Origin of the sequence: Yersinia bercovieri ATCC 43970 (assembly GCF_013282745.1) — a bacterium.
Lineage (GTDB): Bacteria > Pseudomonadota > Gammaproteobacteria > Enterobacterales > Enterobacteriaceae > Yersinia > Yersinia bercovieri.
In genome coordinates this window covers 4087731-4145401 of sequence record NZ_CP054044.1, presented here as the reverse complement: position 1 = coordinate 4145401, position 57671 = coordinate 4087731, and the positions used below count along the sequence as shown (strand labels likewise).

The following is a 57671-nucleotide window of genomic DNA, read 5'->3' as shown; positions in this document are numbered from 1 at the left end:
AATACATCACCGCCGGTACTATCAGTGCCTAATAAGTTGGTACGACTGGGTGGCGAAGGGAAGGGTACTTCCGTGGCAAAATTGATGGTGTTATTACTAAAACGAATAGGTGCCCAAATAGCCCAACCATTATTTTTAATTCGGTCAAGCACATAGGGGTCTTGGTAATCTGCGGCAGTGGTTAAAATTCCGCCAAAGGTGGATTCACTGTAGTTGACCATAAAGGGCAGGTAGATCTTGCCCTGATAGTTCACCAGCAGCGGCTTGTCATTGGCTATCAGCTCGGCAAATAAACTAATAATAAAGAGTGTCAGGAAGATCCACAGTGACCAGTAACCACGACGATTTTGGCGAAAGCGCGCCCAACGGGCCTGATTAATTGCACTTAATTTTATCATTAGTGGCGACCCTCAAAATCAATCCGTGGGTCAACCAGGGTATAGGTGATATCGCTAATGATATTTAGCAGTAAACCAATCAGAGTGAAAATATAAAGAGTGCCAAACATCACCGGATAATCCCGCTGTAGGGTCGCCTCATAGCCCAGCAGCCCTAGGCCATTCAGGGAAAACATCACTTCAATCAACAGTGAGCCGGTGAAAAACATGCTGATAAAGGTAGCCGGGAAACCGGCGATCACCAGCAACATGGCATTGCGGAACACATGGCGATACAGGATCTTCTCCTCCGGCAGCCCTTTGGCCCTGGCTGTCACCACATACTGCTTGCGGATCTCATCGAGGAAGGAGTTTTTAGTCAGCATCGTCAAGGTGGCGAAGCCGCCAATCACGGTTGCCAATACCGGCAAGGTGATATGCCATAAATAGTCGGTAATTTTGCCATACCACGGCAGTGTATCCCAGTTACTGGAGGTCAGCCCGCGTAATGGGAACAGATCGAAATAGCTACCGCCAGAGAACAGCACCACCAGTAAAATAGCGAATAAAAACGAAGGGATAGCGTAGCCGACAATAATTAAGGCGCTGCTCCAGTTATCAAAGGCGCTACCGTTGCGCACCGCTTTTCTAATCCCCAAGGGAATGGATACCAGATAGATAATCAGCGTGCTCCATAGCCCAAGTGAAATAGAAACCGGCAAACTATGCTTAATCAATGACATCACTGATTCGCCACGGAACAGGCTGTCGCCAAAATCAAAGCGCATGTAGCTCCACAGCATATCGAAATAGCGCTGGTGCAGCGGTTTATCAAAACCAAAGCGCTGCTTGATTTCAGCAATCACTTCCGGATCTAACCCGCGTGAGCCGCGATAGTTGCTGTCACCCACTTGTGCCGCATTTAGCCCGACCTTTGCGCCACCCAATCCACCATCACCGCCACCGGCGCTATAGCCGCTGTTGTGGCCCAGCTCAATATTGGCGATGGCCTGATCAACAGGCCCGCCGGGTGCAATCTGCACGATAAAAAAGTTGATAGTAATAATCGCCCACAAGGTGGGAATGATCAGCAATAGCCGCCGTAACAAGTATGCGCCCACAGCAGCCCCCTATTGGCGTTCTGTTGGCAGACGAGCTGCCTTGTTGACATCAAACCACCAGCTATCAAATCCTAGCGAATAGGTGGGGCGTTGTGCAGGCATTGAGAACTTATCCCAATAAGCAAAGCGGCTATGGTTGGAGTACCACATCGGGATCATCAACTGGTTCCAGATTAACACCCGGTCAAGGGCGCGACCCAGAGATAGCAAGGCTTCCGGTTGCTCCTGATGTTTGACTATCAATTCAATTAACTGATCAATAGCCGGATCTTTAATGCCAGAGGCGTTATAGGTGGAGTCGACATAAGCCGAGCTCCACAATATGCGCAGATTGGGGCTAGGGTAGGGCATCGCCCCGTAAACGGTGGGGATCATGTCGTAATCCCGGCTGCGCAGGCGGTTAACAAACTGAGAGCTGTCAACCTCGCGGACTGTCATGGTAATGCCCAAACGCAGCAAATTATGTTTGAACGGCTGAACATATTGGAAGTTGCTGCCACTGAGTAGCAGCAATTCAAACTCAAAAGGTTTGCCGGTTTTACTGTTGACCAACTGCTGATTTTTGACTTCCCAGCCCGCTTGGGCCAGTAACTCGCGCGCTTTTAACAGATTATCCCGTGCATCGCCGCTGCCATCGGTTTGCGGCGGCTGATAAATTTGGTTGAAGACTTCTGGCGGTATTTTGCCTTTGAGTGGGGCTAACCAAGCCAGCTCTGCGCTGTCCGGATAACCTGTTGCCGCATATTCGGTATTCTGGAAGAAGCTATTGGTGCGCTGATAGCTGTTGAAATAAAAAGCTTTATTCATCCAGTCAAAATCAAAAGCCAGTGTCAGCGCCTGGCGAACCCGTCGATCGCTAAAAATAGGGCGTTGGACATTAAATGCCAGCCAGCGGGTATTTTGTGCGGAGTTATCGACAATATCCTGCTTGATAATATAGTTTTTTGCAAAGTTGCCGCCCACATATTGGGTCGCCCAGCTTTTCGGTGAGCTCTCTTCGCGGAAATCAAAGGCGCCAGCTTTAAATGCCTCCAGCGCGACTTTGTCGTCTAAATAGTAGTCATAACGGATGGTGTCAAAATTATGCTGGCCACGATTGACCGGTAAGTTAGCGGCCCAGTAATTTCGCACCCGCTCATAGGTAATAAATTGCCCCATCTTATATTTGCCAATGCGGTAGGGGCCGCTGCTGACCGGCGGTTTACTCAGCGGGTCACTCAATTTATGCTCTTTCCAGAAGTGTTCGGGCATGACCGGCAAGCCAAACAGGCCCAGCATTTTATCTTTATTGGGCTCGGGGAATTCAAAACGCACGGTCAGGTTGGAAATGGCTTTGACCTGCACATCTTTATAGATGATGCGAAATTGCGGCACGCCTTCGGTCATGAATTTATTGAATGTAAATGCGACATCCTGCGCGGTAATCGGGGTGTCATCATGAAAACGAGCGCGGGGATTGATATCAACTTCAATCCAGTGGAAATCAGGGGCATAACGCGCTGACTCTGCAATTAGCGGATAATAGCTACCAATCTCATCGTCTGAGGTGCTAAATAGCGAATCATATAACCTCTCCGTCCGGATTGCCGCGTTGCCGCGTAAGGCATAGCGGTTGAAGTTATCAAAGGTGCCAATGGTGGCTAAGGTAATATTACCCCCCTTGGGGGCCGCCGGATTAACGTAATCGAAATGGCTAAAATCTGATGAATACTTAGGTTCGCCCAGTATGGCAAAAGAAGCACCCTCTTTAATAGTTTCAGCCTGTAGACCGAAACTCAGGGCAGAAAGCGCCAAGGCAGCAAATAGGCGTAACAACATATTAGTGGTGATCTCCTGCATTCCATTCAGATAGTAATAATCTTAAACGAAATTACCAGTTTGCAGGGGCGTAAAGCAAACATTAAGCCAATAATATCTAGCGGACTTTAAACTTCAGCAGTGTGGGCGATGCTCATTACGAGGCCCATGGATGGGTCTCGCCGCTGCCCGCAGCGTTCAAATCTGCTCCCGGCAGATTTGTCCCCCGAATCACTGACCTGGGTCAGCTTATCGGCGGCGACACAATGGGGGGCTGTCGCGCTTATAGCTTGTGGGCTAGTTTTTATTAGCCATTTTGCTTATGACAAAATGTAATTAAATCTTCAACAGACAATGGTTTGCTCAGTAAATAACCTTGTAGGTAGTTAACATTGTGCTGTACCAAATAGTGGAGTTGTTGTTCGGTCTCAACCCCCTCGGCGACGGTCTCAATATTCAGCTTCTTAGCTAACATTAATACTGCATCTAATACTGGTGCCGCCACAGTATTAACACAGATAGTGCTGACAAATCCGCGATCAATTTTAATATAATCTAAAGTAAAACGTTCTAAATAGATTAGCGCGCTATGGCCAGTGCCAAAGTCATCGACTGCAATTTGTACGCCCTGTGAATGCAGCCACGCAAATTGCTTAATGGCTAACTCCTCTTCAACCATGCCCCGCTCAGTTATCTCGAATACCGGCGCAAAGATATCGGTATTTAATTGCTGCAACAGGTGGGAGACATCTTTGCGGAACTGGTCATCCGCCAGATGGACTGGGGAAATATTAAAAGCAAGCTTAGTACCGGCCGGAATGTGGTCTGCCATTAACTCACAATCCCTGAGAATTAACTCAAATAAGTGCCGAGTCAGTGGTTGTATCAGATGCTGAGCTTCTGCATAGGGAATAAAGAGATCTGGTGAAATTCGCCCTTCAATAGGGTGCTGCCAGCGAATAAGTGCTTCCAGACCTGATATTGTGCGATCATGTGAACGAAATGCCGGCTGATACTCAACAAAGAATTCACCACGGCGGATACCACGCAAAATTTCAGCTTCAGCACTTTGGCTGGCAATTAAAATATAATAAGCCAAAATCCCGACCAGAGCGGCAAGTAACAGCCCGCCTAATAAGGTCATACGAATATCATCAGCAGTCAGGCTGGTATGGTAAATTAATATCTTAATCGGGTAACCGGGTAATTGCACCTCACGGGCGCTCCTGGCAGGTAACTGGCTGATGGGTATTACTTTAGAGTTAAAAGTGGTTACCGCTAATTCATCGATAATAATGGCTAACCCATTCACTTGATTATCTGAATAATTTAGCAACAAATAGGGATGTAGGGCTAATTCGAGCGTAGCCAATACGCCGGTATTACCGCGACCAGCTTCTCGCAACCAAACACCAATTGCGGGTTTGCTTGGCATCATGGGCGTGCCTTGCTGAATCTCAAAATCTATCGGCTGGGATAAATTAATTTTGGGATATAGCACAGTGGCCGGTACATGCATCGCACCGGTCGCTGAAGAGCAATAAGCAATATCGTCTTTCACCAATAAGAATGCTCTGACACCATTAGTAAATGCAGCACGATAGTGAAGAGCGGAACTGGCTTGCTCACAACTCTTCGTGCTCAGAGGTATAAGCTGAGACATGGTTGTTGTCAGTTCATTCAGGAACTGAGACGAGTAGGAGATAATGTGATCACTTTGTGTTGTTAATTTACGTTCGCTGCTGCGATAAAGTAATGACAGCGTAATAATGACAAAACAAATAAAGAAACAGAGGGCAAGAATGACACTTTTTTTTACAAGATGGCGTCTGGATAGAATATTGCGTGAGAAAGCACTGCTTGAACCCATGTGACGCCGCCCCTCAGCATGTTTGATAAAGTGGTATGAGTATAAATAAGTTAGTAACGTCGCGCTACCGGTTTGCCAATGAGCGTTATCGACATTAATTAGCTTATCAAATTGAATTTCAAGCTAATCCAATATAAAGAAAAGATGCCCATTAGATGCATCAAATAAGTGAAATGGACATTCATTGATATATTTCAGTAAAACAAATTTTCAGCTTATTAATGCAATTTACATATTCTTATAAAGGATAATCGTTGGTAGATATGCCTTTATGCCAGAAACGTCTTGGTTAAGAGATGCGCATTTTACACAGATAATTCTTGAATTTCGCTGTTTTCAATAAAAAAAGAGATTTCCTACAATCTGATCGGAAATAGGGTTAGAGGTGGGAATATTGAGTATCAGGCAATAAAAAACGCTGCCAGTGGCAGCGTTTTAGCATTTCGTTTGGTATCTCGGACAACAGGAATAAAAATGTGCTAGCTGCGCGAACCGCTACTTAGTACTCGGCGCCCATCGCGATAACGCTTATTCCAATAATCTTCATTTAGGCTCGATATTGTCACACCGACACTGGTCGATGCATGAACAAATTTATCGTTACCTAGATAGATACCTACATGGCGACCAGTCGATCCTGCACGAAACAGCACCAAATCACCGGGGCGCAATTTAGTCCGTTGGATTTTTTTACCGAGATCCTGCTGCTCAGAGGTTGAGCGCGGCAAATCCATACCAAATTGTTCACGGAAAGTGGTTTGTACAAATGCGGAACAATCAATCCCGCGTTTGGTGCTACCGCCTAAACGATAACGAACCCCTTTCCACCCTGCATACTGTTCTAAAATCTTCGACTTGACGTCAACGTTGCGCACCATTGCTTCGAATTCATCCTGAGAGGCTTGCAGTAAAAGCCCATCTTTGTCATTAACTGCACGCATCTCAGTTTGCGAATTATGTAAGTTCGAAGTCTGTGGTGAACTACACGCGGATAACATTACCGCTGCTGCAACCGCAGGAATTACCCGCAGAATATATCTCATAATAGGTTGAGACTTGACCATTGTTGTTGTTTTCCCTTGCTGTCCTTACGACGGATGTCGCTACCAAAATTGCCAAACGAATCGAGATTATTGGTTGTGGTCCGATGAGACAATCACTTAACCGAATAAATGTGCAGGAACGCACAATATTAATCAGGACAGCGGTGAAAATACGGATATCCGAGCACAAACGTTTTTGAGATTACCGTAATGATTAATAAAAGGCGAGAGCTTTTATAACCATTATTTTACTAAATGTTAATGTAACATAATGTAAGGTTTTATATTAAAGAGGAATAGCTGAATTTGTAACCATTTGGTGATAATAATCGAGTGGAAGCATTAATGAGGGGAGAGGCAAAAAATAGACTGTTTTGCCTCAATAAAGCGCAGGTGCGGGCTATCGAGTTGTTGCCCCAGGCAAGTGGCGGTTGATGGCATTAATTATCTTATCGCTTAATGGCGTCAGTAATATCCAACTTATACCAACCAGTACCACTGAGAGCGAGCCGACAGCAATATCAGTAAACCAATGTGCGCCAATCATCACTCGAGGCAGTGAGAAAATAACCACAATCAGTAAAGCAATGGCGAAGGCCCCGCGAGAAAAGTAGCGCAGCATAAAGCAGGCAAAAATCATCAACATCATGCCATGGTCGCCGGGGAAGCTGTCACTTGAGGCATCTTTGGTTGGGATACCCGTTAACTCGCTGACACGATTGATATTTTCAAAAAATAGTGTCGGGCTAGGATGCGAAACCGGTAGCAGATGACCTAATTGGTTAAGGACAACCGCGGTCAACAACATAACAACCCCCGTGACAATAAGACGGCGGCGGCCAGCAGGTGTCTCCTTCATATAGAAGTAAAGATAAAGCACCCCCATACACATCAGCGAAATAACATCGAAAGCGCGGTTATTGGTGATCGCGACCAAATGCAGGAATGAAGGGCTGGAGAGCAGGTGCTGGTTAAAATAGAAGAATATTGCTGAATCTATTTTAAACCAATAACCGTGGTTCACAGGGATATACCAGGATAAAAATAGAGCAATCCCGAGTAAGTTGAGTAGTAATATTGTCGGTAAATGACGACGGGTCATGCGGCGGCCTATAGATTGTCAATGTACGAATTGTGTAACTAATAAAAACGGGGCGCATTATACCCCGTTATCTAATCGAATATTCAGTAATTCATGCTGTAATTTGTTCCAATCTGCTTCTGTTGCGCTGATCAGTTCAATTCGGCTATCCAGCGGCGGTATTGGGCGGGTTTCTATTTGCAGGTCAGCACCTTGGCGATTAATCACCAATGTACCTTCGGCAATACGCATAACCCCTTTGACACGTTCTACCGGATTTAATCGCACCCACTCCAAAAGTGGAACCGTATCAAACAGAGTATCTGCATTAAATACCCAACCACAACTCAGATAACCTTGACCCTGATTGAGCGCCCGACGCCAAGGCTCACTCCCTTTTAAGCTCAAGGCGGCCAGCCCTTTTTGTCGCACTGTACTGTGATGATGCGCACCGTCGGGCAATTCATCACTATTACTGTGTGGTGTATCGAGCAGGGCAATATCAATTTTCCCCTGTTCAGCATAATAGAGTGGGCGTGCTAAGGGCTGTCGATCATGCCATTGCTGTAGTGCGGCATAATCTGCTGCGCTATAGGTATCTTGTTTGTTTGCCACGATAATATCTGCGGCGGTCAATTGGTCACGGAAATTCTCATTCTCCGTGTAACGAGACTCATTCAGTTGGCGGGCATCTAATAGGCAGAGAGTCGCACGCAGATCAATCCATGGCAGATAAGTATCTGAAGTTAATAATGATAATATCTGTTTGGGATGGCCCAATCCTGTAGGCTCAATTAATAATCGATCTGGTTTGGCCTGTTGCAGCAGCATATTCAAGCCCACTTGCATTGGTAATCCATTAACGCAACACATGCAGCCGCCCGGTATCTCTTTCAATACCGCTCCGCTGTCTGCGAGTAGCGCACCATCAATACCAATTTCACCAAATTCATTCACCAAAACCGCCCATTTTTCATCTTCTGGCTTCTGTGACAGCAAATGGCGAATTGTGGTGGTTTTGCCGCAGCCCAAAAAGCCAGTAATCAAGTTTGTTTTTGTCATATGGGGGCCTCTGATATTAAATTTTTTCTCAATAAGATATCAAGGTGAGGGTTGTTTTCAAGGTTCTGATGAGCAAAGGATATAACACCGAGTAAACTTATTATTAAACGAAAAAAGCGCAAATGGAGAATATTTCCTAGGAAAGGTAGGAGTCCCGCCTAATAGTTATACACCGATACGAAATATAATTCACTTCTTCGAGGTATTCTAGTGAGTTATAGGCCGAGTAGGGTAATAAATAATGCTCTATCATTTCCATTGCTTTGCTTGAAATCCTCTATCTTTAAAATGACAGATATGAGAGTCGAGGTGGTTATGAGAAATTGTCGGGTACTAATTATCTTAGCAATAGTGTTTTCATGGATAATCTCTTTTCCTGCAAGTAGTGCGCAATCTAACCTGTCTGTTTCAGGCACAATCACGTTTTACGGAGCCATTGTAGATAGCCCATGTAATACTGCAGTAGTGAATCAAACGATGACAACAAGCTGTTATCGTAATGGTGAAACAGTGACTCATCGACAAACTCTTTCAAGTAATATGCCTTTGATTTCTCAGTTGCCCGGTAATTTAGCCTCTTCTCGTATGGAATGGCTGAACCCGCAGCGTAGCTTGGGAATTATGACTGTCACTTACCTTTAATATTTCTGCTAATAATATTCCTAGTTGGATGAAAACACGGTTTATCACATCGATAAACCGTGATAAATCTCATGATGCTGTTTGGCCACATGGTATACTGATCACTATTCAGAGGCCCTTTGGTCAGGCCAATTTGGCATAGTTATGCTAACAGCGTGATGCAGGAAATAAGGTTATGCGGTTATATCAGGAAGTGGGCAGTCAGTTGCGAGCGGCGATTGTCAGCGGGAAATACCATTTGGGCGATCGTTTACCCCCAGAACGTGATATCGCTGAAAACTTTAGTGTTAGCCGCAGTGTGGTGCGTGAAGCGCTGATCATGCTGGAGCTGGAGAAGTTGGTCGAGGTGCGCAAAGGCTCCGGTGTTTACGTGGTTAATGTGCCTGATCTGCTAGCTGAAGGTGAGTCCGCTGTGTCAGCCGACAGTGGTTACGGCCCCTTTGAACTGCTGCAAGCCCGCCAATTGCTGGAAAGTGAAGTCGCCGCTTTTGCTGCCATGCAGGCCACCAAGGCCGATATCATCAAAATGCGTCAGGCCATCGAGCAGGAAAAAACGGCATTGGCGGCCGGAGCGGTGGATGAGAGCGCTGATGAGCTGTTTCATTGTCTGTTAGCGCAATCGACACAAAATAGCGTGCTCGCCAATATGGTGGCAGAGGCCTGGCAAGCGCGGAAAACCAGCGCGATGTGGCAGGGTGCTCACAGCCATACGCTTGATTTCAGCTATCGCTGGCAATGGCTGGAAGACCATCAGAAAATCCTGCAAGCGGTGTTGCGCCGTGACAGTAAAGCGGCTAAGCAAGCCATGTGGCAACATTTAGAAAATGTAAAACTGAAGTTGTTGGAGCTTTCAGATGCGGACCATCCGGACTTCGACGGCTATCTATTTGAGTCGACGCCGTATCAGCTTGAAGAGTGATCACGCCCTTCGCCTCTGAAGTCGCAGGGGGCGCTTGCTACTCCCTGCAACTCCCACCACTTTGGGCAGAATATGGGCCAAATACTGTTATTTGACCGTCAAATTAAGCCTGCTGTGCCAACCGTTTTACACTCTCTTTCGCGCCAAATTGTTGCAAGCTGAGATAAGCGTCCGTGACCGCCTGAACAAATTCTGGCTGCTGCGGCAAGAATTCACCAAACAGCGATTTCAGCGACAGTAAACTTTGTACGCGAGCAACCCCCTCTTCACTGGTGGCGACACACTTTTTAAAGCTGTCAGCCATAGGGTCACGGATATCAATCGCCTGGCCGCTATCATCCACGCCACTGACATAGCGCATCCAACCGGCAATACCCAACGCCAGACAACGATAGGTTCCGCCATGCTGTAAGTGCCAACGTACGGAGTCCAGCATCCGCTGTGGCAGCTTCTGGCTACCATCCATGGCAATCTGCCAGGTGCGGTGTTTTAGCGCCGGATTGCAGTAACGCTCGATCAATTGGTCTGCGTAGGCATTAAGGTCAACGCCAGTAACACGTAGGGTTGGCGCTTGTTCATCCATCATCAAGCGACGCGCGGTCAAACGATAGTTATCGTCCGCCATACAATCATTAATGTGCTGATAACCTGCCAGATAACCCAGATATGAGAGATATGAATGGCTGCCGTTCAGCATGCGCAGTTTCATCTCCTCAAATGGTAAAACATCATCGACCAGCTGTACGCCAGCCGCTTGCCAATCAGGACGGCCAGAGACAAATTTGTCCTCAACCACCCATTGAATGAACGGCTCACAGGCAATACCGCAGGGGTCAGCTACGCTCAATGTATCGGCGATTTCCTGCAATGTCTCAGCGGTAGCCGCAGGAACAATGCGGTCAACCATGGTATTAGGGAAGGTAACATTTTGGCTGATCCAACTGGCCAGTTCTGGGTCACGAGCTGTCGCCAGGCCTAGCACCGCATTTTTGACAACATGGCCGTTTTCCGGAATGTTATCGCAAGAGAGTACGGTAAATGGTGGCAGACCACGTAAGCGGCGCAGTCGTAGCGCCTCAACCAAGATACCCGGCGCAGAGGTCGGGGCATCAGGTATTGCCAGGTCTGCGCGGACAAACTCATTTTGCAGATCCAGTTGGCCAGTACCCGGTTCAATGCAGTAACCTTTTTCAGTGATGGTCAATGAAACGATAGCCACTTGTGGCTCGGCTAATTTTTCCAACACCTGAATAATGCCATCCAGTCGAGCATGCACCGACTCGCAGACGGAGCCGACAACAATGGCCTGATTCCCTTGCGCGCCTTTTTCCAGTACCGAGAAGAGGTGATCTTGTTGGCGTAAATTTTGAATCAGTACGTCGCCACCAAACAGGCTGACTTCACAAATGCCCCAGTCCCCCCCTTGCTGATTCAGTACCCGGTCAGTGAGAAGCGCCTGATGGGCACGATGAAATGCGCCAAAACCGATGTGAACAATACGGCTTTTCAGTGCCCTTCTATCATAAGTGGGCAGTTGTACGCTGGCGGGAAGTGTGCTGTTGGCAATGGTGTTCATACGTGGCTCCAAAATCATTCACCCCCGATCATCACCAAGGGCTGACATAAAAGGTGGCAAATAAAAAAGTTGTTAGACCAGTTTTAGTTGGCTGTTCGTAGGAAAAGAGCCACACCATACCGACCATTTTCTTTTGCTTGTTGCCATGAATATCGGCTTGCAGTGTAAAGCCATATGACAGAAAATAAAATTGGTAAGTCCAATATTGGTAATATTCGTGAGTTGGATCAACCAATGAGGTTTTGCTTTTTGACACTCGGCGGCTAAAGAGTAAGGATAAAGCTGAGTGATACCTATTGGAAATCGGTATAACAACATTTTTAGCACCTGAACAGTTTACGCATACGCAGAAGGTAAAAAATAAATGGAACAAACATGGCGTTGGTATGGCCCGAATGATCCGGTGTCGTTAGATGATATCCGTCAGGCTGGCGCAACCGGAGTAGTGACTGCACTGCATCATATTCCGAATGGCGAAGTCTGGCCGGTGAGTGAAATCAAACAACGCCAGGCTGAATTAGCGGCTAAAGGCTTGGTATGGTCGGTGGTAGAAAGTGTACCTATTCACGAAGAGATCAAAACGCACAGCGGTAACTATCAGCAACACATTGAAAATTATCAACAAACGCTGCGTAATCTTGCCGCCTGTGGTATTGATACCGTGTGCTACAACTTTATGCCAGTGCTGGACTGGACACGCACGGATCTGGAGTATCAATTACCAGATGGCTCCAAAGCATTGCGTTTTGATCAGATAGCTTTCGCCACCTTCGAACTGCATATTCTGAAACGCCCAGGTGCCGTCAATGACTACACGACAGAAGAGCAGGCGCAAGCGGCAGACTATTTCGATGCCATGTCTGAGGCGGATATCGCCAAACTGACCGGCAATATTATTGCCGGGCTGCCAGGGGCTGAAGAGGGTTATACGCTGGATCAATTCCGCGCGCGCCTGGCTGAGTATGATGGCATCGATAAAGCGCAACTGCGTGAAAACATGGCTTATTTCTTGCGTGCTATTATTCCGGTTGCGGAACAAGTTGGCTTGCGGATGGCAGTACATCCGGATGATCCACCGCGTCCAATTCTTGGCCTGCCGCGTATTGTTTCAACCATCGAAGATATGCAGTGGCTAAAAGAGACCGTCGATAGCATTCATAATGGTTTTACCATGTGCACCGGCTCTTATGGCGTGCGTGCTGATAATGATTTGGTGAAAATGATCGAAACCTTTGGCGATCGCATTCACTTTACCCATTTGCGTTCAACATGCCGCGAAGGGAATCCAAAAACTTTCCATGAAGGCGGCCATCTGCAAGGCGATGTTGACATGTACTCGGTGGTTAAAGCGATTTTAACTGAAGAGCAACGTCGTCAAGCTGCGGGAGATATGCGTCCGATCCCAATGCGACCAGATCATGGTCACCAGATGTTGGATGATTTACATAAGAAAACCAATCCAGGCTACTCGGCTATTGGCCGCTTAAAAGGGTTGGCTGAAGTGCGGGGCGTAGAGCTGGCGCTGAAAAGAGCCTTCTTCCCTGAGCTGAAGTAATATACCTGTCATCTTTCAAGTTGCAGGTGTGTTGGTTGCGCTCAACAACCCGAATCACTTACTGATGTAAGCTCGTCGGGATTATTTTGTTTACCACCTTCCTGCACCTTGAAATCTATAGGGTATGGATTGGGGATAAAACAGTTAAGGGCCGGTTTTCTGGCCCTTATATCCAGATAAGAGTATTAGTCTGCGCGCCCCATATAACGGCGCTCCGCAATATGAATGCGGATTTTCTCACCTGGGCTGATATATTCAGGCACCTGAATAGATAGGCCGGTGCTCATCACTGCCGGTTTGTTACGGGCACTGGCTGATGCGCCTTTGATACTCGGCGCGGTCTCAACAATTTCCATATCAACGGTTTGTGGCAACTCTAACGCCAGCAATTGGCCGTCCATGGTTAACACTTGCATACCCGGCATACCGCCTTCAGGAATAAACAGCAGCTCATCTTCGATCTGCTCTTTTTTGAAGTTGTATGGCGTGTAATCTTCATCATCCATAAAGACGTATTCGTCGCCATCGATGTAAGAGAAATTCACTGAGCGGCGGGTGAGAGTGATGGTATCGAGGATCTCATCACCCTTAAAACGCTCTTCAACTTTTAAACCGGTACGCACGTCAGAAAAACGCATTTTATACAGCGTACTTGCGCCGCGAGCGCTTGGGCTTTGCACATCAATATCTTTCACCAGCAGTAATTTGCCGTTGAGGTTGACTGCCATACCACGTTTGATTTCGTTAGCTCTTGCCATTTATTAACCGCCAATCAGGATTGAAGATAAGTTGCGACAAGTTACTCGTGCCGCGTGATTCAGGCAAGCTGCTAGCGCAAAAAAGAGTGATATTTTCACCACAAAATCGACCTTAAGCATACACCGGTAGCAGCCCCAATAATGCCGCAATATGCGCCACCGCATTAACCAAGCCAAACAGGATAATAAAGCCGATCATAAAGCGCCCACCCGGAGCACGATAAGTTGCTTGTGGAAAGCGTCGACGGCTGGCGCGCGCCATCAGTGCGGGTACGATAACCGCCCAAATGGTGGCGGCTAAACCGGCGAAGCCAATCGCATATAAGAAGCCATTAGGGAACAGCAGGGCACCGATGGTGGGGGGGACAAAAGTGACTAACGCTGATTTGGTGCGCCCATTACGATCATCAGAAAACTTAAAGAAATCAGCAATGTAATCGAACAAACCAAGAGATACCCCCAAGAATGAGCTAGCCAGTGCCATATAAGAGAAGGCGTTGAGTAACTGGCTGGTGAGCTGGCGGGTAGCAACCGCATCCATCTGTTTTAGCAAGCTGCCAATATTCCCGCCGTCGGCAATCACTTGTTTGAATGCATCCCGAGCGATATTGCCCTGAATGGCATACTGCCACAGCACATAAATCACCAACGCGATCAGTGTGCCGAACAACAGGCTCTGCACCACGGCTTTACTCTCTTTCTGGTAGTACTTCACCAGCCCCGGCACATTGCCGTGGTAGCCAAATGAGGTCAGTAAATAGGGCAGGGCCGCCAACGCATAGGGCAAATAACTGGCGCTACTGTCGGTTTGATTGAACAAAACCGCGCTTTCCACATGGCCAAACATATCACCGACTGACATAACAAAGGTGATAACCATGCCGCCGATTAATATCGTACTCAGACGATCCACGGCACGGGTGGATAGCCAAACAATAAATGCTACCAATATGGCAAAGATAAAGCCCGCGGTGGTCTGGCCAATTCCGGTCACATTTTGCAGGGTGTGGGAGATAATGGAACCACCGGCAGAGATATAGGCGTAGGTCAGAATGTAGAGCACAAAGGTGATCGACAGCCCATTGATTGAGCTCCAAACTTTACCCAGCAGATCTTGCACCATGGTGTGAAAACTGGCCCCGGTAGGGTAATTCAGGTTCGCTTCCAGAATCATCAGGCCGGAAATCAGCATACAGGCCCAAGTATAAATCAGCAGTATGACTGATCCGCTGAACCACACCCCCGCAGTCACGATTGGGATTGAGAACATACCCGCGCCCACGGCGGTTCCGGCGACAATCATCGCGCCGCCAAGGACGGAAGGTCGTGACAAAGGTTGGGATGATTCCATCGACATACAACTCCAAATTCTCTTCGTACTTGAAATTACAGGTGTGTTCGCTGCATTTACTGGCAGCCTACCTGCAACAGCAATTACGTTGGAAATAATAGCTAATAGGGTGAATAGTTCTTTTGTACTAGCTCAATGGTACAAGATGCACATGAAACTGTAAACAGCTGAATATTCTTGTGCTGATTAATTAGCCAGTGATTAGTTTGGTTCAAGGGGGGCGCTATCTCTATATCACACAGCCTGGGTTGAGTTGAATGATAAGCCCGTGAGAGTAAAGCGCGACAGAAAGGGATATTCGTGGGCTGGATCGGCTATTCAGCGGCTGTTTAAGAATAGTACTGGTAGTTCTGTGGGGCGATTGCTATTGTCCGCTCTTATTCCACCAGCCTACAGGAGCCTGCTGATGGAGTGTCGCTCAGATTGCGGTGCCTGCTGTATTGCTCCTTCTATTTCCAGCCCGATCCCCGGTATGCCACTCGGCAAACCCGCTAACACCCGTTGCCTGCATTTAGATGATCAGATGCGCTGTGGTATTTTTCACTCCCCAGCTCGCCCCGCGGTTTGTGCCAGCCTGCAAGCTCTGCGGGAGATGTGTTTTGACACCCGCGAACAGGCGCTGGTCTATTTGATTAAGCTAGAAGCCGATACTGCGCCTTAATGAATAGGAGGGCGATATCACTATTGCCCTCCTAAACGGCTGATAAAGCTGAACCAAGGGGAAACGTGCCGTTCGGGTCGTAAGCGGCGTAAGCCGCCGGAGTGCCCGTAGGTGCGGTCAACCCTTGGCTCACCTATCCTCTATGCCCCAATGGGCACACTATGAGCGGTATTTTTTAGTACCGGCCCGCTGTACTTCTCAATCTCAAGCTGCGCCATCTGCCCACAGTTACCCTGCGCCAGACTGGAAGAGCCGATATCGAAAGTCAGACAGTTGATATTGCCATTTTTACAGATGGAACCCGGCACTGACGGCTCGGCGGGGTCAAACCATGCACCTTCACTGATCCGTACCACGCCTGGCCGCACATCCTCTGATACCACTGCACCCACCAATATCTGCCCGCGATCATTAAACGCCCGCACCAAATCACCATTCACAATCTGGCGTGCGCTGGCATCTTGCGGGCTGATCAGTATCGCCTCCCGATCGGCAACCGCATATTTTTCACGTAGCGGCGTGTTATCTAACTGCGAATGCAGCCGGTTAATCGGATGTGCGGTATTCAGTGACAGCGGATATTTCTTCGCCTCTACGCCGCGATACCACTCGTGTGGTGGCATCCAGGTCGGAATTCCCTGACAATCGGCATAATCCATTTTGGCGATGGTATCGGAGTAGATCTCAATCTTGCCGGACGGCGTGCCGAGCGGATTGAGCAACGGATTTTCACGATAGTCAGCGAACCGGACCCACTGCTTATTCGCCTCGGGGATCGGGAAGCGAATATAGTTGTTTGACTCCCAGAACATATCAAACGGCGGCAGCGCCACCCGCGCAGTACGGGCCTGAGATTTCATATCGTCATACATCGATTTCAACCACTGGGTTTCATCTTTGCCCTCGGTAAAGGCATCAATCACCCCCAAACGGGTCGCCATTGCGGCGAAGATATCAAAATCGCTGCGGGACTCATGTTGTGGCGGCACACACTGGTGCATCGGGAAGACATAAAGCTGCGAATAGTCGCCGCCCATCTCCAGATCGTTACGTTCATAACTGGTGGTGGCGGGCAGCACAATATCCGCGTGCTTCGCGGTGGCGGTCCAGTAGGGTTCGTTCACCACGATGGTTTCTGGGTGCTGCCAGGCTTTCACCAGATTATTGGTGTCCTGATGCTGATGGAAGGTGTTACCACCCGCCACATAGACCATTTTGACATCCGGATAGGTCACTTTAGTGCCATTGAAATCAATGGTTTTCCCCGGATTAGCCAAACATTCGGCAATGCGTGCCACCGGGATCGGCGCCGGTGAATTCTTCGGCGCGTTACCGGCAGAGATCCCCGGCAAGATGCCGCCTTTCGCGGTCGGGCTACCGCCGGAGGAGTAGTGATAGCTGAAACCAAAACCACCGCCCGGCAGGCCAATTTGGCCGAGCATTGCCGCGACTGTCACCAGCAGCCAGTGCTGCTGTTCACCATGGTGCTGGCGCTGAATCCCCCAGCCGCCCATGATCATGGTGCGCTGTTTCGCCATATCTCGCGCCAGTTGGCGCAGTACATCGGCATCCACGCCACTGATATCTGCTGCCCACTCTGCTGTCTTCGGCTGGCCGTCAGCTTCCCCCAACAGATAGGTCTGGAATTTGTCAAAACCGATAGTATAGGTTTTGATAAAGTCGGGATTATGCAACTTCTCAGTCAATAAGGTGTGGGCAATGCCAATCAGCATGGCGCTGTCGGTATAAGGGCGCGGGGCGATCCATTGTGCATTGGTAAATTTGGCGCTGTCATTATGCACCGGGTCAATACTGATGACTTTGATGCCTTTTTTCTTCAGCGCCTCAAAACCGGTTTGGCCCACATGGTCGGGGATATTCCAGCTATTTTTCAAGGTGATCATCGGGTTACAGCCCCACAGGATCACCAGTTCGCTGTTATCAACCACATTCGGCCAGGCGGTTTGCTGCTCGTAAACCTCCATCGACCCCATCACGTGGGTCATAATCACCTGTGCAGCCCCGGTGGAGTAGTCGCCGGCATAGCCGAGGAAGCCGCCACTGAGATTCATTAGCCGCTGTAGCAGGGTGCGACTGTTGTGCAGCATACCGACACTTTTCCAGCCATAAGAACCGGCGTACAGCGCCTGCGGACCGTGATCTTTCTGCACACGTACAATCTCATTGCACACCAATTCGGTAGCTTTATCCCAACTAACCCGCACCCACTCATCACGGCCACGCAGCTCGGTATGGCTGCCGGGGCCGCCCTCCAACCAGCTTTTTCGCACCATCGGATATTTTATGCGGTTATCGGCATGTACCTGATACGGGGCCATGGTGATCAACTCATTCGGCCAAGGGTCATCTTTGACTGGCTGAACAGCGACCATGCGGCCATTCTCGACGATGGCTTCAAATGCGCCCCAATGCGCGCCAGTCAGAATCCCTTTTTGCGCCTGACGCAGCGCCAGAAACTGAGGTAAAGCTTGACTGATGGCTTGTGCTAATGCGGATTTAGGCCACAGGCCGCCAACCAGTGGTAAAACTGCCAAGGCACTGCTGCCCAGTAAGAAGCGACGGCGGCTCATTTGTAAAGGTTGTATTTGGTATTTAGTCATTTTCGCCTCTTATTTACAGCTTGGCCGGCATATCACTGCCATGTTTTTGTACGTACTGGGTCATCACGCGCAGCTGTTCCTGCGTCAGGGAGGTGCGTGGTGCCATGCCTTTGATTACCCCAATCCATTGGTTCGCGTTGAAGCGATCCAGCGCCGTCAAGCCGTGGCAGCCGGTGCAGTTGGCTGACATCATATCGGCGGCATAGCGCCATATTTTCTGTTGATCATCAACCAGTTGCTTCTTCGGTAACCACACCTGAAGCGCGACCTGATGCCACACCAGTTGGGTTTCCGGGTCTGTCTGGGTGCTAAGGGTTTTCAGTGCTTTTTGCGCGTCGTCACCCAGTAAAACACTCAGGATGCGCTTGCCCTGGGCGGCATAGAATACCTCTGCTACGCCATCTTGCTGCCAGCCTTTAACATCCACCAACACCTGATCACCTTGCTGTTTCAGCACTTCAACTTGGGTCGATGGCATCAGATTACCGGCGTTATGGCTATCACTGGCGTTCATAAAGAACGGCTCAGTAGCGATGGTATAGAGCGTGGTGGCACTGGCGGGAGTTTGCGCGGCGGCGGTTGCCAGTTCAGCAGCACCCGCTTGGGTTACTTCACTCATATCCGGCAGGATGTGGGCGACACCTTTATGGCAGTCGATGCAGGTTTCACCTTTTTTAATCGCCACAGGATGCTGAATGCGCGCTTCAGCACTTTGCCCAGTGATATCCATGGCATCAAAACTGTGGCATGAGCGGCAGGTGGCGGAATCACTCTCTTTCAGCGTCTTCCAGACCGATTGGGCCATGGCAAGTTTATGAGCTTCATATTTCTCTGGTGTATCAATAGTGCCAGCCATTTCACCGTAGATATCTTTCACCGCGCGGATTTTGGTCCATAAATAGTCCAGTGGCTCATGGGGTACATGACAGTCAGCACATTCAGCACGGATGCCTTTGGTATTTTGAAAGTGGACACTTCCCTGATATTCAGCCAAGGGCTGTTGCATGGTGTGGCAGGAGACGCAGAACGCGGTGTCGCTGGTTTTATGGAGGACAGTAGCAGTACCTGCCAATAACGCCGCACCTATAATGATGCCGATCAGCAGTATCCATAACCATCCCCACCGGCGTCGTTTCACGAAGCCAGTCTGTTTTTTGCTCATAATTGCACCCACTGTAAATTATCTAATAATTATTGGTGAAACAGACGGATCAAATGCACTAATAGCTAAGATGCCAGATAATCTGCCAATAAAAACTTATCCAATAGCGATAAATCTATCCCATAATATAAGTAGGTCTATTGTAGGGCGATTTTCTACTGATGGCTAACCCGAATGGGGTATTTAGCAATATTAGTTCAGATTTGCTGAGTATAAATGCGAGGAATGAACGAATTTTTGCGACGCAGGGCAAATAACCAGCTGAAATTGCTGGTTATATGGTGGCTTATATAGCGCTATTTTTTAGTCGTAAGTGCGGTAAAACTGCTGATTGAGCCATAAATCGATGGCGTGGCGGCTGGCTTCAAAATGCGGTTCAGGTAACTCCCGTGGATTACACCATAGCCATTGCTGACACTTATCCGGCTCTTTCAGCTCTGGCTGTCCACCGGGATGCTGCGCCAGTAAGCAGACCGAAACGGTATGTTTGCCCTCATCGCGCCAGGTGGCAATGTTATTGCACAGCGCGATAACATGCAGATTATTGATATTTAAGCCGGTTTCTTCGAAAATCTCGCGTGTCGCCGCCTGCTCAAATGACTCCCCAGCCTCCATATGACCACCGGGAATTGACCAGTAAGGGGCATGCTGACCGCAACGCTTACCCAACAGTACATCACCTTGTTGATTGACGATAATCACGCCAACACCGACCACAACAGACATCGTATTCACTCCCTATAAATGTGTATCAGCAACCATCAGCTAGTTTGGCCATTTCGCTACTGACATAAACCTGTTCATAGCAAAAATGTGCGGGATGTCAAAAATCCATCAAGAATTAGAGCAGAAAACTTGCATATATTCTTAGCTGGAAACACACTCCTTGAAACGTTTCAGCGTTATCTCGTCACCAGATGATAAAGGGTAACGCTCCTGTTTCTCATTAAAGCTGAAACGATTCAACTTCAGCAGGAGAGGAGATATATGTTCCAATTATCGACGAAAGATATCCATCTGGCTGCACAAGCAGACAGTAAAAACGACGCTATCACTCAGGTGGCCGCGGCACTGACTCAAGCGGGTTGCGTGGCTGCCGCTTATGTTGATGGCATGTTGGCCCGCGAGCAGCAAACATCCACCTATCTGGGTAATGGTATCGCCATTCCACATGGTACCACTGATACCCGCGACTTAGTGCTGAACACCGGCGTACAGGTGTTCCAATTCCCGCAGGGCATCGCGTGGGGCGACGATCAAACCGCCTATATCGTGATTGGCATTGCGGCCCGTTCTGATGAGCATTTGGCCTTATTGCGCCAGTTAACCCACGTATTAAGTGATGATGCGGTGGCGGAGCAACTGGCCACCACTACCTCGGCTGAAGAGTTACGCAGTTTGCTGATGGGAGAGAAAAAAGCGGCTGAATTCCATTTCGACACCTCACTGATAGCCCTTGATGTGGCGGCGGATAACCTGATCACGCTGCAAGCGCTGAATGCCGGTCGTTTACAGCAAATCGGCGCAGTCGATGCCCGTTTTGTGAGTGATGTGATTACCCGTGCGCCACTGAATTTGGGGCAGGGTATCTGGTTGAGTGACAGCACCGAAGGCAATTTGGTCAGTGCTGCCACGGTAAGCCGCCCGGCGACTGCTTTCGAGCATCATGGCGAAAAAGTGGCTCTGCTGCTGACACTCTCGGTAGCTGATGATCAACCGCTGTCGGTGCTGAACTATCTCAGCGACCTGCTACTGGCGAAAAAAGCTGACCTGTTGCTGAACGCCGATGCCGCCGCGCTGCTGGCACTGCTGACCCGCGAGTATGTTGAGCAAAGCGAAGTCTTAAGCGCTGAATTTGTTATCCGTAACGAACACGGGTTACATGCGCGACCAGGGACGATTTTAGTCAATACAATCAAACAGTTTACCAGTGAAATCACCGTGACCAACTTGGACGGCACCGGTAAACCCGCTAATGGACGTAGTCTGATGAAAGTAGTGGCTTTAGGGGTTAAAAAAGGCAATCGCCTGCGCTTTACCGCCAGCGGTGAAGATGCACAGGCAGCACTGGATGCCATTGGTGAAGCTATCGCCGCCGGTTTGGGCGAGGGGGCAGCATGAGCAGAAGAGTCGCCACCATCACACTGAATCCGGCTTACGATCTGGTGGGTTTTTGCCCTGAAATCGAACGTGGTGAAGTCAATCTGGTGAAAACCGCCGGTCTACATGCCGCAGGTAAAGGGATCAATGTTGCCAAGGTGCTGAAAGACTTGGGAATTGATGTCACCGTCGGCGGCTTCTTGGGTAAAGATAACCAAGATGGCTTCCAGCTGTTATTCAGCGAACTGGGTATCGCCAACCGTTTTCAGGTGGTGCCAGGCCGTACCCGCATTAACGTCAAACTGACGGAAAAAGATGGCGAAGTGACCGACTTTAACTTCTCCGGTTTTGAAGTGACCAAACCGGATTGGGATCGCTTCGTCAACGACTCATTGAGCTGGTTGGGGCAGTTCGACATGGTCGCGGTCAGCGGCAGTCTGCCCGCTGGCGTCAATCCAGATGACTTCACTGACTGGATGAAACGCCTGCGCTCCCAGTGCCCATGCATCATCTTCGACAGCAGCCGTGAAGCACTGGTCGCCGGGCTGAAAGCTTCACCATGGTTGGTGAAACCAAACCGCCGTGAGTTGGAAATTTGGGCTGGTCGCCCACTACCCGAACTGGGTGATGTGGTGGAGGCCGCGCACGCCTTGCGTGATCAGGGGATTGCCCATGTGGTTATCTCTCTCGGTGCGGAAGGGGCATTGTGGGTCAACGCCTCCGGTGCCTGGCTGGCAAAACCGCCGGCCTGTGAAGTGGTCAGCACTGTCGGTGCCGGTGACTCAATGGTAGGTGGCCTGATCTACGGATTATTAATGCGCGAGTCCAGCGAACACACGCTGCGTCTGGCGACAGCAGTCGCTGCTTTGGCCGTCAGTCAGAGCAATGTGGGTATTACGGATCGCCCGCAGTTAGCCGCCATGATGGCAAAAGTCGACCTGAAACCCTTTAATTAATCTCCGGAGGCGAAATGAAAACGCTACTAATAATAGACAGTTCGCTCGGGCAGGCCAGAGGCCACCTCGCGACACTGATGTTGGGTGCTGCGGCGGCAAAAGCAGGACTGAGCTGGGTTGAGAGTGCAGCTGATGCCGAGCTGGTGATTGTCGCTGGGCAATCAGCCCCGGCTGACAGTGCGCTGAACGGCAAAAAACTCTATATCGGTGATGTAGAAACAGCGGTACGCGATCCGGAGGCTTTCCTGGCCCAAGCCATTGCTCAGGCCAAACCCTATCAGGCGACTGTTGCAGCATCTGCGCCTGTTGCGGCCAACAGCGCGCCAAAACGTATCGTGGCAATTACTGCGTGCCCAACAGGGGTGGCGCACACCTTTATGGCAGCAGAAGCCATTGAAAGTGAAGCGAAAAAACGTGGCTGGTGGGTAAAAGTTGAAACCCGTGGCTCCGTGGGTGCAGGCAATACAATTACACCCGAAGAGGTGGCGGCGGCTGATCTGGTGATCGTGGCCGCTGATATTGAAGTGGATCTCGATAAGTTTGTCGGCAAACCGATGTATCGCACCACCACAGGTCTGGCGCTGAAGAAAACCGTGCAAGAGCTGGATAAAGCTCTGGTGGAAGCTGAGGTTTATCAGCCAAAAACCGGCAGCAGCACCAGCAGCAAGAAAACAGAAACTGGCGGCCCGTATCGCCACCTGTTGACCGGTGTCTCCTACATGCTGCCGATGGTGGTGGCGGGGGGCTTGTGTATCGCGCTCTCCTTTGTGTTCGGCATCAAAGCATTTGAAGTGAAAGGCACACTGGCTGCCGCCTTGATGCAAATCGGTGGCGGTTCTGCATTTGCCCTGATGGTGCCAGTTTTGGCGGGCTTTATTGCCTTCTCCATTGCTGACCGCCCAGGTCTGACGCCGGGTTTGATTGGTGGTATGTTAGCCGTAAGCACTGGTGCGGGTTTCCTCGGTGGTATCATTGCCGGTTTCCTGGCAGGTTACGTCGCGAAAGCTATCAGCACCAGACTGCAATTACCGCAAAGTATGGAAGCGCTCAAACCGATATTGATCATCCCGCTAGTGGCGAGCTTGATTGTCGGTTTGGTGATGATTTATGTGGTCGGTACGCCGGTGGCAAAAATCATGACTGGCCTGACTGATTGGCTGCAATCCATGGGTACTGCGAATGCGGTGCTGCTGGGGGCTATTCTCGGTGCGATGATGTGTACCGACATGGGTGGGCCGGTCAACAAAGCGGCCTACGCCTTTGGTGTGGCGCTGCTTAGCTCTTCAGTTTATGCACCGATGGCAGCCATCATGGCGGCGGGGATGGTGCCACCGCTGGCAATGGGTCTGGCAACACTGTTGGCGCGTCATAAGTTCGACAAAGGTGAGCAGGAGGGGGGCAAAGCGGCGCTGGTTCTGGGCTTATGCTTTATCTCTGAAGGGGCGATCCCGTTTGCTGCCCGTGACCCAATGCGCGTCTTGCCGTGCTGTATCGCCGGTGGCGCACTGACAGGTGCACTCTCTATGGCATTCGGCGCACAACTGATGGCGCCACACGGCGGCTTGTTCGTGCTGCTGATCCCAGGGGCTATCCATCCAGTGCTGTTATATCTGGTGGCTATTATTGCCGGTACTGTGTTGGCTGGTGGTACATACGCCATGCTGAAACGCCCTGATGACGTGGTGGCGAAAGTCGCGTAACACTCTATTCAGTTAGCGCATTATTCAGTTAGCGCATTATTCAGTTAGCGCAGTTTAGGTAGAGATAAAAAAACCGGCCTCAAGTGCCGGTTTTTTCATTTTGACTCAAGCAGTTGCCTCAATCGTATTGGCTAAACTTCAGCTTGCGACTTCAACCAGGCTATCTCTTCGGCCCAAATATCCATATTCACCGTTTCCAGAATGAGCGGAATATTATCAAAACGCGCATCGCGCATAATATAGCTGAATACGGTTTTGCCGATATTACCCTCACCGAGGCTGTGATGGCGGTCGACACGGCTGTTAAATTCGCTTTTCGCATCATTAAGATGCATACCGCGCAGATACTGAAAACCGACGATATCACCGAGCTGCTTGAAGGTGTGCTCGCAATCGGCTTCGGTACGTAAATCATAACCAGCGGCGAAAGCATGGCAGGTATCAATACAGACGCCAACCCGGCTCTTATCTTCTACGCCGTCAATGATGGCGGCCAGATGTTCGAACTTAAAGCCCAGATTACTGCCCTGTCCGGCGGTATTTTCGATCACCGCCGTGACACCCTCACTGGCATCCAGCGCGATATTGATTGATTCAGCAATGCGCGCGAGACACTTATCTTCATCAATTTGCAGTAAATGGCTGCCGGGGTGGAAGTTCAGTAGTGACAACCCCAGTTGCTGGCAGCGGGCCATTTCATCAATAAAGGCTTCGCGAGATTTCTCTAGCGCCTCAATGACCGGATGGCCAAGGTTGATCAGATAGCTGTCGTGCGGCAAAATTTGAGCTGAAGTGTAGCCATATTGCTCACAAGCTAGCTTAAACCTCTCAATAACATCTTCCGCTAGTGGGGCTGCGCGCCATTGGCGCTGATTCTTGGTAAACAGGGCAAAGGCGGTGGCCTCAAGCTCATGCGCCCGAATCACCGCCTGGTCTACGCCCCCTGCGGCACTGACGTGTGCTCCGACAAATTTCATTCCATTCTCCTTTGGTAACCGAGCCATTATGGCATTGATAGCGGAATGATTGAATGGTGGAAGCGGAGAGAAAAGAGAAGGGCCGCTTGATGCAGCCCTTGGTGACACTATTTTATGCCGCGATATGCTGAACCAGTAAGTTGATGCCTGTCCCGCCAACCAACAGCCAGACAAACAGCAGCAGGGCCAGTAACAGTGGTTTAACCCCCGCCTGACGAATGGAGCCAATATGGGTGGTTAGCCCCAGTGCCGCCATCGCCATTGCCAACAAAATGGTATCCAGTGTAATCAGATGGTTGACCCAGGCTGCGGGCAGCAGATTGAGTGAGTTAAAACCGGCCATCAGAATAAATATCACCGCAAACCAAGGAATGGTGATGGCACTTTTCTCACGTTTTTCCCCGCTGGTTTTTAGGCTGCTACGCCCCAGATAGGCGGAAAGTAACAGCAAGAATGGTGCTAACATCATCACCCGGATCATTTTGGTGATAACCGCCGCATTTTCAGCATCAGGGCCAATGGCATGTCCGGCAGCTACCACCTGCGCCACTTCGTGGATCGTCGAACCGGCAAAGATACCAAAGGTCTCCTGACTCCATGGTAGCCACTGGTAATGTAGGTTTAGCTGATACAGCCATGGGTAAACAAAGATAGCCAGCGTACCGAAAATTACCACCGTGGCGACGGCAACCGCCACTTTGCTGGCGTCAGCTTTCAGCACCGGCTCGGTGGCCATAATGGCGGCGGCACCACAAATACTGCTACCAGCACCAATCAACATCACTGTTTGCTGATCCAAGCCGAAAACACGTTTACCCAGCCAACACGCCAGGATAAAGGTAGAGCTTAGGGTTAACAGGTCAATGAGCATACCGGTCGCGCCGACATCAGCGACTTGCTGGAAGGTCAAGCGGAAGCCGTACAAAATGATCCCCAATCGCAGCAAGTGCTGTTTGGCGAGCAGCACGCCGTCAGCACAAACGGGTTGCACCCACGGATAGAGTGTATTGCCGACGACGATACCAAATATGATAGCCAACGTCAGGGCGCCGAGGCCCATATCGATAAACCACGGCATATCACCCACGGTAAGCGCCAACCCAGTCATCACACCGGTTAACACCAAACCCGGAAGATAGCGGGGCAGGGTAAACTGCTGTGGTCGAGGGAGTTCTTTGCTATGAGAAGTTGCCATGTTTTATATCCTATTGCCTGTAAAGATTGTGGGTAGTTTAACGACTTTGGCAATAATAGATAAATTCATTATATATTTATAATTAATCGATATAAGTGGTAAGTGGGAATTAGGCCCGAGTCAAGGCCAGGAGCACGGCTATCGGTGAGTCAGGCATACGAAAATAGGTATGCCTGATAATACATTTAGCGGGATGTTGGCTGAGCAGCTTGCATGGTTACAGTGGGGGTAGTGTCACTATTTGGATTCTGGGCTGAGCCAAGAACACAAGTCTCAAAATCCTCCGCCATCATACATTCCGACTGACACTCCTCCGGACTTTCGCCTGCGAGTTCACATGCACTGGCATAGGTAGGAATGGTTGCCGTGGCTAAAAAAAGCAGCAAATACTTAATGGTGTTATTCATAATTAATACCTCGCTAATTGAAATTCATCCATAGATTTCAGATGCGAATAGCTATTGCTAATACACTAATAAATAAAACAATTAATAATATTGGTGCGGGGATATACGATAACTTATCACATCATGGAAAAGAGTATGTCTATAAAACGAGCTGCACAATGAGTTAATATGCGTATTAATTTGTCTAAATCATCGGAATAAGTAATGGATATTAGGTGTAATAAGGTTACCGTTAGTCGGTAGTAATATTATTAATTATGTTATTACTTTGCTGGCATCCTCAGCATATAAACAACTCTACCCCATTTTAATCCGTTTAAGACTGAACGCGGTATCCCGCTTTGCTAAACCTGCAGTTACCTATTGACTATCTGGTTGATTTTAAAGATGGTTATCAGTACGGTTGCCGCAGTTGCTTACTCTATTTTCTTTCACTCAGATGATAACAAATAACCCTCTTTCCGCTTAATTTCCTGCACCGATAACCTGCCGATTTTGCTTAAAGGTGTTAGTCTTATACGGTAATTGAGGCTATAGGCTTTTTCGTCAGTGATGGTATTGACAACTAATAAGTTAGCTCGGTTCATCCAGTAACTGACGAGCAGAGTGATGATAGCGTCCTCCATTTTTTACTACAGAGACCGTTATGCACATAACCTTACGTCAACTTGAAGTCTTTACTGAGGTGCTGAAAAGCGGCTCTACGACCCAAGCCTCGGTTGTGCTCGCGCTTTCACAATCAGCAGTCAGCGCTGCCTTGGCGGATTTGGAAGGGCAATTGGGGGTGCAACTGTTTGATAGGGTCGGTAAGCGGTTGGTTACCAATGAACATGGGCGTTTACTTTACCCCAAAGCATTGGCACTACTCGACCAGACAATGGAAATAGAACAGCTTTTTTTGCAGGATCTGGGGGCATTACGTATCGCCGCCAGCAGTACCATTGGCAATTATATGTTACCGGGCATGATTGCTAAGTATCGGCGCGATTTCCCCGGCACACCTCTGGAGCTGAATATCGGCAACAGTCAGGATGTGATTGAGGCGGTGGCTGATTTTCGCGGTGATCTGGGGCTGATTGAGGGGCCGTGTCATATGCCGGAGTTGATGACACAAGCCTGGCTACAAGATGAGCTGGTGGTCTTTGCCGCGCCGGATAATCCGCTGTGCCACAAAATGCTGACACTGGATGAGCTAGCGAGTGCAGACTGGATCTTACGTGAGCGCGGCTCAGGCACCCGTGAAGTGCTGGATCACCTGCTATTGGCGAAATTGCCGCACTTTAAATTGGTCATGGAGCTGGGTAATTCGGAGGCGATTAAGCGGGCAGTACGTTATGGCATGGGTATCAGTTGCCTGTCGCGCAGGGTGATAGCCGATCAACTTGCTAATGGCGAATTGATTGAGCTGAATATCCCGCTACCCACACTGGTACGTACCTTATACTTGATTCACCATCGGCAAAAACACATCTCTAACGCCTTGCAGCGTTTCCTGAGTTATTGCCAGGAAGAGCACTGAGCGGCGTAGATGAGCCGCAAGCGAATGACTCGTGTAGGCCCGCGGATTTTAAGTGTTTTACACCAGCTCTGCGGGTTATTGCGGCAAGAAAAACCTACGGCTAACTGTTTTTACTGGCAATCGCGCTTTTGCTAATAATTGCGCTGGGATCATGAAGGTATCTTATATCAGTGCATTGTTACTATCCGAGCGGGTGGGATTTGTTACAATCCCGCCTTATTTTTTAAGGGTGGATTAGGGTAATAATGACTCAGCAAAATACTAAAACCCCAGTGCCGCAGGGCGCACAGCGTCTGCGACGAGAGTTAAAATCGCGGCATTTAGCCATGATTGCTATCGGCGGATCTATTGGTACCGGCTTATTTGTTGCCTCAGGGGCAACAGTATCGCAAGCAGGCCCAGGGGGCGCACTGCTCTCCTATGCATTGATTGGCCTGATGGTTTACTTCCTGATGACCAGCCTTGGTGAATTAGCGGCATTTATGCCCGTTTCCGGCTCATTTTCAACTTACGGCTCCAAATATGTTGAGGAGGGCTTCGGCTTCGCCCTCGGCTGGAACTACTGGTACAACTGGGCGGTCACTATCGCCGTTGACCTGGTCGCCGCACAATTGGTGATGAATTACTGGTTCCCCGATGCCCCCGGTTGGATCTGGAGTGCGCTATTCCTCGGGCTGATGTTCTTGCTGAACTACATCTCAGTCAAAGGTTTTGGCGAAGCGGAATACTGGTTCTCCCTGATTAAAGTGGTCACGGTTGTGGTCTTCATCATTATTGGTGTGATGATGATAAGCGGCATCATGAAAGGGGGCGAAAGTGCAGGTTGGCACAACTGGACGATAGGTGATGCCCCGTTTGCGGGTGGATTCTCTGCGATGATTGGGGTGGCGATGATTGTCGGTTTCTCCTTCCAGGGGACGGAACTGATCGGTATTGCCGCCGGTGAATCAAAAGATCCGGGCAAAAACATTCCTCGTGCCGTGCGTAAAGTATTCTGGCGTATTCTGCTGTTCTATATCTTCGCTATTTTGATTATCAGCCTGATTATTCCGTATACCGACCCAAGTCTGTTACGTAATGACGTTAAAGATATCAGTGTCAGCCCATTCACCTTGGTGTTCCAGAATGCGGGCCTGTTGTCAGCGGCGGCAGTGATGAATGCGGTTATCCTGACGGCGGTACTCTCTGCCGGTAACTCTGGCATGTACGCCTCGACCCGCATGCTGTTTACCTTAGCCTCTGAAGGTAAAGCGCCACGGATTTTTGCTAAACTGTCTAAGGGCGGTGTGCCGCGTAATGCCTTGTATGCCACTACCGTAGTTGCGGGGTTATGCTTCCTCAGCTCAATGTTTGGTAACCAAACCGTCTATCTATGGTTGCTAAATACCTCAGGGATGACCGGCTTTATCGCCTGGTTAGGTATTGCTATCAGTCACTATCGTTTCCGCCGTGGTTATATGATCCAGGGCCGTGATTTGAACGATTTGCCGTATCAGTCCGGTTTCTTCCCGCTGGGGCCGATTTTTGCCTTTGTGCTCTGCTTGATCATTACCTTGGGGCAGAACTATCAGGCATTCCTGCAAGACCGCATTGACTGGTATGGCGTCACCGCCACCTATATCGGCATTCCATTGTTCCTGGTGATTTGGTTCGGCTACAAGCTGACCCGTGGCACTAAGGTTATCAAATATAAAGAGATGGAATTCCCGAAATGGCGTGATGATAGTGAAGATTATCAGGAGCCGAAAAAAACGGTGTGACCTCTGACTAAATAGCATCTGGTGGTCAATAACGTGTTGTAGTGATGAAGGGCGATATTTGTATCGCCCTTTTTTACGGCGGCAATCTGCTTGTTATTTAAGCGATATCTCAGTCGGTCGGGCCATCAATAGGCAAAAAATTTCTCTGATATACCCCACTCTCCCGACCAAATTTTGGCCTGCTGGGCCGCGCCGATTAAATTACATTATAAAATATAGGGTTACATATAATTATACGCAGTCAATTACACCAACCTTATTGATAATTATTATCGTTTGATTTATTGTTAGCACCATATTGAATTCGTCGTTCCCCTCCTGTCGAGCCAAATGGACAGTGATTGGAGGCTGGGAACCAGCAACGAAAACATGAGTTTTAAGCAGTAATAATGGCTCGTAACAGGTAACGGAATAATGAGTATAACCACAGAATCCAGGACCAAAACATCCAGCGGGGCTGATGTTAATGTGATGGGGCGCTATAAGAGCATGGCGCGGGCATCATGGCGCAAATTGGGCGTCATGTTGGCGGTGTTTGCCCTGATGTTACCACTGTCGATGATGAGTTCGTGGAGGCTGACGGCGTTGCGTTTAGGTGAAGATCGGGCGATCAGTTTTGGTATCGATGTTCGCCGCCTACGGCTAGGAACATTGTTACGTATCAGCATGTTATCGGCACTGGCGGTGGCCTTTGTTGTCGGACTGGTGGCACCACATATTGCGCGCATGATGTTTGGTGAGCAAGGAGACGCGCAAACGCAATATTATTACCGTGGTTGTGGTGCATGACATCAATATCGCCTTGCGCCATGGCGACCATGTACTGATGTTACAAAATGGCACCTTGATTGCGGATGGTCGACCGGAAGAGGTGATTACACCGCAGAGTCTGGCCAAAGTGTATGGAGTGAAAGGGCGTATTGAGCGCTGCTCGCAAGGCACTGCGCAAGTATTAATTGATGGATTGATAACGGAACCCCAATAGCCTTGGGTCTATTTCGACAGTAATAGGTTTCACATAATAATAATTAAGCATTAGGCAGTAATAGTTGGAAGCGCTATTTCTGCTGTGGTGAGCTATTGCCGAAATTTATAAAAATAACTTTCACCTGCCCGACAGGCGGCATCGTTATATGCAAAAAGAACCTGACGGAAAGGCTCTGAGTAAATTTATACCTCATGGAGAACGTGTAATGAATAAGGTAAATCAGGCTTTTAGGAAAACAAAATCTGCGGCATTAGTCATCGCTGCAATTATCTCTTCTCAGGCACATGCTGCCGAAACTAATTTCTCTGAAACAAAGAGTACACCTACAGATACTATTGTGGTTACAGCATCAGGTTTCCAGCAACGTATTCAAGACTCGGCGGCGTCTATTTCTGTGGTAACCCGCGAGCAAATCGAAAATAAAGCCTATACCGATATTACCGATGCGCTGAAAGATGTTCCCGGCGTCGTGGTAACAGGCGGCGGCAGCCACAGCGATATCAGTATTCGTGGGATGGCGGCGAAATACACCTTAATTCTGGTGGATGGTAAACGTGTGGATACCCGTGGGACACGGCCAAACAGTGATGGTTCAGGTATCGAGCAAGGCTGGTTGCCACCACTGGCTGCCATTGAGCGCATTGAGGTGGTTCGCGGGCCGATGTCCTCACTATATGGCTCGGATGCTATGGGCGGCGTGATTAACGTGATCACTCGCAAAGTGGGTAAAGAGTGGCACGGAACAGTGCGCGCTGATGCCACTTTGCAGGAAGACTCTAAATCCGGTGATATATTCCAGACTAATGCCTATGCCTCCGGCCCATTAATTGATGGCTTACTGGGATTAAAAGTTAGCGGCCTGCTCTCTCATCGTAGCGAAGATAAAATCGTCGATGGTTATAATGAGCAGCGCCTAAGAAATGGTGCGGCGACATTTACCCTGACACCCGACGATAAAAATGAATTTGATTTTGATATTGGCCACTATGTGCAAGACCGTAATTCAACGGCAGGGCGCTCAGTGGCATTAAATGGTAAAAGTAGTGATGTGCAGTATGACCGCAATAATTATGCGATTACTCATCACGGCTATTATGATTTTGGTAACTCAACCAGCTATGTTCAGCGCGATGAAACCCGTAATCCATCACGGGAAATGAAAAGTGTCGATAATATCTTTAATACCCAGACCTCATTCCTGCTGGATAATCACACCCTTATTCTGGGCGGTCAATATCGCTATGAAGAGCTAAATGACACCGGTAACCAATTAGCCTCGGCCAAAGATTTAACCAAATTAACCCGCTGGAGCTGGGCACTGTTTGCTGAAGATGAGTGGCAGATGACCAATGATTTCGCTCTGACCGGCGGCGTTCGCATGGATCAGGATGAAAACTATGGCACCCACTGGACGCCACGGTTATACGGCGTTTGGCATTTGGCAGAGCAATGGACATTAAAGGGTGGGGTATCGGGAGGTTATCGTTCACCGGATCTACGTCAGGCCACCGAAAACTGGGGGCAGATCACCGGGGGCCGTGGCGATCCAGCCATTATTATCGGTAATGCCAACCTGAAACCAGAACGCAGCATCAGTCAGGAGATAGGTATTCTCTGGGATGATCAGGAGGGTATGAATGCGGGTGTGACGCTGTTTAATACTGATTTCAAAGATAAAATTACCGAGGTGCGCCGTTGCACCGACACCACAGGTAAGGCGTCGGGTCAATGTATGATCAATGGCGCCTCATATAAATTTATCAGTGACCGCACCAACGTCGACAAAGCCATTACTCGTGGTGTGGAAGCCACTTTCGGTTGGGATATTAACCAAGAGTGGTCACTGACCTCCAACTACACCTTTACCCAATCTGAACAGAAGAGCGGGCAGTTTGCCGGCCAACCACTGAATCAGATGCCGAAACACATGCTAAATGGCACCCTAAACTGGCAGGCAAGTGAAGCGCTGGCAACCTGGGTGCGCGCTAACTACCGAGGTAAAACCTCTGAGTACCTCAATCGCACCAGTATCGGCGGCAGTACGCCATCCTATACATTTGTCGATTTAGGCGCTAACTATCAGCTCACGAAAGAGTTCCGCCTAATGGGTGGGGTCTATAACGTACTGGATAAACGTGTGGATATTGAAGTAAATGACAAGGTGTTGGATGGTCGTCGGTATATGGTGGGGGCCAGCTACGATTTCTAATCCTCTTCGTCCTTGAAGCCGCAGGGGTGTTAGCTGCGCTCACTTACCCGAATCACTTACTTGAGTAAGCTCATCGGGATGTGTTCGCTTACCCCTGCTTATTTAACTTATGCCAATATCAATCACTTTTTGGAATGCCGCACGCTGTGTCAGGCTTTGATACCAGCGCTGTAAGTGTGGCAATTCAGGGCGGGGAATTGACAGATTAAACCAGCCATAGGCCAGACACCCGAGCGGGATATCGCCAATACCAAATTTATCGCCGGAGAGATAAGCTTGCTTAGCAAGGGCGCTATCGGCAATCGCCATTAACTTATTCAGCTGTTCCATGCCCTGAGCTATCTTGGCTTTATCCTGCTGCTCCGGCGGGGTCCGCACCAACCCGATAAACACTGCGCTAAAGGGCGCTGCGATACTGGAAGTCACCCAATCCATCCATTTCTCTGCACTCGCTCGTTGCTGTGCATCAGAGAGATAAAGCGTGTTCTCACCATATTGAGCAGCTAAATATCGCACGATGGTATTAGATTCCCACAGAATAAAATCGCCATCTTGCAGGCAGGGGATCAAGCCATTGGGGTTCATTGCGCGATAAAGTGGCTCATTCAACTGACCATATTGGCCGCCGACATCAATTCGCTCATAGCTAAGCGCCAACTCTTCCAAACACCAAAGCACTTTTTTGACATTACTCGAGTTATTCCGACCCCAGACAGTTAGCATGTAACCCCCTATATTTGTTTGAAATATTGTCTATCTCTTGTGTTGCCAATGGTGGATATTCCAGTCATGCAAAATCGCTAAATCCACCAATTCATTGCCAGGATTGATCACTGTGGCGTGGTCAACATACTCCAACAGCGGTTTGTCATTGATCGAATCACTGTAACCATAGGTATGGGCAAAATCTAACTGCGGCGATGCCGACAGCCACTGTTTTAGCCGCTCGACTTTACCTTCGCGATAAGTCAGGGTGCCATAGGTTTTGCCGGTATAGCGGTTATCTTCCACCGCAACCCCAATAGATAGGGCGGCATTGGCGGCGAAATGCTGTGCAATGGGCGTCACCAAATGCTCGCCAGTGGCTGAGATAATCACGATGTAATCACCGCGATTACGATGCCAGGCCAGCATTTTTCGGGCTTGCGGGTAGATGCGCGGCAGAATATCGCGCTCGATAAAATGCTCAACCCAACCGGCAACTTCCGTCGTCTGCCGCCCAACCAAGGGGGAGAGTGTCGACTCCATGTAACAGGACATCGATAGCTCACCCTGATAATACTGTTTCATTAAATACTGTTCTTGTTCTGCCAGCGCAACGGGCGCAAGCCCCTTATCAACCAACCAGCGCAACCATAGGCCAGAACTGTCATCGCTAATCAGTGTTTCGTCGAGATCAAACAGGGCTAAGTCCATTAAGTCTCCTCCAGGCAGACAGAAAGGTTGACGTAAAACTTAATCGTGCATGTGCTGGACATCAGAAATTCCCAACCGGAATCAGGGGTATTCATAGCCTAAGCTAATACTTTCTACCCAAACATGAAAGGAGATCAGATTAGCCAGCCAATAAGACAGCTTAATGATCGTGAAGAGTGCGAGCGGTGATCAGTAATGAAAGAAATAACATAGAACGGATTGATATTGGTGCGCTGCTGAATTTCGGTGTTAATTGTTTATATCGTTTAGGTATAAATTGTTAAGTATCTAGTCGAGAACGCTCTTAAAACTGCTTTTTACACTCAATACAACATGTGATGAATGCGGTTTGCTACTAAACGCCTAAGGGCCAAAGAGAGTGTTGTCGTCTGTCTGCTTTCACCCCACAGCTCAGGAGCTGATTATGCTGATTCTTCGTTTATATGGTTGTCCAGTTTTCATTGGTTCTGAGCAGAAAAAACAGCCAATTGAACACTCTGGAGTGAAAAATGAGCCACCAAAAATTAAGCAATCCACGATTCGTTAATCCATCCGCCGCCAATGTGGCATCGGCCACCACACTGCCTTTATTGGATCTCTCCTTGCTGAATGGCAGTGAAACTGAGCGCCAGGCATTCTTAGTCGCCCTACGCCATGCGGCACGGGATATCGGATTCTTCTATCTCACCGGACATGGCATTGACCCCGCGTTATTACAGCAAATCCAAACCCTGTCGCGTAAATTCTTTGCGCTGCCCGATGAAGAGAAACTGGCGGTTGCCATGGTGCACTCCCCCCATTTTCGCGGCTATAACCGTGCCGCCGCTGAACTCACTCGTGGTCAGCCCGATTGGCGCGAACAGTTTGATATTGGTGCCGAAAGAGCCCCTCTGCCACAAACATCGGGCGCCCCTAGTTGGGCACAGCTGCAAGGCCCCAATCAGTGGCCAGCCAACTTACCTGAATTAAGACCCGCGTTACTGCAATGGCAGCGGGAAATGACCGGCATGGCGCTGCGCTTGTTGCGGGCTTTCGCGCTGGCATTAAATCTGGATGAGAATGCGTTTGATGAGCTGTATGGCGATAAGCCCAATGAACACATCAAACTGATCCGCTATCCGGGGCGTGAAACCACCCACAGCGGACAGGGCGTAGGCGCCCATAAAGACTCAGGTTTCCTCAGTTTCTTGCTACAAGACCAGCAACGTGGTTTGCAAGTTGAAGTGGAAGAGGGGCGCTGGATTGATGCCGTTCCGCAGCAAGGTACTTTTGTGGTCAATATCGGTGAGCTATTAGAGCTGGCCAGTAATGGTTACCTACGTGCCACAGTACATCGGGTAGAAACACCGCCAGCCGGTGCGGATCGTCTCTCTATCGCATTTTTCCTCGGCGCACGTCTGGATGCCGTGGTGCCACTGTATCAATTGCCGGCCGCGCTAGCGGCTGAAGCGCGCGGGCCAGCCAGTGATCCGCACAATCCGCTGTTTCGTGATGTGGGGCTTAATTATCTGAAAGGACGGCTGCGCTCTCACCCTGATGTTGCTAAAAAGCACTACCCTGGCGTGATCGCGCCATCAGAAGCAGCCAATACAACCTATTGATAGTCAATGATAAAAACTTAATTTTTGGGATAATAATGATGAAAAAAACAGTGATGACAAAAACACGCGTTTCTGGCTGGGTTAGTGCGGCACTGCTGACGGCTCTGGCAGCGACTTTCACGCTATCGGCACAAGCTGCCGAGGCACTGCGCGTCGCGGCAGATCCAGTACCTCATGCAGAAATATTGCAATTTGTGCAAAAACTGGACCCGTCACTGAATCTGAAAGTTATTGAGATCCCCAATGGTGTGAACTCCAATGAGTTGTTGGCCCACGGGGATGTTGATGCCAACTACTTCCAGCATGTGCCCTATTTGCGCTCTCAAGAGCAGGCGCTAGGGCAGAAATTTGCCGTCGCCGCGACCGTGCATATCGAGCCGTTGGGGGTCTATTCCCACAAACACAAAACTTTTGCTGATGTGCCGGATAAAGGCAGTGTGGCGGTGCCAAATAACGTCACCAATCTCAGCCGTGCGCTCTATTTATTGCAAGATCAGGGGCTGATTACACTAAAACCGGGCTTTACTGATCCGGCGAAAAATCAGGCGACACCGAAAGATATCGCGAGCAATCCAAAACAGCTGAAAATTTTGGAAATCGAGTCACCGCAGATCCCACGTTCACTGGATGATGTTGATTTAGCGGTCATCAACGGCAACTATGCGCTGGAAGCCGGGCTGAACCCAGCAAAAGATGCATTGGGTCTGGAGAAAGCCGCCGGTAACCCGTATGCCAATATTCTGGTCACCACGCCAGCGCTGGCAAATGACCCGCGGATCTTACAGTTGGCGAAAGATTTGCAGTCACCGGAAGTGGCGAAATTTATCACTGAAAAATACGCAGGTTCAGTCATCCCGGTGGCAGGCAATAGATCATGATTAGCATCGAACGCCTGAGTAAAACCTATCCGCAAGGAGGGCTGCCGATGGTGGCCCTGACGGAGGTCTCGCTTGAGATCCCCACCGGCTCGGTGTTCGGTATTATTGGCCGCAGCGGTGCGGGCAAAAGCACCTTAATCCGCTGTTTGAACCTACTGGAGCGGCCCACTTCGGGCCGTATTCAGGTGGATGGCCGTGAGTTAACCACTCTTTCTGAGCGAGAATTGCGCCTGCAACGGCAGAATATCGGTATGATTTTTCAGAATTTCCATCTACTTCACTCACGTAATGTGCGCGACAACATTGCGGTGGGTTTGGAAATTATTGGTATGCCCAAGCCGCAGCGCCAGCAACGTGTCGCCGAGTTATTGGCGTTAGTTGGGTTGAGCGACAAGGCCGATGCATTCCCCTCGCAGCTATCGGGTGGGCAAAAACAGCGCGTCGGCATTGCAAGGGCGCTGGCGGCTAAACCGGCCTATCTGCTATCTGATGAAGCCACCAGTGCTCTTGACCCAGAAACCACCGCATCAATATTGGCGCTGCTGCGCGATATTAACCGCCAACTGGGGTTAACCATCGTGCTGATCACCCATGAGCTGGACGTGGTGAAATCCATCTGTGATAACGCCGCCTTACTTGAGCGCGGACGGGTGGTGGAGACCGGTATTATTGCGGATTTACTGGCTTCCCCTCATTCGCGTCTGGGGCGTTCATTGCTACCGACCTGCGGCCCGACCTCTCTATCCGGCACGCCAGTTGCGGAGCTAACCTTCTTCGATACTCTATCGGCGTCGCCGGTACTCAGTGAGCTGGCGCAGCAACATGCGGTTGGGGTCACACTGTTGGGCGGTGGTGTGGAGTCCATTGGTGGTCAACGGGTTGGCCGCTTACAGGTTGATTTCAGCCACCCAGACGGCGGGTTAAATTTAGCTGAAATATTACAATTTCTTAATGAGCGCGGTGTGAGGGCTGAACTGATATGAACAGTGGCATGAGTTGGCAGGATCTGCTGGCATTGGTGACGAATGCTACCGGCGAAACCATTTATATGGTGGTGATCGCTACCTTTTTCACCGTCTTGATTGGGCTGCCATTAGGTGTTTTGCTATTTGTTTCGCGTCCGAATGGTGTTTTACCTGCGCCTCGGCTGAATACGTTTATTGGTGCCATTGTGAATCTGGGGCGTTCGATGCCCTTTGTGGTGCTGTTGATTGCATTAATTCCGATTACGCGCTGGATTATCGGCACCACCTTGGGCAGCACTGCGGCAATTGTTCCCATCACGTTAGGCGCTATTCCATTCTTTGCCCGAGTGGTAGAGGCGGCCTTGGATGAAGTCGATAAAGGGCGGATCGAAGCGATTTTATCAATGGGCGGCTCAGCCAGACATGTGATTCAAAAAGTGTTATTACCGGAAGCGCTACCTGCCTTATTGGCCGGAATGACCTTAACTGTCGTGATGCTGGTGGGATTCTCATCCATGGCGGGTGTTATTGGTGGCGGCGGACTGGGTGATCTGGCTATTCGTTATGGTTATCAACGCTTTAATAATGAAGTGATGGTCGCGACATTAATCATTCTGGTGATTTTGGTGCAAGGTGTACAAAGCCTGGGTGATAAATGGGTCAGGTCTCTGGCGCATCGGCGGTAACATTTTTTGCCGTTTTTTGCTCATCTGCACTACCCACTCTTCTCTTTTTTCTCTTGATCTGTTCTTGACGTTCTCTTTTTTGCCTATCAAAATGATAGGTATAAAAGAGGGGGGTGATTGAATGGAATCTAATACACCTTTGTGCTATCAGGGCATGGCTATCAGTGAGTTTCCGCTTAGCCCTATTTCAGTACGTAAAATAGTGAATGATTTGGCGACGAATCATACCAGTCGTATTCGGATGAGCACACATGCCAAACAAAGGATCGCTGAACGGCGCATAACACTGCGGCAAATTTTATCTGTTTTTGCCAGCAAGCACAGTCGGTTTACCGAAGCACCACACCAAACTGCGGCTGGCGATTGGAAGTTTAACTTGCAAGGTATCGCTGCTGGAGATGTGATCGAGGTGGTTACTGTACTGAAACGGCATGAAAACGATCCTACTCTGTTCGTTATCACGGTCATGATTAAGTAAGGGAGAGAAAGTCATGCATCACTATACGGAGAGCGGCTTAACAACAGTGTGGTTGGCTAATGGCTATCAATGTGACGTTATTGATGGCGAGCATTTTACCAGTATTGATGATGTTGATGGTTTGCATCGTCTGATTGGTAAAATATTAGTTAACCGCTGTAGTCCACTACTTGCCGACGAAATCCGTTTTATACGTATTGAAATGAATATGTCGCAAAAATCACTTGCGGCACTACTGGGGGTGGATGTCCAAACGATTGCTCGCTGGGAAAAGGGGCAGAGCAGCTTGCCACGCACCGCTGATGTCGCTCTGCGCGCGCTTTATGTGGAGTCGATTGATGAAGCCAGTGATGTGGGGCATTTTTTGCGTATATTGGCAGATTCTGAAGTCCAGCAATCGATGGAAAAACTGATTTTTGAAGAGCGCGGGCATGTCTGGCAAAGGGCGGTTTAGTGCTTGTTGCTGCTGGGATAACGATAGGCGTGAATATCACACCTATCGTATTTATCTGATTTAAAGCTCGCCGTTCAGCGCTTGCGCTAAGTCAGCTATCAAATCTTCGGTATCCTCAATGCCCACGGATAAGCGCAGTAATTGCGGAGTGATGCCGTGTTTTAAGCGGGTTTCCAGCGGAATTGAGGCGTGGGTCATGCTATATGGCTGGCTGATTAAGCTTTCGACGCCACCGAGGCTTTCGGCTAGGGTAAACAGATGTGAGCGCTTAATCACTGCGCGGGCGTAGCTGTCATCCCCCTTCAGTCGCACCGAAATCATGCCACCAAAACCGGCCATCTGTTTGGTTGCCAGCGCGTGCTGTGAGTGACTTTTTAGCCCCGGATAGTAGACATTTTCCACTTGCGGCTGCTGTTCAAGCCATTCGGCGATGCGCTGCGCACTGTGGTTATGTCGCGCCATCCGCAGTGCCAGGGTGCGTAAGCCCCGTAGTGTCAGGAAACTGCTGAAGGGGTCTAAAATCCCGCCAATGGCGTTATGCAAAAAGCCCAATTGCTCCGCCAGTTCAGGGTTGTTGCCCACCGCCGCGACTCCGGCGACCACATCAGAGTGACCATTAAGGTATTTGGTTGCTGAATGCACCACAATATCAAAACCGAGTTCCAGCGGGCGTTGAATGTAAGGTGAGGCAAAGGTGTTATCGGCCACACTGATGAGTTGGTGCTTTTTGGCAATCGCCGCAATGGCCGCTAAATCAGCCAGTTTTAGCAGCGGATTGGTTGGCGTCTCCACCCAGATCATTTTGGTATCGGGCTGAATCGCGTGCTCCAGCGCGGCGGTATCCGCAGGGGAGACATAAGTCACCCGCAAACCGGCGGTGCGGCTGCGAACCTTCTCCAACAGGCGATAAGTACCGCCATATAAATCATCAACCGCAATGATATGACTACCCTGATCCAGCAGTTCAAGCACTGTTGAGCAGGCCGCCAGGCCAGAAGCGAAAGCATAGCCACGAATGCCGCCCTCCAGCTCGGCAATGGCCTGCTCTAGCGCGGTGCGAGTGGGGTTGCCACTGCGGGAGTATTCATAGCCGGTATGTTCGCCGGGGGCTGGTTGCGCAAAAGTGGAGGTTGCATAAATAGCGGGCATCACTGCGCCAGTGCTGTCTGGGGTGTAACCGGCGTGGACGGTCAGGGTATCAAACTTTGCCATGATAAAAATCCTTAATATGAGAAAATTAAACCAGCTTTTGACGCCAGGTATTCAAAACATCAGTGCGGGTAATCAGGCCGAGGAAGCGCTCGCCATCCAACACCACCGCGACATGACCATCATTAAACGTGGCCAGCAGAGAGCGGAAATCCGCCTCTTTTTGTAACGTGTTGACCTGACGGGTCATCGCGCTACTGGTGGGTAATTTGAAATGGCTGGCATCGGCTTGCACCGCATTCAGCAGATCCCACTCGTCGATTAAACCAACCACTTTTTCCCCGTCTAACACCGGCAACTGCGAAATGTCATATAAGCGCATTCGGGCATGGGCGACCGACAGCGTATCTTGCGGCGAGACAGAAACTGTTGCGCCATCCTGATGGCTATAGGTGATGAAATCCCGTAAATCGCCATGCTGCGGCTTGCTCAGTAGACCCTGCTCCAGTAACCAGTAGTCGTTGAACATTTTTGACAGATATTTATTACCGCTGTCACAGACAAAAGTGACCACCCGTTTGGGGCTGGTTTGCTCACGGCAGTAGCGCAATGCCGCGGCCAGCAGGGTGCCGGTGGAGGAGCCTGCCAGTACCCCCTCTTCCCGCAATAGGGTGCGGGCGGTGCTGAAGGCTTCGGCATCATCGATGCGGTAGGATTTTTTTACCTGAGAAAAGTTGCTCAGTGGCGGGATAAAATCTTCCCCAATGCCCTCAACCAGCCAGCTGCCCGCATCGCCAATCTGCGAACTGTCGACATAATCGGCTAAAATAGATCCGGCGGGATCAGCCAGGACAAACTCCGTCGTCGGCGAGAGATCCGCGAAATATTGGCTTAGGCCACTGAGTGTGCCGCTGGAGCCGACGCCCACCACGATGGCATCAATCTGTTCGCCCATCTGCTGCCACAGCTCTGGGCCGGTGGATCTCCGGTGCGCGGCAGGATTGGCCGGATTGTTGAATTGGTCAATATAGAGAGCGCCGGGGGTCTCCTGCGCCAGTCGCAGCGCATAATCCTGATAATAAGCCGGATGGCCTTTACCCACATCCGAACGCGTCAGTAGCACTTGAGCGCCCAAGGCCCGCAGGTGGAAAATCTTCTCCTGACTCATCTTATCCGGCACCACCAAAACCAGCTTGTAGCCCTTCAGCGCGGCAACCAGCGCCAGCCCGAGGCCAGTATTGCCAGCGGTTGCTTCAATAATGGTGCCACCGGGCGGCAACAAACCATCTTGTTCCGCCTGCTCAATCATGGAGAGCGCGACGCGGTCTTTAATCGAGCCGCCGGGGTTTTGATTTTCCAGCTTCACAAACAGTTGGCACGGGCCGGTATCAAAGCGGGTTAGCTCCAGCAGAGGGGTGTGGCCGATAAGATCAAGCACCGAGCGAGGAATAGCCATTTTTTTCTCCAATAAAAGGTGCTTCAAAAAATGAATTAACTGAGTGAGTTGGTTAGCAACCTATTGGCTGAATCATAGCGCCAGCAGCTTAGGCACTAAAAAGAACAAATAACCTGTCTTTATTCCTTTTTGGAATATATTTATTGATTTTTAGACGCTTAGGTGTCGGGACGTTCAGATAGGGAGATGTTTAGCCGTATAGCCATCAAAAATAAGTAAAACGGGGGTCTTTACAAAACAAAAGGTAAAACTACGCCCAATTGACACGGCAATGGGATAAATTTAGAAAAGGTACTGAAGTGTGACTAAACTAATGGTTCAGTATCAGTAGAAAGACGTTATTTTTTCGCTAATTGGACCGTGGTACTTTCTGGAAACACCACTTATTTCCGATTATTTGCAAGGATACTCTGGCGACCTCATGATGAAATTTATCCTCCCTTTAAAGATAAAAAAATTTACCTTCAGTGCCGGTTTATTGCTCCTGGCGCTGCCCACAGCGCACGCGGCTGATGATCCGGCGGTTCCTCCGGTCGATGCCAAAGCCTATGTATTGATGGATTACAACAGTGGAAAAGTGCTGGCTGAAGCTAACGGTGACCAGCGCCTTGATCCCGCCAGTTTGACAAAAATTATGTCCAGCTATGTGATTGGACAGGCAATTAAAGCCGGTAAAGTGCATCCAGATGATTTAGTGACAGTGGGGAAAGATGCCTGGGCCACCGGTAATCCGGCGCTGCGCGGCTCTTCACTGATGTTTTTGAAACCGGGCGATCAGGTGAAATTGTCCGATTTGAATAAAGGCATTGTTATTCAGTCAGGTAACGATGCCAGTATCGCGCTGGCAGATTATGTGGCTGGTAGTCAGGACAGTTTTGTTGGTTTGATGAATAATTACGCCAAAGCGCTGGGGCTGACGAATACTAACTTTATGACAGTGCATGGCCTTGATGCGCCGGGGCAGTACAGTACCGCTCGTGATATGGCGGTGCTGGGGCAGGCATTGATTCGCGACGTGCCAGAAGAGTACGCGCTACATAAAGAGAAGGAATTTACCTTTAATATGATTCGACAGATTAACCGTAACCGTCTGTTATGGAATACAAATCTCAATGTTGATGGTATGAAAACCGGCTTTACTACTGGTGCGGGGCATAACCTGGTGGCTTCTGCCACCGATGGGCCGATGCGTTTGATCTCGGTGGTATTGGGTGCGCCCAGTGATCGGGTTCGATTCAGTGAAAGTGAAAAGCTGCTGAGTTGGGGGTTCCGTTTCTATGAAACTGTGGTGCCGATTAAAACCACGAAACCTTTTGTGACGCAGAAAGTCTGGTTTGGTGATACCGGTCAGGCAGAGCTTGGTGTCGCAGAAGATGCGGCTATCACCATCCCGAAAGGGCAGATGAAGAACCTGAAAGCCAGTTACAAGCTGGATCAGACTGAACTGCGCGCGCCACTGACGAAGCATCAAGTGGTCGGCACTATTGATTTTCAGCTTAATGGCAAAACCATTGAGCAGCGCCCGCTGGTGGTGCTAAATGAAGTCAAAGAGGGCGGTTTCTTTAGCCGCATGTGGGACTTTGTGATGATGAAGTTCAGCCAGTGGTTTGGCGGTATTTTCGGTTAATTTCAGGTCACTGATAAATAAGGAAAATGTAGGCTGCTGACAAAGTCAAATGAAGGGGGATCGTGCCGTTGGGGTCGTAGTGGCGTGAGCCACCGAAGTGCCCCTGGGTGCGGTAAACCCTTCACTCACTGGGCTATCAGCAGCTTGGTCATTAACCTCAATGGCTACTTTTCAGTAGCCATTTCAAACCATTAACAAAGCTGATTGGCGGGGAGATGTGCCGAATGGGCCACTACTTATTTAAAATACAAGTGGCGTAAGCCGTCGGAGTACCCATCGGTGTAGTCGCCCCGTCGCTCCCGAGCGATAAAATAGGTTTGCCAGTAACCTCAGTTTACTCTCGATGCGGCAATCACTCAGTTACAGGCAACAACCTTGATTGCCAGCCCACCACGGGAGGTTTCGCGGTATTTTGCGTTCATATCCTTGCCGGTTTCATACATCGTTTCGATGACTTTATCCAGGCAGACACTGGGTTCGCTAGTGCGGCGCAGCGCCATGCGGGCAGAGTTGACGGCTTGTACCGCGGAGATCGCGTTGCGCTCAATGCAAGGCACTTGAACTTGCCCGGCAACCGGGTCACAAGTCAGCCCCAGATTGTGCTCCATGGCGATTTCAGCGGCGATACAGACCTGAGCAGGGCTACCGCCCATCAATTCAGCCAAGCCGGCTGCGGCCATTGAGCAGGCAACCCCCACTTCCCCCTGACATCCCACTTCAGCGCCAGAAATGGATGCGTTCATTTTATACAGCGCACCAATCACACCAGACACCAGAAAATAGCGGCTGTAGGAGTTCTCATTCACCGGGCGAATAAACTTATCGTAGTACGCCAGTACTGCAGGAATAATGCCGCATGCGCCATTGGTCGGTGCCGTGACAACCCGCCCACCGGCTGCATTCTCTTCGTTGACGGCCAGCGCATACATATTGATCCAATCGACAACCATCATCGGGTCGGCATTATGCTTGTCGGTGGTGACCAACATACGGCGTAATGCTGCGGCACGACGTGGCACTCTCATTGGGCCAGGTAACAGACCTTCAGTGTTAATACCGCGCTCAATACCGGCGCACATGACCTGCCAAATAGCGGCAAAGTGTGCGCTTATTTCGGCTTTACTGTGCAACGCCAGCTCATTTTGCATCACTAAACCGGACAGTGATAAACCAGTATCTTTACAGTGTTTTTGCAAGTCACGGGCAGAGTTGAACGGGTAGGGCACCGAAACCGCGTGACCATCTTGCTGAGCAAAGTGGGCTTCATCGACAATAAAGCCACCGCCGATGGAGTAGTAGGTTTTACTGAAAAGTGTCTCATCACCGGCATGTGCCGTGATGGACATGCCATTTTCATGCAGTGGCAAATTGGTTTCGTGGAAGTTCATCCCACCCTGGGCAGGAAAATCAACTTCGTGGCTGCCATTGGCTAACAGCAGGCGCTGACGCAGTTCTACATCGCGGATGAAACCGGCGATGGCATCAATATCAACGGTATCGGGCAGATTACCCGCTAAACCCATAATAATGGCGATATCAGTATGATGACCTTTACCGGTCAGAGAGAGTGAACCGTAAACATCCACAGTGATTCGCGTGACGGCAGAAAGATGCCCCAGTGTGATTAAATCATCGGTAAACAGCTTGCCAGCCTTCATCGGGCCGACGGTATGGGAGCTGGAAGGACCAATACCAATCTTGAAAATGTCAAAAACGCTGACCATATATTAGCCTCTTAAAGGTTCTAATTATTAATTCGCTTACAAAGCCGTGGAATAAGAAGCCGACGCGGACGCACCGGCTTTTGAAACGATTACTGCGTTAGATAGGCTGGCCGTGGAAGATGACCAGCCTCAGTATTATTTGCCGAACAGGCTGAACAAGATGGCAGAGATAGCAATCAGACCCATGATAACCACGAATACGTTACTGATCTGGCCACTGTATTTGCGCATCGCTGGCACTTTATGGATTGCGTACATTGGCATCAGGAACAGCAGCATGGCGATAATCGGGCCACCCAGAGTCTCAATCATGCCCAGAATGCTTGGGTTCATGGTTGCAACGATCCAGGTTGTTACCAGCATGAACAGCGCAGTTATGCGGTTCAGTTTGTCATGATTGATGGTTTTGCCCTTGCTACGCAGAGACTTAATCATCATGCCGTTAAAGCCTTCACGTGCGCCCAGATAGTGACCCAGGAACGATTTGGTGATAGCGATAAAGGCAATAACCGGTGCCATGTAGGCAATGATTGGGGTATTAAAGTGGTTAGCCAGGTAAGACAAAATAGAGATATTTTGGCTTTTCGCTTCTGCCAAATCAGCCGGTGACAGGCTCAGAACACAGCTGAAGACGAAGAACATGACCGTGACAACCATCATGATGTGAGCAAAAGCCAAAATGCGTGAACATTTTTTCTCAGCATCAACGCCGTACTCTTCACGTTTTGAGACCGCAAACGCAGAGATGATCGGGGAGTGGTTGAATGAGAACACCATGACCGGAATAACCAGCCACATGGTCATCCACAGGCCGCTTCCGGTGCCATTGCCGTCCATTGATACGTGCTCGAAGATGGCACCAGACCAGTTAGGGATCAGGTACACCGCCAGCAGCATCAATGCCGCAACAAATGGGAACACCAGGATGCTCATTGCTTTTACAATGGCGTGCTCACCAAAACGCACGATAGTCATCAGGCCAATGATAAGAATCAGTGACAAGATGGCACGTGGTGGTGATGGCAGATGCATCTGGTGGGTAATGAAGCTATCGACGGTGTTGGTAATCGCGACACTGTAAACCAACAAAATTGGGTAGATAGCGAAGAAGTAAAGCAGTGTAATCAACTTACCTGCGCCGATGCCGAAGTGCTCTTCAACCACTTCAGTAATGTCTTCACCTGGGTTTTTACCTGAAAGCACAAAGCGGCACAGACCACGGTGAGCAAAGAAGGTCATCGGGAAAGCAATGATGGCCATCACAATTAGCGGTAGCAGACCGCCGATACCCGCATTGATTGGCAGGAATAATACACCTGCACCTATTGCTGTACCGTATAGACCCAGCATCCACATGGTGTCACTTTTACGCCAGGTAGATGTTGAAACTTTTCCCGTGGAGGCAAGGGTGCCTGCTTGAGTAGTGTCCATGAAAAATCTCCATAGTGAACACGTTAATTTAAAATTAAGAACCGAAAGTTAGATACCTGTAGTGCATTATTGAGTTTCACTATCAGGTGAAAAATTCAGTCAAAACGATTCGGTTAAAATGAGTGCCCTGGTTATTACTTTGGTGCCGTAGTGGTGCTTTATATCTAAAAAATAGAGTGCAAAATTTAACCAATATTCGGCGCGTAATTCGCCTTATTGGCTATTTTTGTTGTTACCGTGAGCTTGGTAGTTTTTGCTGGCGGCAAGATAACGATTTGTAGTGAAAACTACCGTGATCCTGCTCTCAAATGCTTAATAAACTCGTTTTAGGTCACTTGTTGCAAATTTACAACTGATTGTTACGTGAATGTTTAAACTTCATCACTAAAGGTGCTTAAAAGTCTATTTTCATTTATGGTCAATAAACAAACAGTCTATTCTTTATCGTCCATCTCTTGGCGTGCAATATATTTTAACCATGATGATGGATCTAGCATAATTCAAATTTTTCGCTGATTTATTGATGGATATCATTAGTTTAAAATAGAGGAGTTAATTCAATCTATTGATTTTTATGTATTTATTATATTATTCTGACATACAAGCAATTTATGAATCTGATGTTAATATAATCAGTCGAATATGAAATCAGCGCTGTGGATTATCGTAGGTGAGAATAATCTAGCGATGAATATCGGCATATTTGTTATGGAGTTTTTTACAGTCGGTAATTTGTCAGACAAAAGCTTCCGCTATTCTCTTATTTAAATGGGTTAAAAGAAGGCTAAATGTTAAATTAATTTACCTTAAATTCAGCGCTTATCGGAACCAGATAAATAATGAAATTGTGTTTTAAAAATTTCAAGATGGGAATATTGCTTAACCATAAATAAAATATGGTTATTAGGCGGGATTTATACAACCTAAATATAGTCAGATTTTTGCCTAGTAATTCACGGGTAGAGCAAACCACCCGTCGAAGATAAAAATAATATTTTTACTATGTAATTCAAGGTTAACAGTCGATCTTGATGCCCTGCGCTAAAAAGAACTGACTGAATTCAGCATCAGGCTGACGGTCAGTGACTACTGCATCAAAGAGAGTCAAAGCACCTATACTGGCGGGCTTTATGTTGCCAAACTTACTGTGGTCGGCGACCAGAATTTTATGCTGAGATTTGGCAATGGCACGATGCTTCAACAGGATCTCATCGAAGTTGAAACAGGTTGCGCCATACTCAATTGAAACTCCCGCCGCCGAGATAAAAGCTTTATTCGGGCAGATATTATCCAGTTCATTATGCTGGCTGATAGGGGTGAAAATATAGTTATTGGGTTTGAACTCACCGCCACACAGGATGACTTTGCAATTGGGCTTATCTTGCAGGGAGAGAAAGGTGTTAAGGGAGTAACAAATTGCGGTAAATGTTAGTTCTTCATCGATCTCGTCAATGATTGAGGGGATGGTGGTACCGCAGTCAAAAAAAACGGTATCGTTTTCCACTATCAGGCGAGCTGCTAACTGACCAATGCGCCGTTTCTCCTCAACCTGCTTGGCCTGTTGATCAGAGACAAAATAGCTATTGGCATTGTTGCTTTTGGGGTCCATCACCACATACCCGCCGAGTAAAATAACTGCGGTCGGTTCGGCGCTAAGATCCCGCCGGATGGTCATCTCTGAAACCCGTAGCAGGTTTGCGGCCTCTTTTAGATGGATTTTATCGGAACGCTTTAGGACCTGAGTAAGTTTATTAATTCGTTCTGCACGGCGGGTTTCCATAAGAGATTCCTGAAAAAATTTGCTATACCCTGGGCTGCAAAACAGCACAGGGCAATAAATAAGCCCGGTATTAACCGGGCTTATCATATGTTAGTAGCTTGACTCGGCCGCTTGCTGGCCTGAAACGATAGCAACCCCAGAGCTGGTACCAATTCGAGTTGCTCCTGCCTGAATCATTTTTTCAGCAGTGGCTCGGTCACGAACGGCACCGGATGCCTTAACCCCCATCACCGGGCCTACCGTGGTACGCATCAATTTTACATGCTCCTCTTTAGCGCCACCGGTGCTGAAACCTGTTGAAGTTTTCACAAAGGCAACATCTAACTCACGACACATCTCACACACCTGGACGATTTGTGCGTCGCTGAGCAGGCAAGTTTCTAATATTACCTTCAACGGTGTGGAGGCGCAATTATCACGCACGGCCTTAATATCGGCTTTGACTTCAGCTATTTTTCCGCTTTTCAGCCAGCCAACATTGATAACCATATCAATCTCTTGTGCGCCGGCATTGATAGCCGCTTGAGCTTCAAACGCTTTTGCTTCAGTCAGACCCGCACCCAATGGGAAGCCAATGACTGAACACACTTTAACTGGGCTGCCGGCTAACTGCTGAGCCGCCAGTGGAACATAACCTGAGTTCACACATACAGCATAGAAATGGTGTTGTTTGGCTTCTTCACACAGCTTAATAATTTGTGCTTCGGTGGCATCCATTGCCAAGAGGGTATGGTCGATATAATTAGCGTAATTGATTGTCATGATTATTATCCTTTTGTTTATCTGTAAGTTGGCTCTGTTGTTATAATGGTAACATTTCTTGGGGTAAAACAAAGCTAACATTCACTGGTTACAATGATTTTTGTTATTTAAGTAACATTAATAGTGAGGGGGAGATAGGTCTGTTTGTTATTTATTGATTTAAAAATATTTTTTAACGTGGGGGTAAGCTGAAAACAGTGCCGATCATTATGGGGCAATCGGCAATGTGAGATAAATAACGTGGCGTTGTTAGCTTCTGACCCACCCGCGACTGATCGGTAAGGCAAAACTCAGGTGATAAAGGCGCTTCATGCCACTCGAGATAGCATCTCCGAATAGATTCCACACTAACTGAGCGAACAGGCAACCGATAATCCCTAGCAAGAAAGCCCCCACCATATCTAATGGCCAATGAACCCCCAGATAGACCCGTGACCAGGCAATGGCAATAGCTATCACCATCATTGTGATCGCGGGCCAGATTTTGTGCCAGAAAACAAAGGCTAAGGCGAAGGTAAAGATAGCGGTGCCATGGTCACTCGGGAAAGAGCTATCCGGGGCATGACTTAGATAATTATAGCCAAGGCCAACGGCAAAAGGCCGGTCGTGGGGGAGAAGCATGCCGATACACGCCGCTGAAAGCATGGAAAAAGCGAGAGCAATAGCTGCCTTGGAGACCATTGTGCGCTGTAAGTCCATGGTGTTTTTCGGCCCCCATAGCCACAAGCCTACCAGCAACACAGGAACAATCATGATCAAGTCACGTGCGATGAAGGTCGCAAAAGAAATCATCCATGGTGATGATGCGGGAGTCGCATTAATCATGGAAAAGAAAAAGTAATTCATTTGTTCCATTATTTTGTCCTTTAATCACGGTTGTAATAACCGCTAATCATCCAAAACAGAGCTAACTGGCTAAGCCATACCCACCAACCCGCCCACAGGTTGTGAGTCAGGAAGTGTGCGCCGCGCATAACTTGACCAAACCCCATCAACATGCCAAGAGTGACACCGACGAACCAACACAGGGTCGCCAGCCGTGGCCGCTCCGGATAAAACAAGAAAAACAGTGCCATAACAGCAAAACCGCTGGATGCATGGCCTCCAGGAAAGCAGTGGCCAGGGCCTGCACCGACAGGCGCACTCCCCATCAGCACATAACTGAGGGATTTCCCGCCATACGCCATCAGATCCCAAGGGCATGAGTGTGCACTGGTGGCTTTTAGAATGCCTATCACCAACGGGCCAATACCAAACAACAGCATACTGGTGACTATTCGCCCATTTCGGCGATAAAGACCCCATAACAAAGCCACCACAGCAGCGCTGATAATGGTGATTTTTAATAGCCGGTGATTCAGTAAATCCAGCCAGTAGTTATGTTCCAGCGGAAAGTTCCGCCCGACGGGATCAAACCAATAATTACTGATAAGCCAATCCAACTGCTCGTTGCGGGCTAGCCAGAGAAAGAGTAATCCACTGATTGCCAACCCAAAAGCCTGCCAAAAATAGAATGTTAGTGGCAATGAGTAAAGGGAGTTTGTCTTAATTGTTGGTGTTGTTGAGATGCTATTTAATGTTGGTGTGGTGGCCTCATATTGAGGCGCGTGTTTGCATTGAGGTGGGTGTTTGCTGGTCTTCACGAAATAACCTGAGCAGAAATAGGGAATGTTATTACTGTAATAATTTTGTCTTAAGAAAGCCTTAAGGGGGATATGAGGGGCAGAACTCAAATTCCAGGCAAGAAAAAACCCGATAGTCTCATTACTCTATATAAAACAACAATATACAATAAATACAATGAGTTGATTAGTTATTGAGGGGTAGTAAATACTAGGGAAGAATAACCTCCGCCGCCACTTTGTCGCCAGTGTATGCATCATTAGGATTTTTTGTACGTTATCTTCAAAATGTTAGAGGCATCTCAATTTTCAAAAGAGCATAAATCAGCTAATATACAAGCCATATATAATCCATCAGCTCAATAAATTAAATTTAGGATATAACTCTTGTGATAATATGTATTGACCATATCTTAGAAGAAAATATTAAATTTGTAATTAATAAAGATCAAATTTTTTCTGATTGCTGTGTGTGTGGGGGGAATCAGAAAATATGTCTTGATACTGAATCATATGATGTTCAAACAATGATGAAGTCTTTAATTCGCTATAATTATGATGAGTTTCAATATAACGACCATATTGGTGGAGATGAGACTTTTCATGGTTTGTTATTAGACGATGGATTTATATTTTCTGATGACGTATTATCCAATAATGAAGTATGTGATGACTTAAATGATGAGTTATATTCAATAATTGATGTCTACGGAAATATTCCAATTTTCGCAGGATACAGCGATGGTCAGCAAAATATGTTACTGGAAGCTATAAAAAACCAAGAAGTTAGAGGGATTAGATATTTACAAGAAAAACTAGAAAAAGGTAACCACTTCGAACATGAGGGATATATAAAAGAAATTATTTCTTCTTATGGTAATTCTTTTTTAAAGAAAATTACTGAAAATACTTTTTTTTATAGGGCGAGAGTTGGATATTCAAAATCTAAAATTGCATATGATGGATTTAATCGAAAAGGACAAAGTTTCTATGCCCCATATGTCAATGATGACATATCAGCGGTTCCACCACTGCTAGCAGATCAAGGTAGAGCAAACAGGGCAGGGGTATCTTTCCTATATTGTGCTACAGATATGAATACAGCCATTGCGGAAGTGAGACCTCACCCAACTGATATTGTATCAGTTGCTGAGTTTGTCAATATGTCTGACTTGGATGTTTTTGATTTTTCTTATCCAAACTTAATAGATTTTTATGATAGTGAGGATAAATTAGATAGTATGAGAATGTATGCAACAATGGCTAATATATTTAATAAGGCGACACCACCGTCCTTAAAAGGGCGTTATATTTTGTCTCAGCTTATTTCTGATTGTATTAGACAACAGGGTTATGATGGAATTCTTTTTTCAAGTACAGTAGGTGAAGGGAAAAATCTTGTGGTATTTACTCCTGAAAAAATGAAGTTCGTTGATGGTAGCGATAAAATATTAGAAGTGGAAAAAGTCGAATATACATCTAAAGAGTGTAAAGTTATAGGTAGAGATGATGAGTTCGAGGTCTATGTTTAAAATTATTTATTATTTAACACCTTGTGTTAAGGTTATGCGAAAATAGCCTTAATAAATATTAATTAGTCTCACATTGGCAATGAGATTTATATTTCAATGCCAATATTTATAGTTGCTAAAGGATTGAACTGCACTGCGGTTTCTAAGTGTTCTGGCGCGAAGTGAGCATAACGCATTGTCATCTGAATATCACTGTGACCAAGGATGCGCTGCAATACCAGAATGTTGCCCCCGGACATCATAAAGTGAGCGGCAAAGGTATGGCGCAAAACATGCGTGAGCTGACCAGTGGGTAACTTTATGTCTGTGGTGTTGATTGCAGCCATAAAGCGAAAATAGCACTCACTGAAAAGCCGATCACCCTCTAACGCGACTAACTCGTCATGAAGTTCTTTGCTGATTGGCACGCTACGGTTCTTTTTCCCTTTTGTTCTGATAAAGGTAATTTTATTCGGGCTGACCTGTGAGCGGGTGAGCTTTTCCGCTTCATTCCATCGCGCCCCAGTGCTGAGACAAACTTTTACTACCATTGGCAAATCTGCCCGGCCAAGACTACATGCGGCCAATAGAGTTTTAATCTGCTCATGGGTGAGCCACGCCATTTCTTTTTCTGCCACGGCGTACTTGCGCAGATTGTCTAATGGGTTCGGTAAGTTCCATTCGCCTAATCTGGCCAATTCGCTAAACATACCGCTTAAAAAACTTTGTTCCAGATTCACGGTTACCGGCTTTGCGCCTTTCTTCCATTTCTCAGAAAAGTAAATTTCGCCAGATAAACGTTTAGAGCGGTAGTGAGCAAAATCTTTGCCACTCAAACTATGAGCGGGGGGATTACCCAGCGCGGCAACTATCAATTCTAGTTTTTTATAAATTTTTTCACCGGCTTCCAGAGAACGACCATGCAGGTTGTACCAAAGTTCGGCAATCTCGCTTAATGTGCGGCGGTCTGGTGCATCACCCAACCAAGGCTTATTGTTCACCTGATCCATGGTGTAACGTTCAAAGGCTAAGGCTTCACCTTTCGTCGCAAACATTTTTCTCACCCGGCGACCTGTACGGCCTGCCGGGTAGCACTCACATAACCATTGGCCTGTTGGTTGTTTGCGTACTGACATTGAGAACCCCCTTGGAAGATAAAGGAGTATTTAACTGTATGCATAGACAGTGGTCAATGTTTGATTTGGAAAGAGTAAACAAGAAAGGGACGAGAAGTACTAGCGGGTAGCTGAGGTAACTACCCGCCAATATCAATTAGGTAAGTAACGGTATGATTGAGGCGCGGAAATATTTTCACCTAAAGAACTTAGCAACATAGGAGTCTCATATTTGCGAACATTGCTAATTTGTATGGCAACTGCACGTTCTCTACTATCAAAATAACTGTCGAAGAAATGTTTACTTATTCCAGCATACTTCTGCGTTTTTTTCCAAACGATTGATGGAGTATCTTCAATTACATCAGCTATGTCGAATTCACCGACAATCATGCCAATAGGCATCGTCGCATAAATAACAACTGATTTAACGTTGCTATTTTTGAAGACTCCTTTTCTGAACTCAAATCTTTTCGAGCCATCAAGAATTCTTTCTACGAATTCAGGTTTAATCGACAATAATACTTTCATCTATATTACCTAATTCTAATATTCTATTAAATTCTGCATCTGTTAATTTCATAACACCCCAATAGGCATTAGGATTTAACCCCGCTTCATTTATTAGTGTAGCACGATTTAAACGTTTCGGTAAAGCTGCGTTATATGTAAAACTTATTATATAAGGGTATTTTTTTGTTTTATAAAATTCACTTAATTCAGAGACTGTGAATACACTGAATTTAAAGCAGTAATCTATAAACTCCTTTTCACTAACGAATGAGTTTATATTTTTTACTTTTTCTACGACACAAAGAGATGTCGCTACAGATCTATAATGGGCAGGGCCTTTGTTATCACTTGTTCTATATATGACAATAATGTCATTTGGCCTCATTAGCTCAACATCTTTCATGCCACAAATATATATTTTTCGAATGCTATTTGCATGTGATACATCTTTTAATATATCTGGAGATTCAGTAACTAAAATTGAGTCAGGGAAGAGTCTCGTATGAAATTTTGGGTATATAGATAGTATGTATTTTTTCTCATTATTTCTATTGTTAATGTATGGATAGTCAGAAAATATATCTCCAATAATGTGGGATTTATTCATTTCTCGTACTAGAACGTTCTCGGTGCCATTTAATGAGGTTTTTTTACCATATCGTAAAAATCCATATTTTTGGAACAAGCGGATTAGAACATTATGTTTATCAAAAACAGTCACATATATATCATCGACTTTTTCTCTTAATGCATGGTCGAATATTTTTTTTAAAAAACGTTGACCTCGTGACGTTCCTTTTTGATTGAACTTAAACGTACCGACTTTTAAATGTTTGTTGGCTATTATGTGTGGCTCAACATCATCTACAGTGCCGGTCTCTACCTTTAAGTACATGAAGCCTTCTATATCATTGCTGTCAGAATACAGGACATAAGCATAGTCATTGTTAGAAGACTTTTTATTTTCAATCCATGTAAGGAAACCATGTATATAGTCTTGTTTCAATGAATCAAAAAAGACATCATCAAAGTTAACTTGACTGAAAGGGATATATTTTAAATTTTCCATTAATAACTCCTTGTTTTTTATGTATTATATTTTGTTTTTTTTAGTCTTTTCTATAAAGCATAAAATGAATAGCTATGTATAATAAGATAAGAGCCAATACACCATATCCTAGATAGCTACTTTTTATTTCACCTGCAGGTACATATTTCATTATGAATGAAATCGCAAGAACATAAAAAACATAGCTAAATACTTTTGTTATTTTTGCTTTAGTATTTTTAAATTTCACAACAACTGAAAAATCAGTTAAACGAGTACTTTCTTTTGGACTAAATTTCCAGTGATATATCATTGGGTCTTGTTTTTTAAATGAAATTTTCTCGGAAAAATATTTTGCCCAAGTTGTGGATTCTAGAATTCTACTGCCTTGAAAATCTCTACCTGTTAATGATGATTCATCAATCATATCTCTGATTACGAAGAAATGATATTTTTCAGGGGTGCATGCAGCTCCCGCCAGTGTAGATGAAATTTCAGGAGGCAAATTACGTTGTTCATTTATCCTGAAATCAATAATATCCGAACGTTCTAAATTGCTTTTAAGAAATGAATCATTAGGATAAAAAGTCTTGACGATTTCTCTTACTTCAGTTTCTGTAAGCATTAACCGAAATCTGATGTAGTGATCGTCATCAGAGTTAACCGAAAGGCACTCGTTTAGTTTAAATGCTATAAGAGTTCCATCGCTTCTATTCGTAATGCTCACTCGTTTATCGAGAGTCCCGTTAACGAATTCTAACTTCGTATTTATGACTAGACTTCCTTTATTGGTTAGCTCTATTTTTAGAAACTTACTTGCAATAGATTCACTCTTAATCAAGTATTCATTAAACACCGCGGTCACAAGATCTTTATTTCTGTCTAAACTCTCGCTTAAATCAATAAAATCATCTTTTTTCTTTTTAAACGGTAAAAAAATGCATATAGCACCTTTAGAGGCTATCTCATCATCTTTAGGGGGGACAAATGATAGTCCGAAGTCGAGGCAATATAATTTAGTTGAGTTTATTGCCCAAAAATTCACATGGAGTTCTTTTAAAAATGAAACATGTTCACTTCGATACATTTGACTACTATTGTAATCCCTACAACCCCACACCGCGAAACTTCGTGACATAACATTCCCCTAATATAGCTATAAAACTGTTAATTACAGATGTCGTTAATACTGTATTTAAAATAAAGTTGAACACTTTATAACAGACTTATAAAGAACAGATATATCGACTAAATTACAATCGAACGAATATTTTCCACCCTCAATCCGCACTTTGCCGCCCGGAAGACGAATAATATCCCGAGCACTGATTGTTCCCTCTATATCCACAACCCATTTACCATCCTGTACTTCATCGAACTTGCGGTCAGCAATATAGGTGATATCACCATCAAGGATAACTACCGGATCTTTCAATCCATCAGGCAAGAACGCCTTATCGAACATATAGAAATTTGAGTCGTAAAGTTTTCCATCTAATAATTTTTTGCGCGGAATTTGTACAACGTCATTCAGTTTGGCGTTTTCAAACATCACACCTTCACCGGTTGTTAACCATGATAGGGAAACACCGGTTTCAAGTGCGCCTTGAATAATCCATTCCGCAGGGAATATATCCCGCATATATCGGGTCGCGAGGGTACTTTTTGAAACCCCTAAATGATCACATAAAGCCTGCCGTGTAGTGAAGCCATAGGCCTCAATCAGACGGTCAATTGCTTTACGCCCTCCGCTTTTGAAATCCATAAAGTACGCCTCAACGAACAAAATCCATTTACAGATTCCTAAAGCGAACTTAAAGTGCATCCGTGAGTTCGTTTTGGGAATCACAACTGTTAAAAACTACTTATTACGGCTCACCACAAGCCAATCGGAGATGTTGCACTATGAGACCTAACATTTCAATCACTCTTCTGACCCCCCATGTCACAGTAGAGAAATATAGTGAATTAACGGGCTTAGATTCTGACACCATTAGAGCAATGCTTGCTGATGGTCGCTTGGTTCGTCATCGCCTGCGTAAAGATAT

50 protein-coding genes and 2 pseudogenes (2 of these 52 cut by a window edge) are annotated in these 57671 nt (G+C 47.7%); 21 read left to right on the top strand and 31 right to left on the bottom strand.

The features are described from left to right. The 7 genes from HRK25_RS18755 to HRK25_RS18725 all read right to left on the bottom strand — a co-directional run. Positions 1-398, bottom strand: partial view of an ABC transporter permease gene (locus HRK25_RS18755; RefSeq protein WP_032897938.1) — the 5' end (the start) only. Its footprint begins 628 nt before the window's first position; only the first 398 of its 1026 coding nucleotides appear in the window; the start codon lies at positions 396-398; the stop codon falls past the left edge of the window. Next, positions 398-1498: a microcin C ABC transporter permease YejB gene (locus HRK25_RS18750; protein WP_005274454.1), complete on the bottom strand. Its 1101-nt coding sequence runs from the start codon at positions 1496-1498 to the stop codon at positions 398-400. The genes HRK25_RS18755 and HRK25_RS18750 overlap by 1 nt, the downstream gene beginning before the upstream one ends. 9 nt (positions 1499-1507) lie before the next feature. Continuing rightward, a complete protein-coding gene (locus tag HRK25_RS18745) occupies positions 1508-3316 on the bottom strand; it encodes an extracellular solute-binding protein (RefSeq protein ID WP_032897939.1) in 1809 nt (602 codons plus the stop codon). 286 nt (positions 3317-3602) lie between these two features. Continuing rightward, the gene (locus HRK25_RS18740; protein WP_005274461.1) at positions 3603-5165 is read right to left on the bottom strand and encodes a cyclic di-GMP phosphodiesterase; all 1563 of its coding nucleotides are present in this window, start codon (positions 5163-5165) and stop codon (positions 3603-3605) included. 479 nt (positions 5166-5644) lie between these two features. Then, a complete protein-coding gene (mepS, locus tag HRK25_RS18735) occupies positions 5645-6229 on the bottom strand; it encodes a bifunctional murein DD-endopeptidase/murein LD-carboxypeptidase (protein ID WP_019209417.1) in 585 nt (194 codons plus the stop codon). 379 nt (positions 6230-6608) lie between these two features. Then, positions 6609-7310 carry a phosphatase PAP2 family protein gene (locus HRK25_RS18730; RefSeq protein ID WP_005274465.1) on the bottom strand — a complete coding sequence of 234 codons (702 nt, stop codon included), beginning with the start codon at positions 7308-7310 and terminating at the stop codon, positions 6609-6611. A gap of 57 nt (positions 7311-7367) precedes the next feature. After that, positions 7368-8351, bottom strand: a complete 984-nt coding sequence (locus tag HRK25_RS18725) for a CobW family GTP-binding protein (protein WP_005274466.1) — start codon at positions 8349-8351, stop codon at positions 7368-7370. A gap of 315 nt (positions 8352-8666) precedes the next feature. Between HRK25_RS18725 and HRK25_RS20415 the strand changes: the two genes are divergently transcribed. Beyond that, entirely contained in the window at positions 8667-8993 is a 327-nt protein-coding gene (locus HRK25_RS20415) for a hypothetical protein (RefSeq protein WP_032897951.1), read from the top strand. Positions 8994-9168: 175 nt separating this feature from the next. After that, on the top strand, positions 9169-9912 hold the full coding sequence (locus tag HRK25_RS18720; protein WP_005274470.1) for a GntR family transcriptional regulator: 744 nt from the start codon (positions 9169-9171) through the stop codon (positions 9910-9912). Between the two features lie 103 nt (positions 9913-10015). Here the strand turns inward: HRK25_RS18720 and HRK25_RS18715 are convergent, their stop codons facing one another. Further along, positions 10016-11488, bottom strand: a complete 1473-nt coding sequence (locus HRK25_RS18715) for a mannitol dehydrogenase family protein (RefSeq protein WP_032897940.1) — start codon at positions 11486-11488, stop codon at positions 10016-10018. A 364-nt stretch (positions 11489-11852) separates the two neighbouring features. Between HRK25_RS18715 and uxuA the strand changes: the two genes are divergently transcribed. Next, complete coding sequence (gene uxuA / locus HRK25_RS18705; RefSeq protein ID WP_005274482.1) at positions 11853-13043, top strand: mannonate dehydratase; 1191 nt, start codon at positions 11853-11855, stop codon at positions 13041-13043. Positions 13044-13228: 185 nt separating this feature from the next. Here uxuA and yeiP read toward each other — a convergent pair whose 3' ends face one another. Beyond that, positions 13229-13801, bottom strand: coding sequence for an elongation factor P-like protein YeiP (gene yeiP / locus HRK25_RS18700; protein WP_005274485.1), 573 nt, complete (start codon positions 13799-13801; stop codon positions 13229-13231). A gap of 112 nt (positions 13802-13913) precedes the next feature. Next, positions 13914-15158 carry a tryptophan permease gene (mtr, locus tag HRK25_RS18695; RefSeq protein ID WP_032897941.1) on the bottom strand — a complete coding sequence of 415 codons (1245 nt, stop codon included), beginning with the start codon at positions 15156-15158 and terminating at the stop codon, positions 13914-13916. 400 nt (positions 15159-15558) lie between these two features. Between mtr and HRK25_RS18690 the strand changes: the two genes are divergently transcribed. Then, positions 15559-15813: a YkgJ family cysteine cluster protein gene (locus HRK25_RS18690; protein WP_005274490.1), complete on the top strand. Its 255-nt coding sequence runs from the start codon at positions 15559-15561 to the stop codon at positions 15811-15813. A gap of 140 nt (positions 15814-15953) precedes the next feature. On the opposite strand, the gene torA is transcribed toward HRK25_RS18690, so the two are convergent. The 3 genes from torA to HRK25_RS18675 form a co-directional block, all read right to left on the bottom strand. Further along, the gene (torA, locus tag HRK25_RS18685) at positions 15954-18434 is read right to left on the bottom strand and encodes a trimethylamine-N-oxide reductase TorA (protein ID WP_005274494.1); all 2481 of its coding nucleotides are present in this window, start codon (positions 18432-18434) and stop codon (positions 15954-15956) included. 13 nt (positions 18435-18447) lie between these two features. After that, a complete protein-coding gene (locus HRK25_RS18680; RefSeq protein ID WP_032897942.1) occupies positions 18448-19596 on the bottom strand; it encodes a NapC/NirT family cytochrome c in 1149 nt (382 codons plus the stop codon). A gap of 303 nt (positions 19597-19899) precedes the next feature. Continuing rightward, the gene (locus tag HRK25_RS18675) at positions 19900-20322 is read right to left on the bottom strand and encodes a nucleotide triphosphate diphosphatase NUDT15 (RefSeq protein ID WP_005274499.1); all 423 of its coding nucleotides are present in this window, start codon (positions 20320-20322) and stop codon (positions 19900-19902) included. Between the two features lie 261 nt (positions 20323-20583). Between HRK25_RS18675 and fruB the strand changes: the two genes are divergently transcribed. Genes fruB through fruA form a run of 3 tightly spaced genes read left to right on the top strand, consistent with a single transcriptional unit; the run spans position 20584 to position 24352 of the window. After that, positions 20584-21717, top strand: coding sequence for a fused PTS fructose transporter subunit IIA/HPr protein (fruB, locus tag HRK25_RS18670; protein WP_005274503.1), 1134 nt, complete (start codon positions 20584-20586; stop codon positions 21715-21717). Further along, positions 21714-22652 carry a 1-phosphofructokinase gene (gene fruK, locus HRK25_RS18665; protein WP_032819407.1) on the top strand — a complete coding sequence of 313 codons (939 nt, stop codon included), beginning with the start codon at positions 21714-21716 and terminating at the stop codon, positions 22650-22652. Before fruB ends, fruK begins: the two co-directional genes overlap by 4 nt. Before the next feature lie 14 nt (positions 22653-22666). After that, positions 22667-24352, top strand: coding sequence for a PTS fructose transporter subunit IIBC (gene fruA / locus HRK25_RS18660; RefSeq protein ID WP_005274509.1), 1686 nt, complete (start codon positions 22667-22669; stop codon positions 24350-24352). A gap of 131 nt (positions 24353-24483) precedes the next feature. Here the strand turns inward: fruA and nfo are convergent, their stop codons facing one another. The 3 genes from nfo to HRK25_RS18645 all read right to left on the bottom strand — a co-directional run bounded on the left by nfo (position 24484) and on the right by HRK25_RS18645 (position 26931). Beyond that, positions 24484-25329, bottom strand: coding sequence for a deoxyribonuclease IV (gene nfo, locus HRK25_RS18655; RefSeq protein WP_005274512.1), 846 nt, complete (start codon positions 25327-25329; stop codon positions 24484-24486). 112 nt (positions 25330-25441) lie between these two features. Beyond that, complete coding sequence (locus HRK25_RS18650; RefSeq protein WP_032897943.1) at positions 25442-26524, bottom strand: YeiH family protein; 1083 nt, start codon at positions 26522-26524, stop codon at positions 25442-25444. Between the two features lie 185 nt (positions 26525-26709). Beyond that, the gene (locus HRK25_RS18645; RefSeq protein ID WP_032897944.1) at positions 26710-26931 is read right to left on the bottom strand and encodes a hypothetical protein; all 222 of its coding nucleotides are present in this window, start codon (positions 26929-26931) and stop codon (positions 26710-26712) included. Positions 26932-27577: 646 nt separating this feature from the next. Here HRK25_RS18645 and yieE point away from each other — a divergent pair. The 5 genes and pseudogenes from yieE to HRK25_RS18620 all read left to right on the top strand — a co-directional run bounded on the left by yieE (position 27578) and on the right by HRK25_RS18620 (position 33407). Beyond that, complete coding sequence (gene yieE, locus HRK25_RS18640) at positions 27578-28450, top strand: DNA-binding transcriptional regulator YeiE (protein WP_005274521.1); 873 nt, start codon at positions 27578-27580, stop codon at positions 28448-28450. A gap of 245 nt (positions 28451-28695) precedes the next feature. Next, entirely contained in the window at positions 28696-30210 is a 1515-nt protein-coding gene (locus tag HRK25_RS18635; protein ID WP_005274524.1) for an amino acid permease, read from the top strand. Positions 30211-30696: 486 nt separating this feature from the next. Further along, a pseudogene (locus HRK25_RS18630) lies at positions 30697-30951 on the top strand (iron chelate uptake ABC transporter family permease subunit); the annotation flags it as partial. Continuing rightward, positions 30944-31195, top strand: a pseudogene (locus HRK25_RS18625) (ABC transporter ATP-binding protein); the annotation flags it as partial. The pseudogenes HRK25_RS18630 and HRK25_RS18625, both read left to right, overlap by 8 nt. 208 nt (positions 31196-31403) lie before the next feature. Then, positions 31404-33407, top strand: a complete 2004-nt coding sequence (locus HRK25_RS18620; protein ID WP_005274535.1) for a ligand-gated channel protein — start codon at positions 31404-31406, stop codon at positions 33405-33407. Between the two features lie 102 nt (positions 33408-33509). Here HRK25_RS18620 and HRK25_RS18615 read toward each other — a convergent pair whose 3' ends face one another. Both HRK25_RS18615 and HRK25_RS18610 read right to left on the bottom strand, forming a co-directional pair. Continuing rightward, entirely contained in the window at positions 33510-34130 is a 621-nt protein-coding gene (locus tag HRK25_RS18615; RefSeq protein WP_032898252.1) for a glutathione S-transferase, read from the bottom strand. A 30-nt stretch (positions 34131-34160) separates the two neighbouring features. Next, positions 34161-34823 (bottom strand): HAD family hydrolase, encoded by a 663-nt coding sequence (locus HRK25_RS18610; protein ID WP_005276200.1) that lies wholly within the window; start codon positions 34821-34823, stop codon positions 34161-34163. 509 nt (positions 34824-35332) lie between these two features. Here HRK25_RS18610 and HRK25_RS18605 point away from each other — a divergent pair. The 6 genes from HRK25_RS18605 (at position 35333) to HRK25_RS18580 (ending at position 39885) form a co-directional block, all read left to right on the top strand. Continuing rightward, on the top strand, positions 35333-36424 hold the full coding sequence (locus HRK25_RS18605; protein ID WP_032898254.1) for an isopenicillin N synthase family dioxygenase: 1092 nt from the start codon (positions 35333-35335) through the stop codon (positions 36422-36424). 53 nt (positions 36425-36477) lie between these two features. After that, positions 36478-37302: a MetQ/NlpA family ABC transporter substrate-binding protein gene (locus HRK25_RS18600; protein ID WP_032898274.1), complete on the top strand. Its 825-nt coding sequence runs from the start codon at positions 36478-36480 to the stop codon at positions 37300-37302. After that, entirely contained in the window at positions 37299-38285 is a 987-nt protein-coding gene (locus HRK25_RS18595) for a methionine ABC transporter ATP-binding protein (RefSeq protein WP_032898256.1), read from the top strand. Before HRK25_RS18600 ends, HRK25_RS18595 begins: the two co-directional genes overlap by 4 nt. Then, entirely contained in the window at positions 38282-38953 is a 672-nt protein-coding gene (locus HRK25_RS18590; protein WP_032898258.1) for a methionine ABC transporter permease, read from the top strand. The genes HRK25_RS18595 and HRK25_RS18590 overlap by 4 nt, the downstream gene beginning before the upstream one ends. Positions 38954-39074: 121 nt before the next feature. Then, positions 39075-39431, top strand: coding sequence for a DUF4258 domain-containing protein (locus HRK25_RS18585; RefSeq protein WP_005276218.1), 357 nt, complete (start codon positions 39075-39077; stop codon positions 39429-39431). Positions 39432-39444: 13 nt separating this feature from the next. Next, positions 39445-39885 (top strand): helix-turn-helix domain-containing protein, encoded by a 441-nt coding sequence (locus HRK25_RS18580; RefSeq protein WP_032898259.1) that lies wholly within the window; start codon positions 39445-39447, stop codon positions 39883-39885. 60 nt (positions 39886-39945) lie between these two features. On the opposite strand, the gene HRK25_RS18575 is transcribed toward HRK25_RS18580, so the two are convergent. Together HRK25_RS18575 and HRK25_RS18570 are read right to left on the bottom strand one after the other, a co-directional pair. Beyond that, positions 39946-41097 carry a trans-sulfuration enzyme family protein gene (locus HRK25_RS18575; RefSeq protein WP_005276225.1) on the bottom strand — a complete coding sequence of 384 codons (1152 nt, stop codon included), beginning with the start codon at positions 41095-41097 and terminating at the stop codon, positions 39946-39948. 25 nt (positions 41098-41122) lie between these two features. After that, the gene (locus HRK25_RS18570) at positions 41123-42490 is read right to left on the bottom strand and encodes a pyridoxal-phosphate dependent enzyme (RefSeq protein WP_032898260.1); all 1368 of its coding nucleotides are present in this window, start codon (positions 42488-42490) and stop codon (positions 41123-41125) included. A gap of 421 nt (positions 42491-42911) precedes the next feature. On the opposite strand from HRK25_RS18570, the gene HRK25_RS18565 reads away from it, so the two are divergent. Beyond that, complete coding sequence (locus HRK25_RS18565; protein ID WP_005276231.1) at positions 42912-44117, top strand: serine hydrolase; 1206 nt, start codon at positions 42912-42914, stop codon at positions 44115-44117. A gap of 356 nt (positions 44118-44473) precedes the next feature. Here HRK25_RS18565 and HRK25_RS18560 read toward each other — a convergent pair whose 3' ends face one another. The 6 genes from HRK25_RS18560 to HRK25_RS18535 all read right to left on the bottom strand — a co-directional run bounded on the left by HRK25_RS18560 (position 44474) and on the right by HRK25_RS18535 (position 51340). After that, positions 44474-45841 (bottom strand): L-serine ammonia-lyase, encoded by a 1368-nt coding sequence (locus tag HRK25_RS18560; protein ID WP_005276234.1) that lies wholly within the window; start codon positions 45839-45841, stop codon positions 44474-44476. A gap of 135 nt (positions 45842-45976) precedes the next feature. Next, positions 45977-47272: an HAAAP family serine/threonine permease gene (locus tag HRK25_RS18555; protein WP_032898261.1), complete on the bottom strand. Its 1296-nt coding sequence runs from the start codon at positions 47270-47272 to the stop codon at positions 45977-45979. A 1015-nt stretch (positions 47273-48287) separates the two neighbouring features. Further along, positions 48288-49052: a DNA-binding transcriptional repressor DeoR gene (gene deoR, locus HRK25_RS18550; protein WP_032898262.1), complete on the bottom strand. Its 765-nt coding sequence runs from the start codon at positions 49050-49052 to the stop codon at positions 48288-48290. 90 nt (positions 49053-49142) lie between these two features. Beyond that, entirely contained in the window at positions 49143-49814 is a 672-nt protein-coding gene (deoC, locus tag HRK25_RS18545; protein ID WP_005276247.1) for a deoxyribose-phosphate aldolase, read from the bottom strand. A gap of 249 nt (positions 49815-50063) precedes the next feature. After that, complete coding sequence (gene ybjG / locus HRK25_RS18540; RefSeq protein WP_005276249.1) at positions 50064-50669, bottom strand: undecaprenyl-diphosphate phosphatase; 606 nt, start codon at positions 50667-50669, stop codon at positions 50064-50066. 11 nt (positions 50670-50680) lie between these two features. Beyond that, the gene (locus tag HRK25_RS18535) at positions 50681-51340 is read right to left on the bottom strand and encodes a phosphatase PAP2 family protein (protein WP_005276254.1); all 660 of its coding nucleotides are present in this window, start codon (positions 51338-51340) and stop codon (positions 50681-50683) included. 485 nt (positions 51341-51825) lie between these two features. Here HRK25_RS18535 and HRK25_RS18530 point away from each other — a divergent pair, with 485 nt between their 5' ends. Next, positions 51826-52968: an RES family NAD+ phosphorylase gene (locus tag HRK25_RS18530; protein WP_005276259.1), complete on the top strand. Its 1143-nt coding sequence runs from the start codon at positions 51826-51828 to the stop codon at positions 52966-52968. 86 nt (positions 52969-53054) lie between these two features. Here the strand turns inward: HRK25_RS18530 and HRK25_RS18525 are convergent, their stop codons facing one another. From HRK25_RS18525 to HRK25_RS18505, 5 genes are all read right to left on the bottom strand, one after another. Next, positions 53055-54083 (bottom strand): phage integrase, encoded by a 1029-nt coding sequence (locus HRK25_RS18525; protein ID WP_005276262.1) that lies wholly within the window; start codon positions 54081-54083, stop codon positions 53055-53057. 132 nt (positions 54084-54215) lie between these two features. Beyond that, the gene (locus tag HRK25_RS18520) at positions 54216-54593 is read right to left on the bottom strand and encodes an ASCH domain-containing protein (protein WP_032898263.1); all 378 of its coding nucleotides are present in this window, start codon (positions 54591-54593) and stop codon (positions 54216-54218) included. Continuing rightward, the gene (locus tag HRK25_RS18515; RefSeq protein ID WP_005276270.1) at positions 54571-55644 is read right to left on the bottom strand and encodes a hypothetical protein; all 1074 of its coding nucleotides are present in this window, start codon (positions 55642-55644) and stop codon (positions 54571-54573) included. Before HRK25_RS18515 ends, HRK25_RS18520 begins: the two co-directional genes overlap by 23 nt. Before the next feature lie 40 nt (positions 55645-55684). After that, entirely contained in the window at positions 55685-56761 is a 1077-nt protein-coding gene (locus HRK25_RS18510) for a hypothetical protein (RefSeq protein ID WP_005276272.1), read from the bottom strand. 57 nt (positions 56762-56818) lie between these two features. Further along, positions 56819-57388: a phage repressor protein CI gene (locus tag HRK25_RS18505; protein WP_005276273.1), complete on the bottom strand. Its 570-nt coding sequence runs from the start codon at positions 57386-57388 to the stop codon at positions 56819-56821. Between the two features lie 140 nt (positions 57389-57528). Between HRK25_RS18505 and HRK25_RS18500 the strand changes: the two genes are divergently transcribed. Then, positions 57529-57671, top strand: partial view of a hypothetical protein gene (locus HRK25_RS18500; protein ID WP_005171278.1) — the 5' portion only. 79 nt of this gene lie beyond the right edge of the window; only the first 143 of its 222 coding nucleotides appear in the window; it begins with the start codon at positions 57529-57531; its stop codon lies off the right edge, out of view.

Coding starts and splice junctions, on each gene's coding strand:
- HRK25_RS18745 (WP_032897939.1), bottom strand. CDS start 3,316: ATGTTGTTACGCCTATTTGCTGCCTTGGCGCTTTCTGCCCTGAGTTTC.
- HRK25_RS18740 (WP_005274461.1), bottom strand. CDS start 5,165: ATGGGTTCAAGCAGTGCTTTCTCACGCAATATTCTATCCAGACGCCAT.
- mepS (WP_019209417.1), bottom strand. CDS start 6,229: ATGGTCAAGTCTCAACCTATTATGAGATATATTCTGCGGGTAATTCCT.
- HRK25_RS18730 (WP_005274465.1), bottom strand. CDS start 7,310: ATGACCCGTCGTCATTTACCGACAATATTACTACTCAACTTACTCGGG.
- HRK25_RS18725 (WP_005274466.1), bottom strand. CDS start 8,351: ATGACAAAAACAAACTTGATTACTGGCTTTTTGGGCTGCGGCAAAACC.
- HRK25_RS20415 (WP_032897951.1), top strand. CDS start 8,667: ATGAGAAATTGTCGGGTACTAATTATCTTAGCAATAGTGTTTTCATGG.
- HRK25_RS18720 (WP_005274470.1), top strand. CDS start 9,169: ATGCGGTTATATCAGGAAGTGGGCAGTCAGTTGCGAGCGGCGATTGTC.
- HRK25_RS18715 (WP_032897940.1), bottom strand. CDS start 11,488: ATGAACACCATTGCCAACAGCACACTTCCCGCCAGCGTACAACTGCCC.
- uxuA (WP_005274482.1), top strand. CDS start 11,853: ATGGAACAAACATGGCGTTGGTATGGCCCGAATGATCCGGTGTCGTTA.
- yeiP (WP_005274485.1), bottom strand. CDS start 13,801: ATGGCAAGAGCTAACGAAATCAAACGTGGTATGGCAGTCAACCTCAAC.
- mtr (WP_032897941.1), bottom strand. CDS start 15,158: ATGTCGATGGAATCATCCCAACCTTTGTCACGACCTTCCGTCCTTGGC.
- HRK25_RS18690 (WP_005274490.1), top strand. CDS start 15,559: ATGGAGTGTCGCTCAGATTGCGGTGCCTGCTGTATTGCTCCTTCTATT.
- torA (WP_005274494.1), bottom strand. CDS start 18,434: ATGACTAAATACCAAATACAACCTTTACAAATGAGCCGCCGTCGCTTC.
- HRK25_RS18680 (WP_032897942.1), bottom strand. CDS start 19,596: ATGAGCAAAAAACAGACTGGCTTCGTGAAACGACGCCGGTGGGGATGG.
- HRK25_RS18675 (WP_005274499.1), bottom strand. CDS start 20,322: ATGTCTGTTGTGGTCGGTGTTGGCGTGATTATCGTCAATCAACAAGGT.
- fruB (WP_005274503.1), top strand. CDS start 20,584: ATGTTCCAATTATCGACGAAAGATATCCATCTGGCTGCACAAGCAGAC.
- fruK (WP_032819407.1), top strand. CDS start 21,714: ATGAGCAGAAGAGTCGCCACCATCACACTGAATCCGGCTTACGATCTG.
- fruA (WP_005274509.1), top strand. CDS start 22,667: ATGAAAACGCTACTAATAATAGACAGTTCGCTCGGGCAGGCCAGAGGC.
- nfo (WP_005274512.1), bottom strand. CDS start 25,329: ATGAAATTTGTCGGAGCACACGTCAGTGCCGCAGGGGGCGTAGACCAG.
- HRK25_RS18650 (WP_032897943.1), bottom strand. CDS start 26,524: ATGGCAACTTCTCATAGCAAAGAACTCCCTCGACCACAGCAGTTTACC.
- HRK25_RS18645 (WP_032897944.1), bottom strand. CDS start 26,931: ATGAATAACACCATTAAGTATTTGCTGCTTTTTTTAGCCACGGCAACC.
- yieE (WP_005274521.1), top strand. CDS start 27,578: ATGCACATAACCTTACGTCAACTTGAAGTCTTTACTGAGGTGCTGAAA.
- HRK25_RS18635 (WP_005274524.1), top strand. CDS start 28,696: ATGACTCAGCAAAATACTAAAACCCCAGTGCCGCAGGGCGCACAGCGT.
- HRK25_RS18620 (WP_005274535.1), top strand. CDS start 31,404: ATGAATAAGGTAAATCAGGCTTTTAGGAAAACAAAATCTGCGGCATTA.
- HRK25_RS18615 (WP_032898252.1), bottom strand. CDS start 34,130: ATGCTAACTGTCTGGGGTCGGAATAACTCGAGTAATGTCAAAAAAGTG.
- HRK25_RS18610 (WP_005276200.1), bottom strand. CDS start 34,823: ATGGACTTAGCCCTGTTTGATCTCGACGAAACACTGATTAGCGATGAC.
- HRK25_RS18605 (WP_032898254.1), top strand. CDS start 35,333: ATGAGCCACCAAAAATTAAGCAATCCACGATTCGTTAATCCATCCGCC.
- HRK25_RS18600 (WP_032898274.1), top strand. CDS start 36,478: ATGACAAAAACACGCGTTTCTGGCTGGGTTAGTGCGGCACTGCTGACG.
- HRK25_RS18595 (WP_032898256.1), top strand. CDS start 37,299: ATGATTAGCATCGAACGCCTGAGTAAAACCTATCCGCAAGGAGGGCTG.
- HRK25_RS18590 (WP_032898258.1), top strand. CDS start 38,282: ATGAACAGTGGCATGAGTTGGCAGGATCTGCTGGCATTGGTGACGAAT.
- HRK25_RS18585 (WP_005276218.1), top strand. CDS start 39,075: ATGGAATCTAATACACCTTTGTGCTATCAGGGCATGGCTATCAGTGAG.
- HRK25_RS18580 (WP_032898259.1), top strand. CDS start 39,445: ATGCATCACTATACGGAGAGCGGCTTAACAACAGTGTGGTTGGCTAAT.
- HRK25_RS18575 (WP_005276225.1), bottom strand. CDS start 41,097: ATGGCAAAGTTTGATACCCTGACCGTCCACGCCGGTTACACCCCAGAC.
- HRK25_RS18570 (WP_032898260.1), bottom strand. CDS start 42,490: ATGGCTATTCCTCGCTCGGTGCTTGATCTTATCGGCCACACCCCTCTG.
- HRK25_RS18565 (WP_005276231.1), top strand. CDS start 42,912: ATGATGAAATTTATCCTCCCTTTAAAGATAAAAAAATTTACCTTCAGT.
- HRK25_RS18560 (WP_005276234.1), bottom strand. CDS start 45,841: ATGGTCAGCGTTTTTGACATTTTCAAGATTGGTATTGGTCCTTCCAGC.
- HRK25_RS18555 (WP_032898261.1), bottom strand. CDS start 47,272: ATGGACACTACTCAAGCAGGCACCCTTGCCTCCACGGGAAAAGTTTCA.
- deoR (WP_032898262.1), bottom strand. CDS start 49,052: ATGGAAACCCGCCGTGCAGAACGAATTAATAAACTTACTCAGGTCCTA.
- deoC (WP_005276247.1), bottom strand. CDS start 49,814: ATGACAATCAATTACGCTAATTATATCGACCATACCCTCTTGGCAATG.
- ybjG (WP_005276249.1), bottom strand. CDS start 50,669: ATGGAACAAATGAATTACTTTTTCTTTTCCATGATTAATGCGACTCCC.
- HRK25_RS18525 (WP_005276262.1), bottom strand. CDS start 54,083: ATGTCAGTACGCAAACAACCAACAGGCCAATGGTTATGTGAGTGCTAC.
- HRK25_RS18520 (WP_032898263.1), bottom strand. CDS start 54,593: ATGAAAGTATTATTGTCGATTAAACCTGAATTCGTAGAAAGAATTCTT.
- HRK25_RS18515 (WP_005276270.1), bottom strand. CDS start 55,644: ATGGAAAATTTAAAATATATCCCTTTCAGTCAAGTTAACTTTGATGAT.
- HRK25_RS18510 (WP_005276272.1), bottom strand. CDS start 56,761: ATGTCACGAAGTTTCGCGGTGTGGGGTTGTAGGGATTACAATAGTAGT.
- HRK25_RS18505 (WP_005276273.1), bottom strand. CDS start 57,388: ATGGATTTCAAAAGCGGAGGGCGTAAAGCAATTGACCGTCTGATTGAG.